Below are 52,371 nucleotides of genomic sequence, written 5' to 3'. Positions count from 1 at the left end.
GCGACAAAGGTCGTATGCGCGGAAGGCGGCAGGTGGTAGCGATGGCTCATCAGCGGCCGAATGTGCCGCCAGTTGAGGCGCGAAACTGCCAGGTCACCGTGCCAGCCAATGGCGTCCAGCGGGCTGTAGTCGTAATGCACGCGTGAGACCCGTCCCAGCCGCTTGATCTCCACCGTCCAGGGCTCGTCGGTCTGTTGCGCCAGGAAGGCCTCGTCGATAGCCGGCACGTCCAGCATCGCGGGGTCGAAGATCGCCTGAGGACCAACCAGCCCCTTGTCCGGGAGCTGGTAGCTGTCGTTGGTAGCCTCGATCATCAGCAGTGTCATCGGTGACGACGGCTCCAGGCGCCACATCGTTCCCCGCGGGATGACGACGTAATCGCCCTGCTCCAGTTCCAGATGGCCGTAGTCGCAGAACAGCGCCCCGCCACCGGCGTGGACGAACAGCAAGTCGTCCCCGTCGGCATTGCGGGCCAGCGCCGGCATCGGTGTTTCCAGCCGCCACAGGCGGTATTGCACTGCCGCGTTGCTCAGCAGTGCGGGCGCAGACCATGGGCTGATCTCACCGGGCGGCAGCGCCATCAGGTCATAGGCACGGGGCCGCAGCTCGCCTTCCCAACGCGTCCAGCTCGTCGGCGGCCGCTTGTGATGGAAATGCGCGGTCGGCCCGAAGAAACCGGAACGTCCGGCCTCACGTTCGTAAGGTGCCTCGGCCGGAAAATCGGCATGCGCCTGGCGCGAGATCGTGCCCTCGCGGTGCGGGTACTGAATCCAGCGGCGCGACATCGTTAGGACTGGATCACGCCGCGGCGGACCTGATCCTCCTCAATGGATTCGAACAAGGCCTTGAAGTTGCCCTCGCCGAAACCCTCATTGCCCTTGCGCTGGATGATCTCGAAGAAGATCGGGCCGATGACCGTCTGGGTGAAAATCTGCAGCAAGATCCCGTCCCCCTCGGTGGGCGCGCCATCAATCAATACCTTCAGACGTTTCAGGCGGCTGACTTCCTCACCGTGCCCCGGCACCCGCTCGTCCACCTTTTCGTAGTAGGTATCCGGCGTATCCATGAACTCGGTGCCGGCCGCGCGCAAGGCCTCCACCGTGGCGTAGATGTCATCGGTGGCCAGGGCGATGTGCTGGATGCCTTCGCCGTTGTACTCGCGCAGGAATTCCTCGATTTGCGACTTGTCGTCCGAGGACTCATTGATCGGGATGCGGATCTTGCCGCAGGGCGATGTCATCGCTCGCGAAAACAGCCCGGTGAGCTTGCCTTCGATATCGAAGTAGCGAATCTCGCGGAAATTGCCGATCCGCTCGTAGTAGCCCGACCAGACATCCATGTTCCCGCGATTGACGTTATGCGTGAGGTGGTCCAGCAGCTTGAGCCCCACGCCGCGGGGGTGCTGATCGGTTACGCCGGGCAGCGGCTCGAAGTCGACGTCGTAAATGCTGTGGCTGCCATAGCGATCAACAAAATAAAGAATGGAATCACCGATGCCGTACACCGCCGGGATCTTCAGTTCCATGAAGCCAGTCGGCGCCTCGAACGGCACGGCGCCCTGAGCCACCGCATGTTCAAAGGCCGCCTTGGCGTCCTTCACCCGAAACGCCATCGCACAGGCACAAGGCCCGTGCGCGCGGGCAAAGGCCGCAAAATGTGTGTACGGCGTCGCGTTGACCAGAAAGTTGATATCCCCCTGCCGATACAGCGTCACGTCCTTGCTGCGATGCTTGGCGATCGCCTTGAACCCCAGCGAGCGAAACAGTGCGTGAAGCTGTTCAATGCCTTCGGGCGTGGGCGCCGTGTACTCGACAAACTCGAAGCCGTCGGTCCCCAAGGGATTGGTCGAGCCGGATGCCGGCGGCGAGGTCATCTGCTGTTGTGCAGTTGCATTCATCGGTGGTGTCTCCTGCTTGGCGCACCCTTCGGTGCCGCCGATATCGGGCTGCCTCAGACCGTCGCGGCCTTGGGCGGGAACAAGGGGTCGAACAGGCGCATGCCCTGCGCATCGCGGATTCGCGCCATCAGATCCATCCGAGTCAACTCGGACAGTCGAGATAACGAGTCGATGACGTAATAAAGCGGTTGCATGATGTCGATGCGATAAGGCGTCCGCAGCGCGTCCATCACATCGAATGTCTGCCGACGAGGTGCGTCGGACAAGGCGTGCTCGGTCTCTCCGATGGAGGACAGGATACCGCCTCCGTAAATGCGGGTGCCTTGAGGGGTATCGACCAATCCGAACTCCACGGTGAACCAGTACAGGCGCGCGAGAAACACGCGCTCCTCCTTGCTCGCCGCGAGCCCCAGGCGGCCATAGGTTTCGGTGAAATCCGCGAAATGCTGGTTGGTCAGCAGCGGCGTGTGCCCGAACAACTCATGAAAGATGTCCGGCTCCTTGAGGTAATCCAGTTCCGAGCGGCGACGGATAAACGTCGCTGCGGGAAACTGTCGGTTGGCCAGCAACTGGAAGAATTCGCTGAACGGAATCAGCGCAGGCACGCGTGCCACGGACCAGCCAGTGCTGTCGGACAGCACTCGCGAGACGTCATCCAGCTGGGGGATTCGATCCGCGGGAAACCGCAGCCGCTCCAGCCCATCCATGAACGCGTCGCAGGCCCTGCCGTCAATCGCCGTCATCTGACGATTCAGCAGAATGGCCCAGGTCTCATTTTCTTCCTCGGTGTAGCGAACCACACCGAATTCGTCGGGCTGGCGAGCCGTGTAATCCGTACTCTTGCCCATGTCTGTCTCCACCGGAACGACGCAACGTCTCGTCGCGCGCCCGTCGCATTTATTAATGGGCGACATTATACGAGGTCGATGTTGTTGCTGCCTCGCCGCCAAGCCAGCGGCTGCAACGAAAACGCGCCGACTGGGTCGGCGCGCGCAATGCAGTCGCGCAGCCGGCCTGCGATCAGGCCGGCTGCGCAGGTGGCCTAGAACGCCGCCAGACCCTCCGCCGTGGCTCCCGGCAACCCCCCAACGGTTCCGCCCTCGACCGGCGTCAGGCTGCCATCGCCAGCGATCGCGAACCCGTTGATCTCCCCGGTGCCGGCCGCCAGCACGTAGAGGTACTCGTCCGCAATCGCCATCTCCAGCAGGATGCTGGTTGGCGCCAGCGCAGCGGTGACGCCGTCGGCCGGATTCAGCGAGGTCAACACACCATCACCGTCGAGCTGAAATCCGGTGACCGTGCCCGAATTGGTGTTGGTGGTGTAGGCGAATTGGTTGTTCGCCGTGATCTCGATCCAGCAGGCGGCTGTCTCCAGTGTCGTCACGCCCGTCGTGATCGCGGTCAGCGTCCCGTCCACTCCCACCGAATAAGAACTCACGGACGAATCATCCGCCGTGGGCATGCCCGTGCCGGGATCGACATTGGCGTCCGACACGATGAAAAAGCCGTTGAGATCGAACTCCGCGCCAAACGGCGTGGGGACGTCGGTCGGTTGAGCGATGGGCGCGCTGGCCACACCGTTGTCGTCCAGCAGAAAGATATCGATCAGGTTCGTGGCCTTCTCGGTGACGGCGATGAAACGCCCGTCGGGGCTGATATCGATCGTCCCCGGAAGTACCGAATCATCGGGCAGCGGCGTATCGGTGCCGCTCAACGGCTGGGTCGACCCGGGGATCGCGGTCAGCAGCCCATCGTCCCCGACGCGAAAGCCGGAAATGTTGCCAGCGCCGCCCGCATTGAGCACGTACAGCAGCTCATCGTTCACCGCGATGCTGATCGGGAACATGCCGCCGGATGCGGCCTTGCCCACGAGACTGGCCGTGCCGTTGTCCAGCACGCGCATGGTCGAAATCTCGTTGCTGCCGGCATTCACCGCGAACAGATACCGATTGTCGTCACTGAGCACGATCGGGTCTTGCGCACCCAGCGGTGCGGCGGGTGCGATCGGGTTCGGGCCGCTGCCCCGCCCCCCGGTCGAGAACTGGCCCATCAGCGTCAGCGCGCCGGTCGCCGTTCGCTGGTAGCCGAGGATCTGATTGTTGTCCGCCGCATTGGTCATGGCGAACACGGCACCGCTTGCTGCTGCCGAATCGGTCGTGTCGTCGCAGGCGGCAAGCAGTGCCGCGGTGCCCAGTAGAGCCGTTGAAATCAAACGTCCTTGCAGTTTCATTGGGGTCCTCCCATTCAAAATACGAGCGCGTGGGCGCTCACCGAGTCATGCACCGCCAGGTGGCGGTAATCCCAATACGGATACCGCCGCCAAAATCGGACATGTCAATCGGGAGGAATGGTGGTGTGGCCGCTTTGCAGTGACCGTGACCGGCGTCAACACGGCCCGTGTCGACTGTGACCGATCCGTCAATCCGTCAGGCGAACGTGCAGCCCCACGGAGCAGCCAACTCGCTTGCCGGTACGGCCACGATCAGATGGAGCAACGTCAGGACGCCCTGCGTCCGCCGAGCAAACGCGGTGCACGGTTGAGTGCCATGCCGAGCAGCATCGCGCACAGGAACAAGAGCACGTCCGCATGGGCGCTGGCGACGGCGACAATCGCTGGCCCAGGGCACAGCCCGGCCAAACCCCAGCCCAGGCCGAACAGGATCGCTCCCACGATCAGAGGACGATCAATGTCATCACGGGCCGGCAGCACAAAGACCGGCTCCAGCCACGGTTTGCCTATACGCGATGCCCACCAGAACCCCGGCACCGTGCAGACGAGCGCCGCCCCCATGACGAACAGCAGCGTGGGGTCCCAGACACCGAAAACGTCCAGAAACCCGACGACGCGTGCGGGGTCGACCATTTGCGACAGCAGCAGGCCGGCCCCGAACAACAATCCTGCCAACCACGCAACGAGGTGATTCATCCCGCCACCCCGGTATGCCGAACAAGCCAAACGGTCAACACCGCGACCCCCATGAAGATCGCAGTCGCCACCAGCGAACGCGGTGAGCGCCGGCCGATGCCGCAGACACCATGCCCAGAGGTGCAGCCCGAGCCCAGCCGCGTGCCATAGCCGACAGCCAGACCCGCGACAACGAGGCGGAGACCGTCGGCCTGCATGGTCAGCCCTGGCCCGTCCAGGCTCTGGAACCCGATGACGCCGGCCGTTAGCAGCCCGAGGACGAAAGCGCCTCGCCAGGCGCGCTCAGGCCCGAAGAGCAATCCATCTGCAATCCCGCTAATGCCGGCAATGCGGCCATTGGCAAACAGCAGCAACAGGCTCGCCAAGCCGATCAGGACACCGCCCAGCAAACCGCCCAGCACATTCGGATCAGCGACCATGCGGCACCTCCGGTGTCGGCCATGCGCCACAGGCCAGATTGGCCGGAACCGCGACATCCATCATCTTGGGATCGGGCAGGTTCAGGTTTTCCATTAGCTCGATGTAGGACGCACGGGTCTGGCCGGCCAGCCGCGGGTTGTATCGCCGCTCCTCACCGATGCTCGACCGCGTCCAGCCCTTGTAGTCATGCGCCGGGTAAACGGCGGTGTCATCGCCCAGCGGGAACAGCCGCTCCGTGATCGAATCCCAGCTTGCTCCAGCGTCGCCGCCCTGAAAATCCGTACGTCCCGTGCCGCGGATCAGCAGGACATCGCCGGAAAACACCGCCGGTTGCTCGCCTTCCAGCACGTAGCTATAGGACTCGTTCGTGTGGCCCGGCGTGTAGAGCGCGCGCAGCGTCAGCCCGTCTACCGTGATGCGTTCGTCATCGTCCAGGTAACGGCTGACACAGTCGGCGCGGCTCTGGCGCCCCATCAGCGTGCTGCACTGGGTGGCATCGCGCAGCGCGCCCAGCGCGGTGATGTGATCCGCATGGGTGTGGGTGTCGACCGCATGCAGCAGCCGCACATCGAGTTGATCCAGGAGTTCGAGATACACCTCTGTCTGACCGCGCACCGGGTCGATAAGCAGGGCCTCCGCCCCCGGACGGGCGGCCAGCAGGTAGGTGTAGGTACTCGATTCAGCATCGAACATTTGGCGAAAGATCACGACATCTCTCCAGTCAAAATTTGCAGCATCATCAGCAGGCCGACCCCGGCAATGGCGATCGAAAACCCACGCTGCAGAATGGCAGCAGGCAAACGCTGCGCGAGCAGACGGCCCAGCAACATTCCGGACCAGCCACCGAGGACGAAGGACAAAGCGGAGAGGCTCCAGGGCAGCTGCCCCAACGCGATTGCGCTGACCGCACCGCCCGCGCTGATAAGCGTGATGACGACCAGGGAGGTCGCCACCGCACGGTGGATGCCGAGCTGCGTCACCGCCATGAGCACGGGCACGATCACAAACCCGCCGCCCACACCCAGAACACCCGTCAGCAACCCTGTCACCGCGCCGGCGCAGACCAGCACCAGCATGCAGGGAGGCGTCAGACGCAAACGCCCTTCGCCACCCAGGCGGCAGACCGCGGCGCCTTCGCCCGTTCCTGCAGCGCTGCGCACGACCGCAGCCTTTGCGGAGGCTGCTTGCCGCCACATCAATGTACCGACGAGCAACGCAGCGGCGGCAAACAGCGTGGCGAACAGGACGTCCGGAACCCGGGCGCCGAGCATCAAGCCGGGCGGTGCCGTGAGCAGACCCGGTACCGCGAACACCACAGCAGGCCGCAAGGCAACCTGACGTGCCCGCAACACCCAGGCAGCGCCCAATGCGCTGGCCAGCGACACCACAACCAGAGACAGCGGCACGGCCCGTGACGGAGCCAGTCCGAATGCATAGATCAGCAACGGCACAGCAAGCAAGGAGCCGCCGCCGCCGGTCAACCCCAGCGCAAGGCCGACCGGCAAGCCTGCCAGCAGCCAAAGAATGAGATCGAGTGATACCATAGGGGGTATAGTATCAGACACTGACACACGGCGATCCGCATGACCGATGAATTAAACGACGCTGACCTGAACCCGTTACATCAGGAACGCCGGAGCGCCCTGATCAAACGCCTGAAACGCGTGGAGGGCCAGCTTCGAGGGATACAGGCGATGATGCAGCGAGAATCCGACTGCGAAGCAGTCGTGCAACAACTCACGGCCGCGCGTCGCGCGCTCGACAAAGTCTTCTACGAAACCCTGGCCTGTGCGCTGCAGCAAGACCTGGACACCGACGACGCGCTCAGCGCAGGCGCCCAGGTAAAACTGGACAAGATCACCACCCTGCTGACGAAGTACGGCTAGCCGCCGTATCGCCGGGCACGTTCTGCGCCGCCGGCTCATCACGCAGCCACCGCCACAGGGTCGAGCGCGAAACGCCTAGCTGCTGCGCCGCACGGCCACGGTGGCCGCCAACCCGATTCAGCACTGCCTGCAAATCCCGTGCGGAGGGCCGGTTCTCCGTTGGCGCAGCGGCGCCACGGGTCGCCACTATGGGGGGTTGCTCTGCGCCCAGTTCCGGCGCGCAGTCCAGCAACACCTGCCGAGTGATCATGCCGCCCGGCCCCACGGCCAGGCCGTGGTAGTAAGCACGTTCCAGCACGTTGCGCAGCTCGCGCACGTTCCCCGGCCAGGAATAGCGCTGCAGCAGCTTCAGCCCGTCCGCCGTCAGGACAACGGCTGCGTCTCTGCCCACCTCGCCCAGAAAGTGGCCAGCCAGCAATGCGATGTCCGCGCTGCGCTGCCGCAATGGCGGCAACTCCAGCCGCAGGACATTGAGCCGGTAGTACAAGTCCTGGCGGAACCCGCCGCCTTCGACCATGGCTGGCAAGTCGCGGTTGGTCGCCGCGACAATCCGCACATCAACCGAAAGCGGACGATTCGCGCCTACGCGCAGAACCTCCCGGCCCTCCAGCACGCGCAGTAACCGCGACTGCAGCGCCAACGGTAGCTCGCCGATTTCGTCCAGGAACAAGGTGCCGCGGTGGGCGGATTCGATCAGCCCCATGCGCCCGCCACGTCGGGCACCGGTGAAGGCGCCCTCCTCGTGGCCGAACAGCTCGGCTTCGAACAGGCTCTCGGCAAATGCGCCACAGTTGACGGTGACCAGCGGACCCCGACTGCGGTCGCTGCGTTCATGCAAGAGCCGCGCGACCAGCTCCTTGCCGGTGCCGGTTTCGCCGCAGACCAGCACGTTGGCATCGGTTCGGGCGAAATGCTCGGCGCGGACACGAATGCTTTCAATGGTCTCGCTGTCACCCAGCATCTGCGGCTGGGCCATCCCACCACGCCGACGCCGCGAACCCGAGGCATTGCGGCTTTGTTCAGCCAGCCGGCTGCCGAGAGTCCGCGTCGCCGTGGTGATCTCCAGGGCCGTTTCAAACGCCGCCCGCGCACTGGAGGCGGAATACAGCAGCACGCCCCGCAGGCCGGCCGCATCGGCAAAATCGGCCACCATGCCGGTGCCCACGATGGCCTGCACACCCAATGCGGAGAGCTCCGAAACCGCGTCCAGCGCATCCTCGCTGGTGACGAAAGAACGCTGCTCGATACTCAGCCCATAGCTGGTCACGAAGTCCGAGAATTCCGCGTGTTCGGCTTGATAGGTCACCACCGCCACCCGCTCGGCCATGCGGCGCGCCCGCGACAATGCCGACATCAGCTCGAACCCGGTCGGCTTCACCAGAACCACCGGAACCGGAAGACGGCTTTTGAGATACGCACCATTCGATCCGGCGGCGATCACCGCGTCGCAACGCTGGGTTCGAAGGCGGCGGCGAATCTCCTCCAGGGCATCTTCAAACCCGAGGTTGATGGCTTCGGTCTGCGCCCGCTCATCGAATTCCGGACTGACTTCGCGAAACAAGCGGGCAAGCCGGGTGACCGACACGGTCCAAATTACCGGACGGCGGTTCGCATCTGTGGCAGACAGGGTATCGGGCATGATCGATCTGTCTCATATAACGTTTCGCGAAACATGTTAACACCTATCGTGAAACGAATAATTCGAATACCAGACCCTACCCCGGCAACTTGAAATATTATTATTTTATTTAAATACAGCCACTTGCAATATCCTCCGACATGCTCGCCGCCGCCCTTCACAACTGGCATGTCGCTTGAGTAAAGCGCGTCACCACTACGAACTGGAGTCGCGCCGAGTGTCCACCCCATCCAAAGGCCAGATGTTTCGCCAGGCACTCGCCGAAGAGACACCGCTACAAGTCATCGGCGCGATTAACGCCAACCACGCCCTACTCGCCCAGCGTGCCGGGTTTCGTGCGATCTACCTGTCAGGTGGCGGCGTCGCCGCGGGTTCGCTGGGCCTGCCCGACCTGGGCATCACCGGCCTGGAAGATGTGCTGGTCGATATCCGCCGCATCACCGATGTCTGCGACCTGCCGCTGCTGGTCGATGTCGACACCGGCTTCGGCCCCAGCGCCTTCAATGTCGCGCGGACGACCCAGAGCCTGATCAAGGCCGGAGCCGCGGCCATGCACATCGAGGATCAGGTCGGCGCCAAACGCTGCGGCCACCGCCCGAACAAGGAGATCGTGACCCAGCAGGAGATGGTCGACCGCATCAAGGCGGCGGTGGATGCCCGCACCGATGACGAGTTCGTGATCATGGCCCGCACCGACGCCCTGGCGGTGGAAGGCCTGCAGGCGGCCATCGACCGTGCCTGCGCCTGCGTCGAGGCCGGGGCGGACATGATCTTCCCCGAGGCGATCACCGAACTGCCGATGTACAAGCAGTTCGCTGAGGCCGTCAGCGTGCCGATCCTGGCCAACATCACCGAATTTGGCTCCACGCCGCTGTACACCGTGGACGAGCTGGCATCGGTGAACGTGGGGCTGGTGCTCTATCCTCTGTCGGCCTTTCGAGCCGCCAACAAGGCCGCCGAAGCGGTCTACACTGCGGTCCGCAAAGATGGGACACAGAAAAACGTCATCGACACGATGCAGACCCGCATGGAGCTGTACGAGTCGATCGGCTACCACGACTACGAGCAGAAACTCGACGCCCTGTTCGCCAAAGGAAAGTCGGCCTGATGCAGGCCGCCAGTGACATCTCTTCAATACGGAAAGACGGGAGAACCCAATGAGTGAGACGAACAAGAGCGCCGGCGGATTCAAGCCGAAGAAATCCGTCGCGCTGTCCGGCACCGCCGCCGGGAATACCGCGTTGTGCACCGTCGGTCGCAGCGGAAACGACCTGCACTACCGCGGCTACGACATTCTCGACATCGCCGAGACCTGCGAGTTCGAAGAGGTCGCGTACCTGCTAATCCACGGCAAGCTGCCGACCGAAGCTGAGCTGCGTGCCTACAAGACCAAGCTCAAGGCCTATCGCGGCCTGCCCGCCGCGGTGAAGGGCGCGCTGGAAGAACTGCCGGCGAACTCGCACCCGATGGACGTGATGCGCACCGGTGTATCCGTCCTGGGCTGCGTGCTGCCCGAGCGGGATGACCACAACCATGCGGATGCCCGCGACATTGCCGATCGCCTGCTCGCCAGCCTCGGCTCGATGCTGCTCTACTGGTATCAGTACGCGGTCAACGGCAAGGTCATTGATGTCGAGACCGATGACGATTCCATCGGCGGCCATTTCCTGCATCTGCTGCACGGGGAAGAGCCCAGCGAATCCTGGGTCCGCGCCATGCACACCTCGCTGGTGCTCTACGCCGAGCACGAGTTCAACGCCTCCACCTTCGCCTCGCGCGTCATCGCCGGCACCGGCTCGGACTTCCACTCCTGCATCGCCGGCGGCATCGGCGCGCTGCGCGGCCCGAAGCACGGCGGCGCCAACGAAGTGGCTTTCGAGATCCAGAAGCGTTACGACAACCCGGACGAAGCCGAGGCCGACATCCGCGAGCGCGTGAGCCGCAAGGAAGTCATCATCGGCTTCGGCCACCCGGTCTATACGATCTCCGATCCGCGTAACGTGGTGATCAAGAAGGTCGCCAAGGAACTGTCGCAGGAACAGGGTTCGATGAAGATGTTCGACATCGCCGAACGTCTGGAATCGGTGATGCTGGACGCCAAGAAGATGTTCCCGAACCTCGACTGGTTCAGCGCCGTCAGCTACCACATGATGGGTGTGCCGACGAACATGTTCACGCCGCTGTTCGTCATCGCGCGCACGGCCGGCTGGAGCGCGCACATCATCGAACAACGCGTCGACGGCAAGATCATCCGCCCCAGCGCCAACTACACCGGGCCGGAGAATCTGGAATTCGTGCCGATCGAAAAGCGCAGCTGATTCCCAACCCCACCGCCCATATCGGCTGGCGGTGGCGTGCCACGAACCCGCGGCGGCAGAGATGCCTCCGCGGGGCGTACTCGGACGTATTCACAGCGAGTCCGTGGCATGCCACCGGCAGCCAGCCGAGAGACAGACGACCATGACCAACACCGCACACCGCAAGCCGCTTTCCGGCACCGAGCTCGACTATTACGACACCCGAGAGGCCGTCGAGGCCATCGCAGCCGGATCGTATGACACCCTGCCGTACACCTCGCGCGTGCTGGCCGAGAACCTCGTGCGGCGCTGCAGTCCGGCGACGCTCACCGACTCGCTGAAACAGCTCATCGAGCGCAAGCGCGATCTCGACTTTCCGTGGTTCCCGACCCGTGTCGTCTGTCATGACATTCTGGGGCAGACCGCCCTGGTCGATCTGGCCGGGCTGCGGGACGCGATTGCGGAGAAAGGTGGCGATCCGTCGCTGGTCAACCCGGTCGTTCCCACGCAGCTCATCGTCGACCACTCGCTGGCCGTGGAACACGCCGGTTTCGAGAAGGATGCCTTCGAGAAGAACCGCGCCATCGAGGACCGCCGTAACGAAGACCGCTTCCACTTCATCAACTGGACGAAGAAAGCCTTCAAGAACATCGACGTGGTGCCACCGGGCAACGGCATCATGCATCAGATCAATCTGGAACGGATGTCGCCGGTGATCCACGCCCGCGACGGCGTTGCCTTCCCCGACACCCTGGTCGGCACCGACAGCCACACCCCACATGTTGATGCCCTGGGCGTCATCGCCATCGGCGTCGGCGGGCTGGAAGCCGAGTCCGTCATGCTCGGGCGCGCCAGCTACATGCGCCTGCCCGACATCATCGGCGTGGAGCTGACCGGCAAGCCGCAACCCGGCATCACCAGCACCGACATCGTGCTGGCCATCACCGAGTTTCTGCGCAACACAAAGGTCGTGGGCGCGTATCTGGAGTTCTATGGCGAGGGCGCGCGCGCGCTGACGCTTGGCGATCGCGCGACGATCTCGAACATGACACCCGAGTACGGCGCCACCGCCGCGATGTTCTACATCGACGAGCAGACCATCGAATACCTGACGCTGACCGGCCGCGATTCCAAGCAGGTGGCTCTCGTGGAGCACTACGCCAAGACCACCGGCCTGTGGGCCGATGCGCTGGACACGGCCGAGTACGAGCGCGTGCTGAGCTTCGACCTGTCCAGCGTCACCCGCACCCTGGCCGGCCCGTCGAACCCGCATCGCCGCCTGCCAACGGCTGATCTTGCGGCACGGCAAGTGGCCGGGCCGTGGGATCTGCCCAGCGATGGGTCCATGCCGGATGGCGCGGTGATCATCGCCGCGATTACCAGCTGCACGAATACGTCGAATCCGCGCAATGTCGTCGCCGCCGGCCTGCTGGCCAAGAAGGCCAACGCCGCTGGCCTGACCCGCAAGCCCTGGGTCAAGTCCTCGTTCGCGCCCGGCTCCAAAGCCGTGCAGCTGTACATGGAGGAAGCCGGACTGCAGGACGAGCTGAACCAGCTAGGCTTCGGCATCGTCGCCTTTGCCTGCACGACCTGCAACGGCATGAGCGGCGCGCTGGACCCGAAAATCCAGCAGGAGATCATCGACAAGGACCTCTACTCGGTGGCCGTGCTCTCGGGCAACCGCAATTTCGACGGCCGCATCCACCCCTATGCCAAGCAGGCGTTCCTCGCCTCGCCGCCGCTGGTCGTCGCCTACGCCATCGCCGGCACCATCCGTTTCGATATCGAAAAGGACGTGCTCGGCGTGGACGCCGACGGCAACGACATCACGCTGAAGGACCTGTGGCCGACGGATGAAGAGATCGACGCCACGATCAAGCAAAGCGTCAAGCCGGAGCACTTCACCCGCGTCTACGAGCCAATGTTCAACTTCAAGGTCATCAAGGACGAGAACATCAGCCCGCTGTACGACTGGCGCCCGATGAGCACCTACATTCGTCGTCCGCCCTACTGGGAAGGCGCGCTGGCGGCTGAACGCACGCTCCAGGGCATGCGACCGCTGGCGGTCTGTGGCGACAACATCACCACCGATCACCTGTCGCCATCCAACGCGATTCTGGCGAGCAGCGCGGCCGGCGAGTACCTCGCCAAAATGGGCCTTCCAGAGGAGGACTTCAACTCCTACGCCACCCACCGCGGAGATCACCTGACCGCCCAGCGTGCGACCTTCGCCAATCCCAAGTTTTACAATGAGATGGTCAAGGACGACAGCGGCGAGGTGATCCAAGGCTCGCTGGCGCGGCTGGAACCGGAAGGCAAGACCATGCGCATGTGGGAGGTCATCGAGGCCTACATGCAGCGCAAACAGCCGCTGATCATCGTCGCCGGCGCCGACTACGGCCAGGGCTCATCGCGCGACTGGGCCGCCAAGGGCGTGCGGCTGGCCGGTGTGGAGGCTATCGTCGCCGAAGGCTTCGAACGTATTCACCGCACCAACCTGGTCGGGATGGGCGTGCTGCCGCTGCAGTTCGAAGACGGCACCACCCGCAAGACGCTGGGCCTGGACGGCTCCGAGACCTACGACGTAATCGGCGAGCGTGCTCCCGGTGCCATGTTGACGCTGGTCGTGCATCGTGAAAACGGCGAAACCTTGGACGTGCCGGTCAAGTGCCGGCTGGACACAGGCGAAGAGGCCTCAATCTATGAGGCTGGCGGCGTGCTGCAACGCTTCGCCCAGGACTTCCTCGAGTCGACCAAGGCGGCGTAGCCAAGGAAGCGCCCGGCCGCGTGGCCGGGTCCCGACTCCGTCGGCGATGCCAGGCGATGTGCAGCGGATAAGGTTGAGCTGCCAGGGCGCACACTTGACTCGCACCTGGGTGGATCGGTCACACTCTAACGACGCCATCTGGAAAGATCGCAGCACGCAGTTGCGATCTGACCCAATGAACACGCGTCCACGGGCTGGAGCCGAGCAACACTGCAGAGTTCTTGAACGATCCTCGAACATCGAAGGTAACGCACGGTCGCCAGCGGCAGCCGTCCCTGTTGCGGCCGCGCCTCGTGACGCGAGCGCCCGGCGGGGACAAAGACGGCAGCTTTGACCAGGCGATGTCGCAGTCATGCCGCTAGGCGGTCTGATCATGATGGCCAAGCCCCCACCCGCTGTTCGAAGCGCGATGGAGGCGGCAGTCGACCATGCAGGTCTGTCAGACCGGTTGGTGTCCGCCCTGTTCGCCCCCGAACGCTGGCATCAGTTGCTGTCGGGCATCCATGAGGACACGCCACGCACGCTGGAAACCCTGATTGGGGTGGGCAATGCCATTGTTGCCGACCCCGTGCTGATGCGTTTCGATCGGATCAGCAGTTCGGGCGGCGAGCTGTGCTCCTTCCTCACCCATGGAGAGCCGCCCGGCTTTGCGGATTTGCTCTCGTCGGTGCGGAGCGCGATGAAGGCCCACGGTCTAGACCTGCCGTTCAGAAACCGTCCGCAGGTCACGATTTCCTACCGGGCACCAACGGATCTACCCTCGATCCAGATTGAGCCGGTGGAATGGGTGTTGAACTCCTACGTGCTCGTGCGCAGGCAAGGCAACCCGTTCAAATACGAAGAACTGAAGCGGTGGCGCCTGCGGCCGCGGAGAAAGGTCGGGTAGCGGCATCGCCGGTTTGGGTGCACCTGCTTTCTAGCCGAACCCTGCAACACGCCCTGCTGCCGCCGCGTTCCCGCCGGTCAGCCCGGACGCGGCCAACGCCCCGAGACCCATTCTGACAAGTCCTCTGCCACCTGCTCCCAGCCGACGTCCAGCATCAGGTTGTGCGCCATATCCGGATAGATGATCGGATCAACGCCATAGGCGGCGGCGGTGCGCCGCACATCATCGGGAGGAAATATCGTGTCGAGGCCGCCCCCGATCACGCGCTTGGGCAAGGCAGCGTCCGCCCGCCTGGGCTTCGGAAGGCCCAGTGCCAGCATGTCGAGAAATGCCCGGAACGATTCATTCTGCAGCGGTTGCCAGTATTGCTCGGCAAGTTCATCCGGCAACCGGTCGCTATAGAACAGGGCGTGGGCCAGTTCGGGCGACCGGACGAGGTGATACAGGTCGGCCGTCAGGCTGGTCCGCAGCAGCGCCAGCGGACGGGATTTCAACAGGTGGAGCACCACACCGATGACCCCGCCAGGCGGCGCGGAGGCCACCAGCACGGCAGCGGCCAGGTTGGCCGGCCGCCGCTCCATCAACTTCTGAACCACCATCCCGCCCATCGAATGGCCTGCAACAATCACCGGCCTGCCCAGTCCACGTAGCTTCGCCTCAACGGCATCGGCATAGTCGGTCAGCGAAAACCACTCGATGCGTTCGGGGCCCGGCTTGCCGTGGCCCGGCAGGTCCATGGTGACGACATCGTGGCCCTGCTCACGCAGCCAAGGTGCGAACTGCTGTTCCCAGCACCACGCCCCATGCCAGGCGCCATGGACAAGCAACAGTGTCGGGAGTGCCTGCTCGCTCATGACCCGGCGCTACGCCGCATCGGCCAGCTTGCCGGCAGGCCTGCCCTGATTCGGCGCCGCCAGCTTCTTCGGCACTTCTTCCAGCGCACTGTCGGCAATCGGTGTACGCAGCATCATCTGCTTGTCTTCAGCGTAGTTGTTGCGGACGATCCAGGGCTTGGCCTTCCCCTGCCGCGGCAACAGGTGCTCGGCGCGCTGGATGTAGCCGGCGGTCAACTGGCCGAGCAGGTTCTCGTCCAGACGGTGATTGCCATGGTCGCGGGGCGTGATCACACCCAGCCCCTTGTCATCCATGTACTGGAACAAGCGGCACAGGTACTGGCTCGACATGTCCGCTTTCATCGTCCACGAGAGGTTGGATCAGTGCGTCGACCGTGTTGCAACAGGAGACGTTCGTGACTCAATCGCGCCCGCATATCCTATTGACATATCCCAAGTCAGGGCCAAAATGGATATGTCTGTCGTATATCCAAGGTGAGCGAAGATGGAAAGAGGTGGCGTGTTCAAGAGCAACCGTAGCCAAGCTGTGCGTATGCCAAAGGCAGTGGCACTGCCGGAGTCAGTCAAACAGGTGGACATCATCCCCATCGGAAGGGGGCGTCTCATCGTGCCCGCCGGTGAGTCCTGGGATAGTTGGTTCGCAGGGGAAGGGGTTAGCGACGACTTCATGAGCGAGCGGGATCAGCCGGCGGACCAGGCGCGTGAAGGACTCTGAATGCTCAAGTTTATGCTGGATACCGACACCTGCATCTACACCATCAAGAATAAGCCTGACGCTGTCCGGCGTGCATTCAACGAGCACGACGGACACATGTGCGTGTCCGCGATCACTCAGATGGAACTGGTGTATGGCGCAGAGAAATCTTCAAACCCATCGCGAAATTTGCGGGAAGTAGACGGCTTTCTCGCGAGACTGGACATCCTGGATTTCGATTCAAACGCGGCCATGCACGCAGGCGAGATTCGCGCGGTGCTCGCCCGACAGGGAATGCCAATTGGCCCCTATGACCAAATGATTGCCGGACACGCCCGATCCAGGGGACTGGTGGTCGTGACGAACAACCAGCGGGAGTTCAGTCGCGTGCCAGGAATCAGGCTGGAGAACTGGACCGTCTGACCGTCTGCTCTACGCATCAGGTTCCGGATGGTCATAAGCCAACAAATCCACCGCTCTCGGCCACCGACCAAGTCAATGCTCACGACTCATTAGCGGCGCCTCAGGGCGGCCTCGCTCACTCAACACTCGCATGGTCCAGCCATCGCGCAGAAGGGTGAGACACGGCGGGGGGCTCAACTCGAGGCGTGAGGCCCCAAGGATCAGCGTGTCAATCGGCTCTGAGTCGGACTGAATGTCGCCAGAGAATCATTCTCAACAACAATAAGGCGTTGAGAATAAAGAAGAAAAATGGTCGGGGCGGAGGGATTTGAACCCCCGACCCTCTGCTCCCAAAGCAGATGCGCTACCAGGCTGCGCTACGCCCCGACACTGGCGATCGTGTTTGGTGGTGGTGCCACCGAGGCCGATCACTTGCCTCTTCGTCGATGCACTTTTGCAGTCGGGCTGCTACCCGTCCTTCGCATCGGCGAACCCGCCGAACGGGCCGCGGATTGTAGCAGGTCCAAACCCGAATGCGGGACGCATTTTGGCGGCTGACGCATAGCCGTCGGTGGAGCCCGCATGCGACAATTTCATCTGCGCCACGAGCCTGCCCTGTGAATGACAGCCCAACTGATTGATGGACGTGCGATCGCCGATGCGGTGCTGGAGCGCGTACGGACGACCCTAGAACAGCGCCCGGATCTGCAGCGGCCCTGCCTTGCGGTCGTACTCGTGGGAGCCGATCCCGCGTCTCAGACCTATGTGGGGTCAAAACGCAGGACCTGCGAACGGCTGAATTTCGGATCGGTTGGCATCGATTTTCCGGCCGAAACCACGCAGTCCGAACTAATCGCGCGCATTGATGCGCTCAACGCGGACGATTCGGTCCACGGCATTCTCGTTCAGCTGCCCCTGCCCGCCCATATCGACCCGACGGCGATCATCGAACGGATCGACCCGCGCAAGGATGTCGACGGGTTTCACCCGTACAACGTGGGTCGGCTTGCGCAGCGGATACCGGCACTGCGTCCCTGCACTCCGCTGGGGGTGATGACGCTGCTGGAACAAAGTGGCTTGCCGGTGCGTGGCAAACGCGCGGTCGTGGTCGGCGCCTCGAACATTGTTGGCCGTCCCATGGCGATGGAACTCCTGCTCGCCGGTGCCACGGTCACGGTCACTCATCGCTTCACCGAACGACTGGATGAGGAAGTCGCGCGCGGCGACATCGTGATCGCCGCAGCGGGCAAACCGGGCCTGGTCAAGGGCGCCTGGATCAAGCCGGGCGCCGTGGTGATCGATGTGGGCATCAACCGGCGGGCCGACGGCAAGCTGGTCGGTGACGTGGAGTTCGACGTCGCCCGTGAGCGCGCGGCGTGGATCACCCCGGTGCCGGGCGGCGTGGGGCCGATGACGGTCGCGATGCTCATGGCGAACACACTGACCGCCTGCGAGATGCAGCGTGCAATGGTCTCCCGTTAAGGAAACACTGATCTATGCACACCACCAAGACGGAGCTGGTTTTCGCGCAAGCTCAGGCGGAGTGAGTGCGGTTTGGTCGTTCCAAATAAGCGAACGACAACGCAGGCTTGCGGGAAAACCGGCCCGTTCCGTACGGATTGCGCCTGAAAACAGGCCATGCGGCGTTACTCGGCGCTTATTTGGAATGACCAAACCTCGCTTCTCGCGCCTTGCCTGGCCTGTTTTCAGGCGGCAACTTGGCGGCGGGAATAGATCAGCGTTTCCTTGATTTCGCAGGCGGCTAGCCCGCAGCGTCACCCACCATCGCGCTTCGCGGATTCGATTTCGATTCGATGCAGCATGGCCTCGTAGGCCAGCGCCACGCTGCGCAGGAACATGTCGACCAGCTCCTGGTCGGGCCGCGACATGGTGGCAGGGCCAGAGATATACAGCAGGTGCTGCCCGCCCCCGCTGGATTCGAAGAACCCTGAAAAATGTTCCGGGGTGACGATATTGCGCTGTTTGCGGAGCGCCAGCGTCAGGTTATGGTAGTCGAAATGGGCGAGCGCCTCCTGTGGCTTGCTACCCACCAGCTCGGAGAAACGCCCGGTGGCGGCGACGATGCGCTCTTCGTCACCTTCGCGCACGGTCGCCACGCTGGAACTCACGTAAAGCATGTCGGCCGAGTCGTAGATCAACGCTGCCACCTGCTCCAGCACGCCCTGAACAAATTGCTCGACCGATTCGGTCCTGAACAGATTGGCGGACGCCTGCACAACCTGCAGCAGGCCACGCCGATTGGCCTCCAACGCCAGTAGATCGCGGTACGAGCGCAGGGCGGTGTACACCACGGTGAACAGCTTTTTCGCCGTGAGTTCGGTCTTTTCCTTGTAATCGTTGATGTCGTAGCGGCGAATGACTTCGCGCTCAGGTGCCTGCCCCGGCTGACCGGTGCGTAGCACGATGCGGGCAAACCGGTTCTCAATGACATTGCGAATGAAATCTGCAACTTCCAGGCCGGCGTGATCGGTTTCCATCACGACATCCAGCAGAACAACCGCGATGTCGCGTCGCTCACGCAGCACCTCGCGCGCCTGGGCCGCCGAATGCGCGGAGACGAATTCCAGTCCGCGACCGGCAAACTCGAAACCGCTGAGCGCCAGCTTGGTCACCGCGTGAACTTCTTCCTCGTCGTCGACGATCAGCAATGGCCATCGCGCCAACTCACCGGACAACTCTTGCGAGTCATCGTCGGCGGCAAATACAAGATCGTCTTCCATCACGGCGCCCCTGGAACGTACGGAAAGTCGAATGCGAAGCGCGTCCCCTTCCCGAGTTCGCTTTCGCAGCTCACGCGTCCGTCCATGGCTTGCGTAGCCAAGTTGTACACAACATGCAGTCCAAGTCCGCTCCCGCCCTGACCCCGACGTGTCGTGAAGAATGGATCGAAGATCTGTTTGAGGTGATCTGGCGGAATTCCGCGCCCATCGTCGGCAAACGTCATCAAAACACGCCCGTCTACCCGACGGACGGCGAGCGTCATCGTGCCGGGCTTGTCAGACTCAAATGCGTGCAATAGCGCATTCATGACCAAATTGGTCACTATTTGAGACCAATTGCCAGGATGGCCCAACAGTCTCAACCCCTCCTCGCAAGAAAACTCGAGCTTATGCGGTGTCTTGCGCACGTTCGGGGCCAACGAAAGCAACACATCATCGAGGTACGGCCGCACCTCGAAGCTGCGCCGCTCGTCGCTGGACTGATCGACCGCCACTTGCTTGAAGCCCTGGATCAGTTCGGCGGCGCGACGCAGGTTGCCCAGCAGTATCCCTGCGCTGTCACTCGCCATCTGCACGTAGGCTTCCAGTTGCGATTTTTTTAGCTGTCCGCTGGCCATCCGTTCGACCAGGTCCTCGGTTTGTTCCTGCAGATGACTGGCGGCGGTCACGCCGATGCCGATCGGCGTGTTGATCTCGTGTGCAACTCCGGCGACCAATCCCCCCAGCGACGCCAACTTTTCAGACACCAGCAACTGCTCGCGCGCCGCCTCCAGACTTTCTTCGGCCTTCTTGCGTTCGGTGATGTCGCGAATGGCGCAGACGACCATGGGGCTGCCATCGGCCATCATCCGACCGATCGAGACCTCAATCGGAAACTCGCTCCCATCTTTACGCCGCCCGATGCCTTCACGGTCATTGCGATCCTCGTCGCGTGCGGTATCTGCCAGCACGCTCTCCATCAGCGCCTGCACCGGGCGCTGTTGTGTGATGGCGCTGAGTTCGTGGATCTTGCTGCCGACCAATTCTCCGATGCTGTAGCCGAACATGCGCACCATGGCCGGATTCACGGTCTCGATTAACCCGCCCTCTCGCACCGTGACCAAGCCGTCGGGTACGGCGGTGACGATGCTGCGAATGAGGTCCTCGGACGCCCGGCGGACGGCCTGTGACTCCTTGACCTCCTTCGCCCGTCGCTCGATGGCGTAACGAATCGTGCGCAGCAGCGCATCGCCGTCTTCGTAATCGCCCTTGACGATGTAATCCTGCGCGCCCTGCTGCAAGGCAGTCGTGGCGATGGTGTCGTTCTTGAGGCCGGTCAACACGATGATGGCGGTGTCGGGAGACACCTGCGTAATCGCCTCGATATTGCCGAGGCCTTCGCCGTCCGGCAGCCCGAGATCAAGTAGCACACAGTCGATGGACTGCTGCTCCAGCGCCTGCCGCGCCTCGGACAGGCGGCTGACATGCTGCACTTCCAGCCCACGGGGAAACTCTGCCATCGACAGAAAGGTTTCGATCAGGCGGGCGTCGAACTTGGAGTCCTCGACCAGCAACAGTTGCATGGGACCGGTGCCGGGCAGGTTAACGCTCGGGGGCGGCGAATCAGTGCTCAAGTCTCTTCCGTATCGATGGACATTTTTTATCGCTCGGGCGCCCGGCCACACAGCGGCGGTTTCATGGCGGCGGCACGCCTGTTTCGACGGTCAATCCAAGCTCATTTGACTCGAATTCGCAAGCAATTGCTGCGGATTGTCGCGAGCCTGGCCAGGCGTTATCCCAAACCAGCGCCGAAACGCCCGAACGAAGGCCGTCTGATCCGAAAAGCCAAGCATGAACGCAAGCTCTGCGCCCGCGAGCTGCTCGCTGCAAATCAGGTCGACCGCGAGCTGGCGGCGCGTGTCGTCGACCAGACGATGATAGGTCCAGCCCTCGTCTGACAGACGCCGCTGCAGGGTGCGCGCAGACAGCCGCGCAAACACGGCAGCGTTGTCCAGGTGGCAATCGCCCGAGGTCAGATGCTGCCGCAGCCAATGCCGAAGCTGCCCTTCCAGCGAGGTGGCGGACGCATACTCATCGAGCAGCCGATGTGCATACCGATCCATCTGCGCGCGAAGGCCGGGGTCGGCCTGGACGATTCGGGTGCCGAGCAGCTTGGCCGGAAACTCCAGGGCCGTTACGCCGGCATCAAAATGGACCGGGCATCGAAACAGGGCCTGGTGCGCGTCGGTCGTGGCCGGCGCGGGATGCGGGAGCAAAACTGCGTCCGGGTTCGACGTGTCGGCGGTGATCCAGCGGGCATACGTGACCCAGCCGGCGAGATTATGCTCCGCGAGCTGGCGCGTCGGCGGGGCCTGGGTGGTCCACTGCAGGCGCAGTCGACCACCGTCGACAGGCTCCAGCCTCGCCTCACCGATATCCGCCACCAGGGCTTGGTAGCGCAGATGCCGTGCCAGCGCGTCACCCAAGGTGTCGCAACTCATCACGACGTACCCCAACACGCCGTAGTGGCCTGGCTTAATCGCCGCGCCCACGTGCAGGCCCAGGTCAGGATCATCCAGTTGGGCAGCCGCCAAATCGAACAGATGCGCAAACCGCCGTCCGTCGATGCGCGCGTTCGGGTCGCCAAGCATCGCGGCGTCCAGTTCGATGGCGCTCAGCAAGGCTCGCGAATCACCACCCGCCCGATCCGCATAATCGAGGATGGATTGCAGGTAGGCGGCGGAAACCGACGGCATCAAAACCCGACCGGCGGGCGCACCAGAAACCGCCAGGCCGGCATCATGCTGGCACCGGCGGCAAAGTACGCGGCGCGCGCGGTCAAGATGTACAAGCTATGTTTAGACACCATTCAATCAGGAAGGAGACAGGTATGCCCAAGCAACGGATTGCCATTACGCAGGATTTTGCTGCGCCGCGCGAGACGGTTTTTGCGCATTTGACCGATCACAACAAGGTTGGGCCGATTCTCGGCGCGAAGATGGTTCGCATCAAGGATGGCGACGATGCCACGAACGGGCTGCATTCCGTTCGCAAGGTCACGATCGGTCCGCTTTCGTTCGAGGAAACGGTGGTGCGTTTCGAAGCACCCGAGCGCATGGAGTACACCGTGACCACCAAGGCACCGATCAAGAACCACCGCGGAATCATGCTGTTCGAGGACACGGGCACCGGCTCCCGCCTGCACTACGAAATCTTATTTGATGGCCGCTACCCGCTGACGGGAGGCCTGATCCGCAAGCAGCTCGAGACCGCAATCAGCAAGGGCTTGAGCCGCTACGCCGCCTCGCTAGCCTGAACCGGCGGGTTGTCGGCGCGGGATCAGCGCGGCCACTGGAGGACCTGATGGAATCGTTGATCCTGCTCGCCCTGGCGCCCATCTTCTACGGCTGCATGCTGTGGGAGGCCCTGTACTGGCGTCGCCGAGGCGTGGCCATGTACACATGGCGCGACACGCTCTCGAACATGACTCTGGCGGGGATGCACCAGCTGGCCGATGGTCTGGCGTGGCTGGTGCTGCTCGGGCTCTACACCCTGGTCTACCAATTTAGGCTGCTCGATCTGCAAACCGGCGTTTGGACGGTAGCGGCGCTGTTCCTGGCCCAGGATTTCTTCTACTACTGGTTCCACCGCGTCAGCCACGGCATGCGCTGGATGTGGGCGTCGCATGTCACGCATCACTCTTCGGAACGCCTGAACCTGTCCACAGCCTTCCGGCAAAGCCTCACGTACCCGATTTCCGGCATGTGGGTGTTCTGGCTGCCGTTGGCGTGGATCGGCTTTGAACCGCAGTGGGTCGTTCTGGTGGTGGGCATCAACCTCGGCTACCAGTTCTTCGTCCACACGCAGGCGGTGCACAAGCTGCCGGCCTGGATCGAGTTCCTGTTGAACACGCCGTCGCATCATCGCGTGCATCACGCCCGCAACGACTTGTACGTCGACCGCAACTTCGGCGGCGTACTGATCATCTGGGATCGGCTGTTCGGAACCTTTGTCGAGGAGCGGGACGATATGCCCTGCGAGTACGGCATCACGCGGCGCCAGATCACCACCCACAATCCGATCACGCTGACGTTCCAGGAGTGGCGCTACATGTGGCGGCAGGCAAGCCGCCCCGGCTTACGGGTGAGTGAGCGGCTGCGGTATTTGTGGGGGCATCCCGACTGGGAAGCACCCGGCGCCATGGCTCAGCCAAACAGTCCGGCGATCCAGGCCACTGGCCAGCCGGTCAGCACGGTCAATAAGGCCGCGTAAACCCCTGCAAGCGCGTCATCCAGCATGATCCCGGTGCCACCATCAACATGGCGGTCGATCCAGCGAATCGGCCAGGGTTTGAGGATGTCGAATACGCGAAACCAGACGAAGGTGATGAGCGCCCAGGCCCATATCGGCAGCGGGCCGAACATCTGAGGGATCGCCATGTTCAGCGGGATCAGCGCGATCAGGATGCCCACGATCTCGTCCCAGACGATGCCGGGGTCGTCATGAACACGGAGCATGCGGGCGCTGGCGCCACAGACGTAGAGCCCGAACAGAAAGCCAACGGCGATCAGCGCCCAGAACAACTCACGAGGCAGCCAGCCGACTAGCGCGTACACGATCAGCCCGACGAGACTGCCGAACGTGCCGGGTGCCACCGGCGCCAGACCACTGCCGAATCCGAACGCCCAGAAGTGAACGGGCGTGGTCAGGATCAAACGGTGCGGAGGACGTGGTTTCATGCGGATGAATCAGATCGGCTAGAAGTGCTGGTAACCGGAGGATACGGGATCCATCGTCGGCGCGTCGCCGGCCCAGTGCAGACCGGAGGCCTCGGTGACGCGGCCGATTTCGATGGGTTGCAGCCCTTGCTCACGCCAGATTTCGAGCAGCGTACGCGCATGGGTCGGCGGTACGGCCACGAGCAGCTCGTAGTCATCTCCACCCGCCCACATCCACTGCGCCGCCGCACGGCCGGTGCGTGTGGCAGCGGCCTGCAGGTCCGTATCCGGGGTCAGCGCGTTGGCATTCAAGCGTGCGCCCACGCCGGAGGCGTCGAGCACATGCCGTAGATCAGCCAACAGACCGTCGGACACATCGATCGCAGCATGTGCCAAGCCGCGCGCCGCGCGCCCGGCAGCGACGCGTGCAACCGGTCGATCCAAGCGATGCAGCAGCGAGGGCGGGATGTCTTCTTCGGTGACGCTCTCCAGCAGTGCCAACGCGGCGGCGGCTCCGCCGGTCGCGCCGGTTAGCACCAGAACATCGCCGAGCCGCGCGGCGCTGCGGGTCAGGGGCGCATCAAGACATTCACCCAAGGCAGTGACGCCGATGGTCAGCGGACCGCGCGTGATATCGCCACCGACCAGTTCGGCCTGGCAGGAGGTCGCGGCAGCCCGAAAACCGGCGGCGAATCCGGCCACCCAGTGATCGTCGGCTTCGGGCAGCGTCAGCGCGAGCGTCAGCCAGCGCGGAAACCCGCCCATGGCCGCAATGTCGCTGAGGCTCACCATGGCGGCCTTCCAACCCAGGGCCTCCGGATCGACACCGCTGCGAAAGTGGCGCCCCTCCACCAACGTGTCGGTAGACACCACCAGGCTGGCGCTAGGGGTCGGCCGCAAGACCGCCGCATCATCCCCTATGCCGACCTCCACGCTGTCCGACTGCGCGGGTCGGGAAAAATGCCGCGCGATTAGGTCGAACTCGCCCATTAAGACCGAGGCGCCTTGACCTCGACGGCCCGTGCCTCGCGCGCAATTCGGTCCAACACGCCGTTGATATATCGATGACTGTCCTGTGCGCCGAACAGGCGTGCCAGTTCCACGCCTTCGGTGATCACCACGCGATAGGGGGTGCCGAATTCCTGGGTCAGTTCGTACGCCCCCAGCAGCAGCACGCCCTGCTCCACCGGGTCAATCTGCTCCCAGGGCCGGTCGAGGTGCACGGACAACTGGCTGGCCAGCGGCCCCGCATCGTTGAGGATGCTGCGCAGGGCGTCGGCAAACCAGTCCGGGTCGGCGCTGCGCATGTCCTCCGACGTGCGGAACTCCGCCAGCAGGGCTGTCAGCTCGGTATCGGCCAGACGCCATTGGTACAGCGCCTGAACGAGCAGCCGCCGCGTCCAGTGGCGCCGATTCGGCCGCTTCTTCTTGGTATCGGGTTCGCTCACAGCAGCCGCATGGCGCGATCAAAACGCATCATGTCCAGCATGGCATCGGCGGCCTCGCGTCCCTTGTTGTTATCCGGCGTGGCGCGCGCCTGGGCCTGCTCGATGGTGTCGACCGTCAGCACGCCGAAGCCGATCGGCAGCTCGCGCTTGATGGCAATGTCCTGCACTCCGCGGGCACATTCGCCGGCGACAAAATCGAAATGCGGCGTTTCGCCACGGATGACCGCGCCCAAGGCGATGAGGCCGTGGAAACGCCCGGTTCCCGCCATTCCGTCGGCGGCATGCGGAATCTCGAACGCGCCGGGCACGCGAACAAAGCGTATGGACGACGACGAAATGCCCGCCTCGTGCAAGGTCGCGATCGCGCCCTCGACCAGGTTATCGATGATATCCACCGCCCAGCTCGTGGCGATGATGCCGATGCGGGCGTCCGAGACATCCTGATCCAGCGCGATGACGGGGACGCCGAAGTCCGCGCGTGTCTGCGTGGACCGGGCGCGATGATCACTGGACATATTCGATGACCTCCAGGTCGAATCCTGAAATTGCGGATAGACGTTTCGGTGCGGATAGCACCCGCATCTGACGAACGCCGAGATTGGACAGTATCTGCGCGCCCAGCCCATAGGTGCGCAGTTCCTGTTCCGATGCCTCGGACTCAGGTTGCGATTCGGGATTATCCAGGCCACTGACGCGCGCGACCATTTCCGCCGGGGTTTCCGGCATCCGCAGGATCACGACGACACCCTCGCCCTCCTCGGCCACGCGCTTGAGCGCGTTTTCCAGCGGCCAGCCGAAACTGGCGTGCTGGATCTTGAGCAGATCGGCCAGGGTGTTACGGACGTGGACCCGAACCAGCGTCGGCCGCTCGGGACTGGGCTGGCCCCGCACCATCGCCAAATGTAGGCAGTTGTCGATCTGGTCTTCGTAGACCACCAGCTGAAACGGTCCGTGAGGGGTCTGCACTTCCTGCGACGCCACCCGAGAGATCGTGCGCTCGTTGGCCAAACGGTAGCGGATAAGATCCGCGATGGTGCCAATCTTGAGCCCATGCTCCTTGGCGAACGCAATCAGATCCGGTGCCCGCTTCATCGTGCCGTCGTCGTTGACGATTTCGCAGATCACCCCGCAGGGTCGCTTGCCGGCGAGTCGCATGAGATCGACCGTGGCCTCGGTGTGACCGGCCCGGCTCAGCACCCCGCCCTTGTCCGCGCGCAGCGGAAAGATATGGCCCGGGCGATTGAAATCGCGTTCGTGCGACTCGGGATCGGCCAGCGCGCGAATTGTCGCGGCCCGGTCGGCGGCGGAAATGCCCGTCGTCGTACCATGCCGATAGTCCACCGATACGGTGAAGGCCGTGCGGTGCGATTCGGTGTTCTCGGGCACCATTTGCGGCAGGCGCAACGCCTCGACGCGATCCGACGACATCGGCGTGCAGATGATGCCGCTGGAATGCCGCACGATAAACGCGACCTGCTCGGGCGTGATGCTCTCGGCGGCGACGATCAGATCGCCTTCGTTCTCGCGGTCCTCGTCATCCATCATCACGACCATGCGGCCGGCGCGAATCTCGTCGAGAATGTCTTCGATTGAATCAGTCATCGGTTGAACGTCCTGTCGTTTCCAGCAGGCGCTGCGCATAGCGCGCCATCAAATCCACTTCAATATTGACCGCCATCCCCACGGCCCAGCGGCCCAGCGTCGTCACTTCCCATGTATGCGGAATCAGATTGACGCCAAATACCTGGTCGCTGACCTCGTTCACCGTGAGGCTGACCCCATCCAACGCCACGGAGCCCTTGGACGCGATGAATCGCGCCAGTGCGCGCGGTGCCTCGATACGCACCCGGCGACTGGCGGCATCCATCTCGAGACCGACAACCGTCGCGACGCCATCGACATGCCCCTGCACCAGATGCCCGCCCAGCGGCTTTTCCAGGGTCAGGGACCGTTCAAGGTTCATCGTCGTGCCGGTGCGCCATTGTCCCAGGGTTGTGACCTGCAGCGACTCGTTGGAGACGTCGGCTGAGAATCCGTCCGGCGCAATCTCCAGCGCCGTCATACAGGCGCCGGAACAGGCCACGCTCGCGCCGTCGAGCAACCCGTCGGTGAACCCCGGCGGCGTGGCAATGCGTATCCGGACATCGCCTCCTGGGCGGCGGCTGTGCTCCACCACCTCGCCGGTGGCTTCAATCAATCCGGTGAACATCGATCAGCGTGCACTTGCGGGCATGACGGGGCGCGCGATCATACGCCAGTCCGAGCCCAGCTTGCGAACATCGCTGACGTCCAGCAACGGCGCCTGCGCTAGATGGTCCACGCCCGGCAGATCCAGCAAGCCACGCGCAGCGTTGCCGAGCAGGCGGGGCGCCATGTAGAGCACCAACTCGTCGACGAGGTTGTCGGCAATGAAGGCGCCTGCCAGAGTCGGGCCACATTCCACGAACAGCTCGTGAATGTCACGCCGCGCCAAGTTCTGCAAGGCATCGAGCAGGCCCACGCGTGCTCCACCCTCCACGCCAATGCAGGTCACATGATCAGGGTAACGACCCATGGGCAGCACATTGGCGCGCCCGATGAGCAAGACCGGGCTTTCCACCGCGATGAGGGCAGAGTTCGCCGGGGTGCGAAACTGGCTGTCGAACACCACACGCACGGGCATGCGGTCGGTCTCGACCGCGCGCGGCGTGAGTCGCGGATTGTCGACCAGCACCGTCTCGATGCCGGTGGCCACCGCACTGGCCCGGGCTCGCAAACGATGCACGTCGGCCCTGGCCGGCTCGCCGGTGATCCACTGGCTCTCGCCGCTGGCCATTGCGGTGCGGCCGTCCAGGCTCATCGCCATCTTCAATTGCACCCAAGGGCGTCCGCGCTCGAATCGGGAGAAGAAACCGGGATTGAGTGCACGGGCGGCGTCGGCCAGCACGCCGGCGTCCACCGTAATACCCGCTTTCTCCAGCCGGCCGCGTGCGCGACCCGAGGTCCGCGGGTTGGGATCACCCACCGCATAAACAACGCGTCCGACACCGGCTTCGATCAGGCCATCCACACAGGGCGGTGTCCGGCCGAAATGTGAACAGGGCTCCAGGGTGACATAGGCGGTAGCGCCTTGGGCCCGGTCGCCCGCAAGGCTCAGCGCGACCCGTTCGGCGTGCGGCTCACCGGCGGCACGGTGCCCGCCCGCACCGACACAGGCATCGTCACGGACGATGACGCAGCCAACACGTGGATTGGGGTGGGCGGTGAACCGGCCAGCCTCGGCCTGCCGAATGGCCTCGGCCATCCATCGCTCGTCGCACGCCAGTTTGGGAGACTGCATGACGGCTGGGCAGTCAGCCGGACACGGGCTATCGATCGCCCGCGATCAGCGAGAGCTGATGGCGGCGCACGTCAGCCGGGTCGGGCTCGGATTGCAGGCGTTCGATCTCAGCGCGGAAGGCATCGACATCCTCGAAGGACCGGTAAACCGACGCGAAACGCACATAGGCGACATGATCCAGTTCGCGCAACGTGTCCATAACCAGATTGCCCACGACATCGGCCGAAACATCGCGGTCGCTCATGGCGACAAGCTGGCGCTTGATCTGCGCGACTGAAGCCTCGATTTGCTCGGCGCTCACCGGCCGCTTGTACAGTGCGTGCTCCATCCCGCTGCGAAGCTTGGTCTCGTTGAACGGCTCCGGCTTGCCGTCCCGCTTGACCACACGCGGCATCTTGAACTCCGCCACCTCGAACGTCGTGAACCGGCCCCCGCAGCCTCCGCATTCACGCCGCCGACGCACCTGCGCCTCTTCGGCAACAACCCGGCTGTCGACCACGCGGGTATCGCCGGTACCGCAGAAGGGACAGAGCATCGGAGACTCGCCGCCTGCTCAGGCGGTCTTGGCGACAGGTGCCGGTTCGGCGTACACCGGGTAGCGCGCACACAGCTCCTCGACCTTGCCTCGAACCGTGTCGACTGTCTGGTCGACTCGGGCCGAATCCTCGGCATCCAAGGCATCGAGTACGTCGCAGATCCAGTGCGCCACATTGCGCATGTCGTCTTCATTGAAGCCCCGCGTCGTGGACGCCGGCGAGCCCAGACGCAAGCCGCTGGTAACCCGCGGTGGCCGCGGATCGTTGGGGACCGAATTCTTGTTCACCGTGATATGCGCCTGCCCCAGCGTCTCTTCCGCGTCATGACCGGTCACATTGCGGCCAACCATGCTGACCAGGATCAGATGGTTATCAGTGCCGCCGGAGACGACGTTGTAGCCACGTTCCAGCACGACCTCGCCCATGGCCTGGGCATTGACGCGAACCTTGGCCTGGTAGTCCTTGAACTCGGGCTCCAGCGCCTCGGCAAACGCGACGGCCTTGGCCGCGATCACATGCATGAGTGGTCCGCCCTGCGTGCCGGGGAAGACGGCCGAATTGAGCTTCTTGTAGAGATCCGGATCACCGGCATTGGACAGAATCATGCCGCCCCGCGGACCGCGCAGCGTCTTGTGCGTGGTCGTGGTCACGACATGCGCATGCGGAATCGGACTGGGGTACTCGCCAGCGGCGACCAGACCGGCCACATGGGCCATGTCCACCATGAACTTGGCACCGACCTCGTCGGCGATCGCACGCATCTTGCCCCAATCGATACGGCGCGAATACGCGGAGAATCCACCGATCAGCATCTTCGGCTGCTCGCGGCGAGCGGTTTCGGCGATTTTCTCGTAGTCGATCAGCCCGGATTCCGGGTCGATCTCATAGTGAACGGCGTTGTAGTTCTTGCCGGAGAAGTTCGGCTTGGCGCCGTGGGTCAGATGCCCGCCATGCGCCAGACTCATTCCCAGGAAGGTCTCGCCCGGCTTGAGCAAGGCCAGGAACACGGCCGCGTTGGCCTGCGCGCCGGAATGCGGCTGCACGTTGGCGAACTCGCAGTCAAACAGCTGTTTGGCGCGGTCGATGGCCAGTTCCTCGGCCACATCGACATGTTCACAGCCACCGTAGTAGCGGCGGCCCGGATAGCCCTCGGCGTACTTGTTCGTCAGCAGCGTCCCTTGCGCGGTCATCACCCGAGGACTGGCGTAGTTCTCCGATGCAATGAGCTCGATATGCGCCTCCTGACGGGCAGCCTCGGCATCGAGGGCGGCGGCAAGATCGGGGTCAAAGGCAGACAGAGTGGAGACGTTACGCCACATATGGGGGCTCCTACGGGAAACAGGGACTAGATATTGTAACGCGCAGCACAGGCCGACCCCAGAATGGACCGCCAGAAGGTGCGCAGTGTGATCGGCTAGCGCGTGATGCTGAGCATCAGGTCCAGCGCTGCCTTGGCCGGGCGCGCGATCTCGGGCGCCACCTGGATACGGTTGGCAATCTCGCCGGCCTGTATCGATTCCAGCGTCCAGGCCAGATGCTGCGGATCGGTCCGGAACATGGTCGAACACATGCACACGGTCGGCGACATGAACTGCACGGTCACGCCCTTCGGTTTCATCTCGTCGTGCAGCCGGTTGACCAGGTTCAACTCGGTCCCGACCAGCCAGTGGCTGCCCGGCTCAGCCGCGCGAACGGTCTTGAGGATGGTCTCGGTGGACCCGACAAAATCTGACTTCTGGCAGACCTCGAAGCTGTTCTCAGGATGGCTGATGACCAGGCCGTCCGGATGAGCTTCACGGAAGCGGTCGATATGCGCCGGCTGGAACATCTGGTGCACGGAGCAAAAGCCCTTCCAGAGAATCATCTTGGCGTTGTTGATCTGTTCCGGCGTCAACCCGCCCATGGGCAGCATGAAGTCCCAGACCACCATATCCTCAAGCGGAATGCCCATGTCATGGCCGGTATTGCGACCCAGGTGCTGGTCCGGAAAGAACAACACCTTTTCGCGGCGCGAGAATGCCCAGTCCAGCACCCCACGGGCATTGGACGACGTGCAGACGATGCCGCCGTGCTCACCGCAGAACGCCTTGAGGTCGGCCGCCGAGTTGATGTAGGTCACGGGCGTGACCTCGGCATCCGGATCCAGCACGGATTGCAGTTCTGCCCAGGCCCGCCGCACGTTGCGCAGGTTGGCCATGTCGGCCATGGAGCAGCCAGCGGCCAGGTCGGGCAGGATCACGATCTGATCGTCGCGGGTCAGGATGTCCGCGACCTCGGCCATGAAGTGCACGCCACAGAACACAATGTATTCGGCGTCGGACTCCGCCGCCATCGCCGACAGCTTCAGCGAGTCGCCACTGATATCAGCATGGGCGAAGACTTCGTCGCGCTGGTAGTGATGCCCCAGAATCATCAGGCGATCACCCAAAGCGGCCTTGGCCGCGCGAATCCGCGCATCGCACTGCTGGTCGCTCAGTGCGGTGAATGTATCCAGTGCAAGCGCTGTGGCTGCCATGCTTATCCTCCCACGCCCGCTCAGGCGTCAAACAACGCTGATCGCCCGCGCTGCGGGCGCTGTCAGATCTGGTCCGGATTCAACCCGGTCTCATCGGACGACTCGTCCTCGTCTTCATCAACGGACGGCTCGATCGTAACCGTCTCCGTCGCCTCGACCACCGAGTCATCTTCCAATGTGTAGGTCGCGGTGACGATCGACTGGCCGGCCTCGTCAAGCACCGGTGCGAACCGGTTGGCGGTCAGGAAGGTGATGCCGAACTGAGCCACGCTGGAATCATCCGTCCGCCAGCCGACGCTGCGTGTAATCGGCTGCGTGAACGCACCGCTGTCGAACGTGCCAGTCGCGACGAATTCCAGCGTGTCACCAAACATTACCGTGGGGGTGTCGGGCGTGATATCAAGGCTGGTCAAGGTGGCATCGACCACGGTCACCGGAACCGGGGCTGACGTAATCCCCGTGCTCAGATCGATGTCCTCGCCGTCTTCGGGCTCATCTGCCCCGAACGTCGCGGTGACTTCGGCCGGTCCCCCGGCAATACCCGCGAGAATCAGGCTGGGGGCGGTGCCGAACGCGCCGACGGCGACAATCTCGTCATCGCTGCTGGAGAAGATGACCTGCCCCTCCAGATCCTGCTCGTCGCCGTTTTCAAATAGCGCGAACGGATACATGAATTCGGTGGTGCCCGAGACCAGCTGTGTCGAGCCCTCGTATTCGCGACGCAACTCGATGGCCTGGGGTTCGGCGACGCGCACCGTCGTGGCCGATGATGCTCGGTCACAGAAGTCCAGCACGCCGCTGGCCACCACCTCGCCCTCACCGACGCCGGTGAGCAAGCCATTCGTCAGGTTGCCAACAGCGACGTTCTCGATCGTCGCGATGTCCTCGGCGCTGGCATCCCCTTCCGGGTCCTCGAACATCCATTGAGTCAGGCCGCTCAGGATGACCTCTTCTCCATTGATCTCGCCGACCGTGTTGATCAGTCGCGTGGAACCCGTCGCCGTCGTGGATTCCGCAGGATCAATGCTGATCTCTCCCAATTCATTGACGACAATGTCGAGCCGGTCTTCCAGACCGATCAGATTGGCGTAGACGCTCGCCGTTCCGGGCGCGACGGCAATGAGCTGCCCGCGCGGCACGAACGTGTCGCGGCCAGGAATTGCAATATCGCCATCACCGATACGCACCACCGATTCATCGGTGCTACGCCAATTGGCCCGGGTGGAAAAGTCCCCCGAACTGCCGTCGGAGAAAAATGCGCGAATCGACAGTTGCGGCCGGGTGCATTCGGTCACTTCCAGGATGCCATCCTCGCCCTGGGCGATCTCGATGGATTCGGGGCGGTTGCCGTCGCCGAGGCCGTCACAGGCCCCCAGCAGCAGCGTCGCGGCAATCGCCGGAATCAGGGTTTTTCCAATCTGTCTCACGCGTTCGACTCCTCGGTCGGTTTCGGGCGCACGCGCAGACCCAGTTCTCGCAACTGGGCCGGATCAACGGCGCCCGGCGCCTGCGTTAGCAGGCAGCTGGCTGTCTGTGTTTTCGGGAACGCAATCACGTCGCGAATGCTGTCGGCGCCGGTCATCAACATCACCAATCGGTCCAGGCCGTAGGCGATGCCACCGTGTGGCGGTGCGCCATGTGCCAAGGCTTCCAGCAGGAAACCGAACTTGGCGCTGGCCTCTTCCTCGGAAATCCCGAGCACATCGAACACGGTCGACTGCATCTCCGGGTTGTGAATACGAATCGAGCCGCCGCCGATCTCCACGCCATTCAGCACAAAATCATAGGCCTGAGACATGGCCGCACCTGGATCGTTCTTCAACGCTGCGGGATCCGCATCAGACGGCGCCGTGAACGGATGGTGCAAGGCCTGCCACCGCGCAGCTTTCTCATCCCACTCGAACATCGGCCAATCGACGACCCACAGCGGACGCCAGCCATCCTCGACCAGACCGAGATCTCGACCAACGGCCAGGCGCAGCGCGCCCAGCGCATCGTTCACGACAGACGCTCGATCAGCACCAAAGAAAATCAGATCCCCCGTCTCGGCCGCGGTGCGCGCCATGATGCCGTCAACGGCATCATCGGACAGGAACTTCAGAATCGGTGACTGCAGGCCCTCGCGGCCCGCCGCGGCGTCGGCGACCTTCACATACGCCAAGCCCTTGGCGCCGTACCGGCCAACAAACTTGGTGTACTCATCGATCTGCTTGCGCGACAGACTGGATCCGCCCGGCACGCGCAACGCGGCGACACGGCCCTTGGGATCCTTGGCCGGGCCGGAGAACACCTTGAACTCGGTATCGGCGACCAGGTCGGCGACATCCACCAACTCCAGCGGATTGCGCAAATCGGGCTTGTCGGAACCGAACCGGCGCATGGCATCGGCGTAGGTCATCCGCGGCATGGGATTCGGAAACTCCACGCCCATCAGCTCGGAGAACAAACCACCGATCATGCGCTCGTTCACCGCCAGCAACTCGTCCATGGTCATGAACGAGGTTTCGATATCAAGCTGGGTGAATTCCGGCTGGCGATCGGCGCGCAAATCTTCGTCGCGGAAGCAGCGGGCAATCTGGTAGTAGCGATCAAACCCGGAAATCATCAGCAGCTGCTTGAACAGCTGTGGCGACTGCGGCAATGCAAAGAATTCGCCCGGAAACGTGCGACTGGGCACCAGATAGTCGCGCGCGCCTTCCGGCGTGGACCGGGTCAGGATCGGCGTTTCGACATCGAGGAAGCCTTCGCGATCCATGAACACGCGCAGGTAGGTGTTGACCTTCGAACGCAGGCGCAGGCGCTCCAGCATCACCGGGCGGCGCAGATCCATGTACCGGTGACGTAGACGCACATCCTCGCCGGCCTCGTCATCGTCCAGCGGGAACGGCGGCGTCAAGGCCTTGGATTGCAGCGTCAACTCGGTGGCATACACCTCGACCTCACCGCTGGCCAACTTGTCGTTCACCGTACCCTGCGGGCGGCGGCGCACGCGACCGGTGACCGTGATGACGTACTCCGAACGCAGGCGCTCGGCATCGGCGAACAGACTCGGATCATCTGGATCGAACACCACCTGCAACAAGCCTTCGCGATCACGCAGGTCGATAAAGATCACGCCACCATGATCCCGACGGCGGTGTACCCAGCCGGAAACGGTAATGGAAGTGTCCAGAGCGGCGACCGTGACTTGGCCACAGTAATGCGTTCGATACATTAGATGAGTCTTGAGCGTTTGTCGGCGATGGCGACGCCCATGCGTCGGCAAGCCATCTTGAAAAGGTCGGCGATTCTACCGTTCAGGCCTTGCGGCGTCGATCGCGGCCACGGTTTGTGCCGTCACTTCGGGGCGCACAGCGCCCATCGAGATGATGAGCTGCAAGGCATCCTCCACCGGCATCTTCAGCCGGATCAGCTCGTCCTCGGCGGCCATCACCACAAAACCCGAGGTCGGATTCGGTGTCGTCGGGATATAGACCGTCGCCATCGACCGGCCCGTGTGTAAGTCCACCTCATCCGGCGCTTCGCCGGTGCGGAAACCAATGACCCACAATCCCGGCCGGGGATATTCCAACAGCAACACCTCACGAAACGCGTTGCCTTTCTCCGAGAACACCGTCTCGGCAACCCGTTTCATCGATTTGTAGATGCTCCGGACCAGCGGCAGACGGCCGACCAGAGACTCGCCAAAGCCCAGCAACCGCAATCCCAACCAGTTGGCCGCCAGCGCACCGGTTGCCAAGACAACGACCAGGCTGAACACGAGGCCCAGACCCGGCAGCTGGAACCCCAGCCAGCTTTCCGGCTGCCAGGCTGTCGGCATCCAGGCCACCGTGTGGTCCAGCAGGTCCAACAGAAACCGCACGGCGAAAATCGTCGTGACGATGGGCAGCCAAATGACGACCCCAGCCAGCAACCAGCGCTGGAACAGACGTTTCACGCCGAGGCGGTCGATGAGCCTGAAGATTGGGTACCGGACGATTTGGTGCCGGACGACTGGCTACTCGATGAGCTGCTGTCGGAGGACTTGGACGCGCTGCCGGCTGACGCCGACCCACCCGCCGAGTCCGTCTTTGCGGCGGGCGCCTTGTCCGCCGACTTGGCATCGGAATCACCACCCGATTTGGCCGAATCGCCGGCGAGATTGCGCTTGCCGGACGACTTGAAATCGGTCTCGTACCAGCCGGCGCCCTTCAGACGAAAGCCTGCCGCCGAAACCTTTTTCTGCAACGCAGCCGCCTCGCAGGACGGGCAATCGGTTAACGGGGCGTCGGACAGGCGCTGCAACGCCTCCAGCTCATGGCCGCAATCGCGGCAAACGTATTCGTAAATCGGCATCGATAGTTTCTCCGTGCCCACCGATGGGCGTCGGCAATATGGGGCTTTCTTCAGCCCATTCCAAGAGCGGCGTTGCTTGCCCGTCGGCGGGGACCGCAATACAGTCGCCTGAGCAGGGCATTAGAACGGCGTCAGACCGTCAGTCCTGAATAAAACCGGATCGTCACAGAACGCCGGAACAAAGAGGAGACAATAATGAGACAGGAATCACTGTCGATCAGGGGACGTGTCCGCGCAGCGGTCGGCGCGGGCATTTTGGCGCTTGCTGCCGCGCCACCGGCTGCGGCCTTGCAGTTCAATTTCGACGAGCTGTCCGCCACCATCAACACGTCCATGGAAATCGGGGCGCAGTGGCGCATGCAGGACCGGGACAGCCGGCTCGTCGGCAAAGCCAACCTGAACCCGGAGCTCTGCGCGATTTCCTCCTGCCAGGGTCACAGCAACGGCTTTGACGAAAACGGCAATCCGGAGCCCGGTCTGGGCGTCATCGGCGAGGGACCGGATCGCAACCAACGGGCGGTCGACGCCCCCGGCGTGTTCTCGATCAACCACGACGATGGCAATCTCAACTTCGACAAGTACGACGTCACCCAGGGCCTGGTCAAGATCGCGCAGGACATCACGCTGAACTTCGAGGCCTTCGACCTGGACTGGAAGTTCTTTGGCCGCTACTACGGCCACTATGACTTCGCCAACTACGACCGCCTCGAATACCACCCGAATCGCATTACGCAGAACGCCATCAACAACAACCCCGATTCCGGGCTTTACCCGGACGACGATCCGCCGAACCGGCGCCTGAGCGTCGGGGAGCCCGTGTTCGTGGAACGCAACGACCGCCAGCAGGAGCAGATCGGCCTGGGCTTTCAGGTTCTGGACTTCAACCTCAACACGCGACTGCCGTTCATCGGCGACCGTGATCTCGATGTCACCATCGGCCGGCAGCTGATCAACTGGGGCGAGTCCACCTACCTGGCTGTCGGCTCCCTCAACACATTTTCGTCGCTGGACGCCAATGCATTCATGCGCCCGGCCTACCTAAATGTGGAAGAAACCTTTCGTCCGCTGGGCGCAGTCTCGCTCAAAACCGACCTGACCTACGACATCGGCATTTCCGCCTGGTACGGCTACGAATGGGAACCGGCCCAGGTGCCGCCGCCCGGCTCGTTCTTCTCGTTCGTGGATCTGGATACACACAACTCCGCGAATTCCATCGCCATCAACTTCGGCAAGACCGGGGAAGACCGGGGAAGACCCCCAGATGCTTGCGCTGGGCAATCAAACCCTGCTGGTGGCCCTGGCCGAGACCGGCGCGACGGCGGAACTGCTCCCCCAGCGCGAAGCCCAGGATGGCGGCCAGTACGGCGTCGCGATGTCGTTTTATTTTCCTGACCTGTTCACCGGCACCGAGCTGAACCTGTACTACGCGCGCTACCACAGCCGCCTGCCCTTCCTGTCTGCCTATGCGGGGGAAATCGGCTGCCTGGAGAACACCGTGCCCAGTGGCAGCCAGCTTGCCGACACATTGGCGGTATTCACCGACTGCCCCACCGCGCATCTCGAGTCGGCGCTTTGGGCGATCCAGACCGGCGGCGACCCGGCCAATGACCCCAACGGGGGCCAGCCGGAGCAAGACACAGGACGGCAAACCAATCCCGATGGCTACTCGCAGCCGGGCGAAGGCGGCACCGCCTATCCGCTGGATACGGTGAAGTTCCAGCTCGAATATCCCGAAGACATCGATCTGTTCGGATTCTCGTTCAACACCGCAATCGGCGATGTATCGTTCCAGGGCGAGATGGTTTATCGACCGGAAGACCCCTTGCAGATTTCCACGGTGGACGTCGGCTTTTCGGCCCTGCAGACGGTGTTCCCGTCCGGGTGCACGGCTGATCCGTCGGTTTGCACACCCGGCAGCGCAGAGGACTTTCTCGATGTGTCGCTGCCAGGCCTCGGCACGACCGTCACCACGATCACCGGTCAGGCGTTCGTCGGCCCTTCGTTTCTGCTGAATTATCGCGGCGTGGACGCATGGTCCGGCGCCGACAATGGCCTGCAGCCCGGTGACTACATTCGCGGCTATGAACCTTTCCAAACCATTAACTGGATCTTCGGTGCCACCTACGTGCTCGGCCCCGGCAACTGGTTTGCCGCCGATCAGGTGATCTTTCTGCTGGAGTTGGGCGGTAGCCACATTCTCGATCTGCCGCCGTTGGAACAGCTGCAAATCGAGGCGCCGGGCCAGTACACCCACGCCTCGGCCGGGGCGGATGGCTCCGGTGCCGACGGCAACCTAGACGGCTTGGCAAACAGCGGCTGGGTCGGCCCCTCTGGCGCACGCTTCAATCCGCAACAGGCCGACCCCAGCCACTGGACCACACGCAACGCATTCGGCTACGACCTGATCGCAATCCTGCGCTATGAGTCGGTCTTTCCCGGCATCAGTTTCGAGCCGGTTGTCCTGATCAAGCACGATGTCGCCGGCACGTCGCCGGGGCCGGGCGAACGCTTTGTGCAAGGCCGCCAGCAGTATTCGGTCAACGTGGAGATGCGCGTGCGCAACGCGCTGTCGTTCACGGCGGGCTACCAGTGGTTCACGGGAGCGAAAGGCAACAACGTGCTCAGAGACCGCGATTTCGCTCAGCTCGGAGCGCGTTATCGGTTCTAGTCGGACCACCCACGGCCTCGACAGGGTTGAATACCGCTTGAGTCCCCGTGAACGTTCGTTTATGTTTAGCTCATTACCCGTCAATGCATTGAATTCTCGGTAAATTGACCGGTAGGTGGCACGCGGAAAACCAAGCATCCGCGTGTGGAGGACAATTGCACGGTCGCCGTTATCGGCGGCCGCATAACAACGCCACCGCAGGATGCGAGTGGTGACTGGAGACAACACGGATGGGCAAGCTGCAGATGCCGGCCGACGGGCGATCACGTCGGGTTGCGGCGGTCATTGCGGGAGTGGGCCTGTTGGCGGTTCTGACGCCAGCGTATGCGCTGAAAATCGATTTCGGCGACGTCACAGGGACCATCAACACCTCGGTCGAGCTCGGTGTGCAGTGGCGCATGCAGGATCGCGACAGCCGCCTGGTCGGCAAATCCAACCTCGATCCGGACCTGTGCGCGATCTCGTCTTGCCAGGGGCATAGCAATGGCTTTGATGAGAACGGCAATCCTGAACCGGGCTTGGGGGTCATCGGCGAGGGGCCTGCCCGCAACCAGCGCGCGGTCGAGGCGCCTGGCGTGTTCTCGGTGAATGCGGATGACGGCAACCTGAACTTCGACAAGTACGATGTCACCCAGGGGCTGTTCAAGTTCTCCCAAGATATTTCACTCGATTTCGACGCCTTCGGTCTGGACTGGGAGTTCTTCACCCGCTACTACGGCCACTACGACTTCGCGAACTATGATCGCGCCGAGTTTCATCCGAACGTCATTACAGAAAACACGATCGCCAACAATCCACACGCGGCGCCGCCCTTCGGCCCCGGTGGCACCGGCAATACCCGACTGAGCCGCGGCGAAGCGGTGTTCATCGAACGCAACGACAATCAGCAGGAAACGGTCGGGCTGGACATGGAGTTGCTGGATTTTCGCCTAGCGACCCGCCTGCCCTTCTTTGGTGACCGCGACCTCAACGTGACGGTTGGCCGGCAACTGATCAACTGGGGTGAATCCACCTACCTCGCGGTGGGCTCACTGAACAGCTTCGGCGCCCTGGATGCCAACGCCCTGAATCGCCCGGCCTTCCTCAATATCGACGAAGTGTTCAAGCCACTGGGCGCGGTGTCGTTCAAGACCGATCTGACCTACGACATCGGCATCTCTGGCTGGTACGGCTACGAATGGCAGCCGGTCGTGATTCCGCCGCCGGGCGCGTTTCTATCGTTCATCGACGCCGACACCAACAATTCCGCGGAGACCGTATCGATCGGATTCGGCAAGACACCAGAAGATCCGAACTCGCTGGCCATCGCCAACCAGGGCCTGCTGTCCGCACTGGCAGAAACCAGCCTGACCGCGGAACTGCTGCCGCAGAAAGAGGCCAAGGACACCGGTCAATACGGCCTCTCGTTGTCGATGTACCTCCCCGACCTGCTGACCGGCACGGAACTGAACTTCTACTTTGCGAACTACCACAGCCGCCTGCCGTACCTGTCGTCCTATGCGGGCAATGTCGGCTGCCTGGAAGATCTGGTGCCGTCCGGCTCACAGATTACCGACACCCTGGGCTTTCTGACCGCTTGCCCCGGCACCTCGCTGGACGCGGCCTTGTGGGCGATCACCTATCAGGGTGATCCGGACCGCGACCCGAACGGCGGCCCGGCAGAGCAGGACACGGGCCGTTCCACGAACCCGGCCACCTATTCCCAGCCGGGCATTGGCGGCACCGCGTACCCGCTGGATACGGTGAAGTTCCAGCTGGAGTACCCGGAAGACATCAAGCTGTTCGGCATGTCGTTCAACACGGCCGTCGGTGAGGTCTCGCTGCAGGGTGAATTCGTCTATCGCCCGAACGACCCGCTGCAAGTCTCGCTGATCGATGTCGGATTCTCGGCGTTGGCGACACCCTTCCCAACGGGCTGCTCAGCCGATCCGACGCAATGCACGCCCGGTGGGCAGGAAGATTTCCTGGATGTGTCGCTGCCCGGCATCGGCACCACGGTCACGACGATCACCGGGCAGGAGTTCGTCGGCCCGTCCTACCTGCTGGACTACCGCGGCGTCAGTGGCTACTCGGGCGCCGAAAATGGCCTGCAACCGGGTGATTACATTCGCGGTTACGAAGAGTTCCAGACCGTGAACTGGATTCTCGGCGCGACCTACATCCTGGGGCCGGAGAACTGGGTTGGCGCCGACCAGATCATCTTCCTGTTCGAACTGGGCGGCACGCACATTCTCGACCTGCCAGATCTGGCAGAACTGCAGATCGAAGGGCCGGGCCAGTACACCCATGCTTCAGCCGGTGCGGACGGCTCGGGTGCGGACGGAAATCTGGACGGACTCGCCAACAGTGGCTGGGTTGGGCCATCCGGTGCACGCTTCAATCCGCAGCAGGCCAATCCCGATTACTGGACCACCGCCAACTCGTTCGGCTACGACCTGATCGCCATCGTGCGCTATGAAAGCGTGTTCCCTGGCATCAGCTTCGAGCCGGTGTTCCTGATCAAACACGATGTGTACGGTATCTCCCCCGGCCCCGGCGAGCGCTTCGTGCAAGGGCGCCAGCAGTATTCGCTCAACATCGAGATGCGCGTGAAGAACGCGCTGTCGTTCACCGCTGGATATCAGTGGTATACAGGAGCCAAAGAAAACAACGTACTGCGCGACCGGGACTTCGCCCAGATGGGCGTGCGCTACCGGTTCTGATGGCCTGCGAATGCATCCGAAACCACTGCCCGGGCCGAAGCAGTCTAGAAAGTTGACAAGCGTCGCGTTTGCCGCGACGCCCACGAATTCATTTGGAGGATCAATCTGATGCGAACCACACCTTTCCTACTCGCAGGCGCCCTGAGCGTGGCGGCCTTCCCCGTGCTTGCCAAGGTGTCGGCCGAAGAGGCCGCCAAGCTCGGCGCGGAACTCACCCCCATCGGAGCCGAGAAGGCCGGCAATGCCGACGGCACGATTCCGGCCTGGGACGGCGGCCTGCCCAAGCTGGATATTTCGGAGCCCACGCACTGGGATGACCCGTTTGCTGATGACGAGATCAAGTTCACGATCACCAAGGACAATATCGACCAGTACAAGGACAAGTTGACGGTTGGTCATCTGGCCTTGTTCAACGCCTACGGCGACACGTACAAGATGAACGTGTACCCGACGCGTCGTAGCTCGGGCTTCCCGGAGGAGTACTACGAGTACACCAAAAAGAATGCGACCAACGCATCGCTGGAAGGCACCGACCTTCTGCTGGGCGCAGAGGTGGGTTTCCCCTTCCCCATTCCGAAAAACGGCGCTGAGGTCATCTGGAACCACCGCCTGAAATATCGCGGCAAGGCTCAGCAGCGTTTCAACAACCAGTTCATCGTGCTGCCGGACGGCTCTTACACCCAGTCCACGCTCCGCGAAGATGTGCTCTTCCCGTACGCCAACCTCACAGAAGACCACGTTCCGATCAACGACAAGGACGACATCACGATCTACTACGTGGCCGAGATCCTGTCGCCGCCGCGTAACGCCGGCCTGTTCCTGATGGCCTGGGAGCACGTGGACTACCGCAGCGCCTGGCTGTACCCGCCAGCCCTGCGCCGCGTGCGTCGTGCACCGTCGGTTGCCTACGACAATCCGTACGAAGGCACGGATGGCAATCAGTTCTACGACCAGGTCGACATGTACAACGGCGCCCTGGATCGCTTCACCTGGAAGCTGATCGGCAAGAAGGAAATGTACATCCCGGTCAATTCCTTCGCGATGAACAAGTCCGACGTGAAGTACGACGACGTGATCGGCAAGAGTCACATCAACCAGGATCTGCCGCGCTATGAGCTACGCCGCGTATGGGTGGTGGAAGCCGACCTGAAGGATGGCACGACCCACAAGTTCGGCAAGCGCCGCTTTTATGTGGATGAGGACAGCTGGAACATCGTGGCGGTTGACTGCTACGACACCCGCGGCAACCTGTGGAAGGTGCAGGAAGGCCACCTGATCGTGGAACGTGGACTGCCGGCCTCGACGACGGTGCCCGAGATCATCTACGACCTGCAGGCGCGTTCGTATTTCGCCACCGCCCTGCGCTCTGAAGACGAGGCGAATAACCAGTTCGTCGATTACGACACGCGCTTCTTTGACCCGCGCGAACTCAAGCGTCGCGCCACCCGCTAACCGCGCACGACACCAACTGGGTGGCGCGAGCCTAGCCTCGCGCCACCCGTCTGTCGCTCATCGCAGCGGCCCCCTGCCCCACGACGAGTCAAAGGGAGAGTGACCATGCGCAGCGTCTGGCTAGCCGCCGCATTTCCGCTTGCCCTGGCTGGCGCCGCCTTCGCCGCGCCCCAGGACGATCCGATTCAGCCCCATCCGTCAATGCTGTCCGACTTGTCGGAGGACAGCATCGTCACCGACCTCGCACAGGCCGGCGACCATGTCATCGCAGTCGGTGAGCGCGGCCATGTCATGCGTTCGCCCGACGGTGAGAACTGGACGCAGGTCCAGGTTCCGGTGTCGGTGATGCTCAACCGGGTGCACTTCGTGGATGACCAGACCGGCTGGATCGGCGGGCACGATGCCACCGTGCTCAAGACCACGGATGGCGGACAAAGCTGGTCGCTACAGAACTACCAACCGGAGTTGGAGCAGGCCATTTACGACCTGCACTTCTTCGACGCACAACGCGGTTTGGCCGTGGGCGCCTACGACTTGTTCTGGCGCACCGACGACGGTGGCGACAGTTGGGAACCGGTGGATTCGCCGGTCGGACAGGGCGAGTTGCACCACTACTCCATCACCGAGCTCGCGGACGGCACGCTACTCATCGCCGGCGAACGCAGCATGCTTGCCCGCTCGACGGATCAGGGCCTGACCTGGGAGCGCGTTGCCAGCCCATATTTCGGCTCATATTTCGGCGCGCTGCCTTACGGTGACGCCGGCGCCATCATTTTTGGCCTGCGTGGCAACGTCTACCGCCTGGAAAATGTCGCCGCGTTGCCGACGCTGGAATTCGACGAATACGGGGAGTACCCGCTGGGGGACATCCCGGAAGACGCCGTCACGCAATTGACCTTTGACGGCAACGATTCGCTGTTCAACGGCATCGTCACAAACAGCGGCGCTTACCTGGTCGGCGTTAACGGCGCCATCGTGCGCTACACGGACGGCGAGTCCGAGTTGACCCGGATCCCCGGCGGGGGCGCCTCGGCACTGGGCGACGTCGATCGCCTGGACGATACCCTCGTGCTTGGCGGGGAAACAGGATTGAACCACTTGGCCATCGGACGCTGAAGTCCGCATTAGCTTGGGCGCGCTTTCGCAGCAGCGCCGATAAAGGGAGTTTGTAGATATGGCAGGCACTTCAGCGTCAACCGGCGCGTGGACCCAACGGATCCTCGGCGTCGTCGAACCACTGATTTATGGCAAGCGCTGGATAGGGATTCTCTGGCTCACGGTCCTCACGGTCATTCTCGGGTATCAGGCTGCCCAGCTCGAACCGGATGCCGGGTTCGAGAAGTCGATTCCGCTCGAACACCCCTACATGAACGTGTTCAAGCAGTATCAGTCGGAATTCGGCGGTGCGAACACCGTGCTGGTGGCGCTGCTGCAAAAGGACGGCAGCGACATCTACAACGAAGAGTTTCTGCAAAAACTCAAGTTCGTCACCGATGAGGTGTTCTACGTACCGGGCAACGACCGCCGGCGTGTCACATCGCTGTTCACTCGCAACGTTCGCTACATCGAGGTCGTGGAAGGCGGACTGTCCGGCGCCAACGTGGTGCCGGCGGATTACCGGCCGGACCAGACAAACTTCGATCTGATCCGTATCAACGTCGGCAAGGCTGACATCATCGGTCGGCTGGTCACCGAGGACGAATCCGGCGCGCTGGTACAGACCGAGTTGCTGGAGTTCGATCCGCGCACCGGCGAAAAGCTGGATTACCGCGCGGTCGCCGCCGAACTGGAGCGTATTCGCGGCTCCATTAACAGCCCGCGCAAGTGGGAGTTCCGCCTGAAGGAAGCCGTCGAGCAGGAAAGCGCCGGCGCCGTCGTGGCAACCCAGTTCAGCGAGCCTGGCCGGCTGGACCGCTGGTTTGGCAAGACATCGGTCAAGACCGAGAACGAAAGCGGTGTACCGATCACCGTCGAGGTTCCCAATCGCGAACTCGAAATCGTCGAGCTGGAGAACGACAATTACTCGGAATCGGTATCGGTCCACATCATCGGCTTCGCCAAGATCATTGGCGATGTGACCGACGCCACGCTGGAAGTGGTGGGCTTCTTCCTGCTGACCTTGCTGATGACGTTCGTGCTGTTGTGGCTCTACACGTCATCACTCAAGCTCGCCTTCCTGCCCCTGGCCTGCTCGGTCGTTGCGGTCATCTGGGAATTCGGCCTGCTGACCACGGCCGGCTACGGGCTCGATCCGTTCGCGATCCTCGTGCCCTTCCTGGTGCTGTCGGTGTCGGTCTCCCACGGCGTGCAGTACGTGAATGCCTGGGTGGATGAAATCGCGGCTGGCCGCAACAGCCACGACGCATCGCTGGAAACCTTCCGCCGCCTTGCGATTCCGGGCACCACCGCGCTGATCACCGACGTGGCCGGGTTTGCGACCATCTACCTGATCCCCATCGACATCATCCGGGAGATGTCGTTGAACGCGGCCTTCGGCGTCGCGTCGATCATCATTACCAACAAGGTGATGATGCCGATCTGGCTGACGTACATATCGATCGGCGATGTCGACAAGTTCCAGGCCAAGCAGGCAAAGAAGGAAGCCATGCTCGCCGGGCTATTCCGCTTCATGGCGAAGATCACGCGCCGCGGCCCGGCGATTGTCACCCTGTTGATCTGCGCCGTATTGCTTGCATTCTCGCTCTACAAATACCCGGATCTCCAGGTCGGCGACGCGCAAAAGGGCGTGCCCGAGCTGCGGCCTGATTCACGCTACAACATGGATTCCGCCGCAATCGTCGAGAACTTCGACCTGGGTGTCGACATCCTCAAGGTTGTGGCCGAAACCGAACCGGAGGCGTGCCGCTTCTACCACACGATGGAACAGGTGGATCGCTTCCTGTGGACCATGCAGAACACCGACGGCGTGCAAACCGCCCTGGGGCTGCCGACCTACATGAAACTGGTCTATTCAGGGTTTAATGAAGGCCACATCAACGCCCGCATCCTGCCCCGCAACCCCAATGCGATGGCCTTGTTGCTGTCGCAGTTCCCATCGTCCACGGGCCTGCTGAACAACGATTGTTCCGCGATGGCGATGTTCGTGTTCACCGAAGACCACCGCGCCGGCACCATCAAGCACATCGTCGAACAGGTCGACGCCTTCAACGCCGAAAACGCCGAGCGCTTCGCCAACGATCATCCCGATACCAACCTCGAGGTCTGCGCGGACAAAACCGCATTAATCCGCCAGGCCGGCCAGACCGCCCTCGATCTCAAGCAGCGTAATGATCGCCTGGTCGCGCTGGATGCCAACAGCGAGGAGGCGCTGCGACTCAAAGCAGAGGCAGCCGACTTGCAGGAAAAGCTGAGCTCCGAACAGGATGAGATCCGTGCGATCGACTCCCCCTGCCCCGTCAACTTCGCGCTAGCCACGGGCAATGTCGGAGTGATGGCCGCGACCAACGAGGTCGTAGAGGCACAGGAGCTGCAAGTCGTATTCTGGGTCTACGTTGTGGTCATTCTGTTCCTGTGGCTCAGCTTTCGGACGCTCTCCGGCGTGATCTGCGTCGTCGCGCCGCTGTCGCTGGTCTCCATCATGGCCTACGCCGTCATGGCCATGACCGACATCGGCCTCAAGGTCGCCACCCTGCCCGTCGTAGCGCTCGCCGTAGGCATCGGCGTGGACTACGGCATCTACGTCTACGCCACGTTGGTCGACGGCATCGAACGCGGTCTGACGCTGGAAGAAGCCATGTTCGAAACACTGAACAAGACCGGCAAGGCCGTGCTGTTCACCGGCGTGGCACTCGGCGTGGGGGTTGGCACCTGGCTCTTCTCCGCCCTCCAGTTCCAGGCGGACATGGGCCTGCTGCTGGTGTTCATGTTCACTGCGAACATGTTCGGGGCCATTCTCGTGCTGCCGGCGCTGGCGAGATTTTTGACCAGGCGGTCGGATGGGTCAAGGCCCGCATAGCCGAGGTCGCTGACGCGAAAACGGCGTGACCTGAGTCACGCCGTTTTCTTTGGGGGGTCCGAAACGGCCTCCCGGCCTGCTAGACTCCGGCCCGGTTATTGCACTGCAACGACGCAGTGATCCAGGTCCGCCACCGCGCCGTTTCCCGGCGCTCACCAGCTGCGGACATATCGATCAAGCGCAACGGATAAGAGCGTAGTGAAAAAAGCATTGATTACCGGCGTCACGGGGCAAGATGGCGCCTACCTGGCTGAGCTATTGTTGGAAAAGGGGTACGAAGTTCACGGCATTAAGCGCCGCGCCTCTTTGTTCAACACGGACCGAATCGACCATCTGTATCAGGACCCACACGAAAGCGACCGCCGCTTCGTGCTGCACTACGGCGATCTGACCGACTCCACGAACCTCATCCGCATCGTTCAACAGATTGAACCGGACGAAATCTACAACCTCGGCGCACAATCCCATGTCGCCGTGTCTTTCGACAGCCCCGAGTACACCGCCAATGGCGATGCACTTGGCACACTGCGACTGCTCGAGGCGATCCGGATTCTGGGACTGACCGACAAAACCAAGTTTTATCAGGCCTCCACGTCTGAACTGTACGGGCTGGTGCAGGAGATCCCGCAGAAGGAAACCACCCCGTTCTACCCGCGGTCGCCCTACGCGGTCGCCAAGCTCTACGGGTACTGGATCACGGTGAATTACCGTGAGAGCTACGGGATGTACGCCTGCAATGGCATCCTGTTCAACCACGAGTCGCCGATTCGCGGTGAAACCTTCGTGACCCGCAAGATCACGCGCGCTATCGCGCGTATTGCCCTCGGGCTTCAGGACAAGTTGCATCTAGGCAACATGGATGCTCTGCGCGACTGGGGGCATGCCAAGGACTACGTGGAAATGCAGTGGATGATGCTGCAGCAGGACACGCCGGAGGATTTCGTCATCGCCACCGGTGAACAGCATTCCGTTCGCGAATTTGTCCAACGCTCGGCGGCCGAACTGGGCATGGAGATCACGTTCTCTGGTGAAGGCGTCGACGAAGTCGGCACCGTCACCGGCGTGAGTAATCCGGAATTGACGGTCCAGCCGGGCCAGCAAATCGTCGGTGTCGATCCACGCTATTTCCGCCCTGCCGAAGTCGAGACCCTGCTGGGTGACCCGACCAAGGCCAAGGAGAAACTGGGATGGGTGCCGAAGATCACGTTTGAGGAACTCGTGAAAGACATGATCACGTCTGACTTCGAGCACGCCAAGCGTGACCGGCTGGTGACCGAAGCCGGCTACCGCGCCTTTGACTACAACGAGTAAACGCGGTGACTCCAGACTCCAAGATCTATGTCGCCGGCCATCGCGGGCTGGCTGGCTCCGCGATCGTTCGGGCGCTCGGACGCAAGGGTTACCAGAATCTCATCACCCGCAGTCACCGCGAACTAGACCTGACCGACCAAGTTGCTGTGCAGTCATTTTTCGCGGCAGAGCAACCCAGCCACGTCATCCTCGCGGCGGCCAAGGTCGGAGGCATCCATGCCAACGACACCTACCCAGCGGAGTTCATTCGCGACAATTTGGCCATCCAGACCAATGTGATTCACTCGGCTTGGCAGGCCGGCGTTGAAAAACTGGTCTTTCTCGGCTCGTCCTGCATCTACCCCAAATTCGCTGAGCAGCCTATGCGGGAAGACTCGCTACTCACGGGGACCCTGGAGGCCACCAATGAGTGGTATGCCATTGCCAAGATTGCAGGCATCAAGATGTGCCAAGCCTACCGCAAACAGTACGGATTCGATGCCATCTCGCTAATGCCGACCAATCTGTATGGTCCAGGCGACAACTTTCATCTTGAGAATTCACACGTACTCCCGGCCCTGCTGCGCAAGTTTCACGAAGCGAAACTCAGTAACGCACCGCAGGTCGTGATGTGGGGGACGGGCTCCCCAAAACGCGAGTTCCTACATGTTGACGACTTGGGTGACGCCGTTGTGCACCTGACTGAAACCTACTCGGATTCGGAGATCGTCAATGTCGGAGTGGGAACGGACGTTTCTATCCGCGAACTTGCCGAGTTGATCAAGGACGTCGTTGGCTACGAGGGTGAGATTACCAACGACACCACCAAGCCTGACGGCACACCGAGAAAGCTGATGGATATATCGCGCCTCGACAGGCTCGGATGGAGCGCCGCAACGACTTTACGGGAAGGCGTAGAAAGCACCTACTCGTGGTTCTTAGCAAATGAAGAAAGCATGCGTGCGTAGAACCCCGGGATGGTTGAAAAGGACTACTTCTCCGAAGGAGTTCTGGCAAAAACTATGCTGAACGCGACCACTTCGCACCATACACAGCCACTCGCCAGCGGGGACAGCTATTGATCAGCTCAGGTAGTCTGACATCGCCACTTGGCGCCAGCCCCGCGGTGCGCTTCCAGCGACTACAACCCACGAAAAAGTTCGGCAAAGCATTCTGAGTAGAATAATGACCTCTTCGCAATCGGAACCCGCTGCAGGCAACGTTACGCAGCCAAGAACAACCACTCGGTAAGCATTCTAGTGAACATCAGCATATTTGGCTCAGGCTACGTTGGCCTGGTAACCGCAGCCTGTTTCGCCGAAGCCGGCAATGAAGTGGTCTGCGTCGATATCGATGACGCCAGAATCCAAAAGCTAAGCAGCGGTCACTGCCCCTTCTACGAACCAGGGATGGACGAATTACTTGCGCGCAATGTCAAAGCAGGCCGTCTGCAGTTTACGACCGACGCCAAGGCAGCCGTTGAGCACGGCCTGTTCATCATGATCGCAGTCGGCACACCGCCAGACGAAGATGGGTCAGCAGATCTACGACATGTCCTAACGGTTGCGCGCACGTTGGGTGAACATATGCGCGAGTACAAGGTGGTAATCACCAAGTCCACCGTGCCTGTTGGTTCTTCAGAAGCGGTGCGCCTCGCGGTCCAAGAGAAACTGCAAGCAAGAGGAGCGAACGTTGAATTCGATGTCGTCTCGAACCCCGAGTTCCTCAAGGAAGGCAGCGCTGTCGAGGATTTCATGAAACCGGACCGGACCATTGTCGGCGTCGACAACCCGCGAACCGGAGAATTGATGCGCGCCCTTTACGCACCATTCAATCGGTCGCGCGACCGCGTCATTGTGATGGATATTGCCTCATCCGAACTGACCAAGTACGCCGCTAACGCGATGCTCGCAACCAAAATCAGCTTCATGAACGAACTGTCCAATTTGGCTGATCGCGTAGGCGCGGATATCGATGCAGTGAGGCGCGGTATCGGCTCAGACCCCCGCATCGGATACAAATTTATCTATCCTGGTGCAGGGTATGGCGGCTCGTGTTTCCCAAAAGATATCTCGGCCCTATCCAAAATCGGTCAGCAGGTCGACTATGAGATGGAGCTGACCAATGCCGTAAACAACGTAAACGCACGGCAAAAAGAGGTTCTCTTCGACAAGATCTTGCGCCACTTTGGTGACGTGAACGGCATGACGTTTGCAATTTGGGGGCTAGCCTTTAAACCCAACACCGACGACGTACGAGAAGCACCTGCACGCGCACTAATTGAGGCGCTCTGGAACTGTGGCGCTTCGGTCCGCGTACATGACCCCCAAGCCATGAAATCAATCGAAGCCATCTACGGCCGACTTGAAAAACTCGTTTACTGCGAGTCACCAATGGATGCGGCAAATAACGCCGACGCATTGGCAATCCTTACAGAATGGAAGGTTTACCACAGCCCCGACCTCTCTTCCTTATTCGAAGCCCTCAAGAAAAAAGTGATATTTGATGGACGAAACTTGTTTGATCCGAAATTAGTTTCAAGCTTTGGCTTAACTTACTACAGCATTGGCCGTCCCGTCGCCACTGCGCTGCCTGAATGAGTGGACTAGAGTTACGCGCAAATCCACCGGCGATAGTAAATAGTTAGCGCACCGCTAAAAATCCACGAAACCATTTATTTTTTTCAGCTGCGGATTATTTCAACCCCCGCAGACCTGAGAACCCACCTCTTTCGATAATTAATATGCACCCGAAAAAGCTATTAAAAAAAATCTACATGAAAGGCTGGACTCGAGCACATGGACGGAGAAACATTCACATGCCCCCGGGCTCCGCCACGTTAGAAAAAATTCCTTTCACAGGGCACTCTATTTTTGTCCGCCCCTCGATGTCTGACATGGCTCGAGTTAATGAACTTGTCAGGGGTATTTATTTTCGAGATAGCTACCTGCATCAAGAGTTAAAAAGGCGCCAGCCCTCCACGCTCTTGGATGTGGGTGCGAATATTGGCTCATCTTCTCTTTCGCTGGTTTGCGAATTCCCTACCATTAAGAAAGTATATGGCATAGAAGCTGAAGAATATAATTATGGCGTCCTTAAGAAGAATTACGAATTTTGGTCATGCGAACTGAATGAAGTTGAATTCAACGGCCTGCATGGGGTTGCAACGGCATCTAGCGAAGACCGAGTATCCTCACAAGCCCCACTGCACTCAAGCAACCCGCGTCTCTCTGCGTCCGGGACTTTCCGTTTCGGCCCATCTGGACCTGAGAGCGAGCAGACCGAGTCCTCAGAAATAAATCACACAATCTCTTTGAACGATCTTGTCGATAGAATCCCAAAATCAGAGCATATTATTTGCAAGATTGACATAGAGGGTGGCGAAGAACATCTTTTTTCCAAGAACACTGAATGGCTGTCCAGAATTTCTTACATCACGTTAGAAATACACGACAGATTCCATCCAGATCTTGTTAATTCATCAAGGCCACTCTTACAAGCTTTGCTTCAATACAATTTCGCCATCGTCCCCGAACAAGACGTACTGCATTGCTATTCGAGAACACTGTTCAATTAGAGATGGATTGGTGACGTCCCGCCGTGTTCAGTAGCTGTCGGGTCCCGGAAGATTCCGTACATTTCGCCGAAAAAGTTGAGGGTGTGATTGTGCCCACTTTTTCATCGCCTGTATCGGTGAATGGTGTTTGAGCGCCTTCTGAGGCAGGTGATGGTTGTACAGCCACACGTAGCGTTTGAGCGTGGTCTCTAAGTGTCGGGTCCCGGAAGATTCCGTACATTTCGCCGAAAAAGTTGAGGGTGTGATTGTGCCCACTGTTTCATCGCCTGTATCGGTGCTTGGTGTTTGAGCGCCTTCTGAGGCAGATGATGGTTGTACAGCCACACGTAGCGTTTGAGCGTGGTCTCTAAGTCATCGCGGCTTTCAAAGTGGTGCGTGCGCAGAATCTCGGCAATGTGAACCGCCCCGGATTTCTCGGAGGCTCCAATTCTTGAGAGGATGGAGCGA

Annotated in this window: 49 protein-coding genes, 1 tRNA gene and 1 pseudogene; 20 read left to right on the top strand and 31 right to left on the bottom strand. The window is 62.0% G+C overall.

The features are described from left to right. The 8 genes from ACE1EY_RS00255 to ACE1EY_RS00220 form a co-directional block, all read right to left on the bottom strand. Positions 1-785 (bottom strand): homogentisate 1,2-dioxygenase (locus tag ACE1EY_RS00255; protein ID WP_370299158.1); only part of this gene is annotated, 785 nt, incomplete at its 3' end. Between the two features lie 2 nt (positions 786-787). Next, entirely contained in the window at positions 788-1,897 is a 1,110-nt protein-coding gene (gene hppD / locus ACE1EY_RS00250) for a 4-hydroxyphenylpyruvate dioxygenase (RefSeq protein ID WP_291514267.1), read from the bottom strand. A 53-nt stretch (positions 1,898-1,950) separates the two neighbouring features. After that, a complete protein-coding gene (phhA, locus tag ACE1EY_RS00245; protein WP_291514266.1) occupies positions 1,951-2,745 on the bottom strand; it encodes a phenylalanine 4-monooxygenase in 795 nt (264 codons plus the stop codon). A 194-nt stretch (positions 2,746-2,939) separates the two neighbouring features. Next, complete coding sequence (locus tag ACE1EY_RS00240) at positions 2,940-4,127, bottom strand: lactonase family protein (protein ID WP_370299157.1); 1,188 nt, start codon at positions 4,125-4,127, stop codon at positions 2,940-2,942. A gap of 267 nt (positions 4,128-4,394) precedes the next feature. Beyond that, on the bottom strand, positions 4,395-4,823 hold the full coding sequence (locus tag ACE1EY_RS00235) for a DUF6691 family protein (protein WP_291514264.1): 429 nt from the start codon (positions 4,821-4,823) through the stop codon (positions 4,395-4,397). Then, positions 4,820-5,242 carry a YeeE/YedE family protein gene (locus ACE1EY_RS00230; RefSeq protein WP_291514263.1) on the bottom strand — a complete coding sequence of 141 codons (423 nt, stop codon included), beginning with the start codon at positions 5,240-5,242 and terminating at the stop codon, positions 4,820-4,822. Before ACE1EY_RS00230 ends, ACE1EY_RS00235 begins: the two co-directional genes overlap by 4 nt. Further along, positions 5,232-5,951: an MBL fold metallo-hydrolase gene (locus ACE1EY_RS00225; RefSeq protein ID WP_291514262.1), complete on the bottom strand. Its 720-nt coding sequence runs from the start codon at positions 5,949-5,951 to the stop codon at positions 5,232-5,234. Before ACE1EY_RS00225 ends, ACE1EY_RS00230 begins: the two co-directional genes overlap by 11 nt. Further along, positions 5,948-6,787, bottom strand: a complete 840-nt coding sequence (locus tag ACE1EY_RS00220) for a sulfite exporter TauE/SafE family protein (RefSeq protein WP_291514261.1) — start codon at positions 6,785-6,787, stop codon at positions 5,948-5,950. Before ACE1EY_RS00220 ends, ACE1EY_RS00225 begins: the two co-directional genes overlap by 4 nt. A gap of 39 nt (positions 6,788-6,826) precedes the next feature. On the opposite strand from ACE1EY_RS00220, the gene ACE1EY_RS00215 reads away from it, so the two are divergent. Continuing rightward, a complete protein-coding gene (locus ACE1EY_RS00215) occupies positions 6,827-7,129 on the top strand; it encodes a metal-sensing transcriptional repressor (RefSeq protein ID WP_291514260.1) in 303 nt (100 codons plus the stop codon). On the opposite strand, the gene prpR is transcribed toward ACE1EY_RS00215, so the two are convergent. Continuing rightward, complete coding sequence (prpR, locus tag ACE1EY_RS00210) at positions 7,101-8,768, bottom strand: propionate catabolism operon regulatory protein PrpR (RefSeq protein WP_370299156.1); 1,668 nt, start codon at positions 8,766-8,768, stop codon at positions 7,101-7,103. The two genes, ACE1EY_RS00215 and prpR, sit on opposite strands and share 29 nt — an antisense overlap. 217 nt (positions 8,769-8,985) lie before the next feature. On the opposite strand from prpR, the gene prpB reads away from it, so the two are divergent. From prpB to ACE1EY_RS00190, 4 genes are all read left to right on the top strand, one after another. Continuing rightward, complete coding sequence (prpB, locus tag ACE1EY_RS00205) at positions 8,986-9,876, top strand: methylisocitrate lyase (protein ID WP_370299160.1); 891 nt, start codon at positions 8,986-8,988, stop codon at positions 9,874-9,876. Positions 9,877-9,925: 49 nt separating this feature from the next. Further along, complete coding sequence (gene prpC, locus ACE1EY_RS00200) at positions 9,926-11,086, top strand: 2-methylcitrate synthase (protein WP_291514258.1); 1,161 nt, start codon at positions 9,926-9,928, stop codon at positions 11,084-11,086. A gap of 142 nt (positions 11,087-11,228) precedes the next feature. Beyond that, on the top strand, positions 11,229-13,832 hold the full coding sequence (gene acnD / locus ACE1EY_RS00195) for a Fe/S-dependent 2-methylisocitrate dehydratase AcnD (RefSeq protein ID WP_291514257.1): 2,604 nt from the start codon (positions 11,229-11,231) through the stop codon (positions 13,830-13,832). Between the two features lie 373 nt (positions 13,833-14,205). After that, positions 14,206-14,718, top strand: a complete 513-nt coding sequence (locus ACE1EY_RS00190) for a hypothetical protein (RefSeq protein ID WP_291514256.1) — start codon at positions 14,206-14,208, stop codon at positions 14,716-14,718. Positions 14,719-14,795: 77 nt separating this feature from the next. Here ACE1EY_RS00190 and ACE1EY_RS00185 read toward each other — a convergent pair whose 3' ends face one another. Continuing rightward, positions 14,796-15,572: an alpha/beta hydrolase gene (locus tag ACE1EY_RS00185; RefSeq protein WP_370299155.1), complete on the bottom strand. Its 777-nt coding sequence runs from the start codon at positions 15,570-15,572 to the stop codon at positions 14,796-14,798. A 9-nt stretch (positions 15,573-15,581) separates the two neighbouring features. Then, the gene (locus ACE1EY_RS00180) at positions 15,582-15,902 is read right to left on the bottom strand and encodes a hypothetical protein (protein ID WP_373928021.1); all 321 of its coding nucleotides are present in this window, start codon (positions 15,900-15,902) and stop codon (positions 15,582-15,584) included. A gap of 154 nt (positions 15,903-16,056) precedes the next feature. On the opposite strand from ACE1EY_RS00180, the gene vapB reads away from it, so the two are divergent. Together vapB and vapC are read left to right on the top strand one after the other, a co-directional pair. After that, complete coding sequence (gene vapB, locus ACE1EY_RS00175; RefSeq protein WP_291514252.1) at positions 16,057-16,287, top strand: type II toxin-antitoxin system VapB family antitoxin; 231 nt, start codon at positions 16,057-16,059, stop codon at positions 16,285-16,287. Then, entirely contained in the window at positions 16,288-16,689 is a 402-nt protein-coding gene (gene vapC, locus ACE1EY_RS00170) for a tRNA(fMet)-specific endonuclease VapC (protein WP_370299153.1), read from the top strand. A gap of 289 nt (positions 16,690-16,978) precedes the next feature. Here vapC and ACE1EY_RS00165 read toward each other — a convergent pair. Then, positions 16,979-17,055, bottom strand: a tRNA-Pro gene (locus tag ACE1EY_RS00165). A gap of 234 nt (positions 17,056-17,289) precedes the next feature. Between ACE1EY_RS00165 and folD the strand changes: the two genes are divergently transcribed. Beyond that, positions 17,290-18,150, top strand: coding sequence for a bifunctional methylenetetrahydrofolate dehydrogenase/methenyltetrahydrofolate cyclohydrolase FolD (gene folD / locus ACE1EY_RS00160; protein WP_370299152.1), 861 nt, complete (start codon positions 17,290-17,292; stop codon positions 18,148-18,150). A 293-nt stretch (positions 18,151-18,443) separates the two neighbouring features. Here folD and ACE1EY_RS00155 read toward each other — a convergent pair whose 3' ends face one another. From ACE1EY_RS00155 to ACE1EY_RS00145, 3 genes are all read right to left on the bottom strand, one after another. Next, complete coding sequence (locus tag ACE1EY_RS00155) at positions 18,444-19,409, bottom strand: DUF3369 domain-containing protein (RefSeq protein WP_370299151.1); 966 nt, start codon at positions 19,407-19,409, stop codon at positions 18,444-18,446. Further along, positions 19,409-21,022 (bottom strand): ATP-binding protein, encoded by a 1,614-nt coding sequence (locus ACE1EY_RS00150; protein ID WP_370299150.1) that lies wholly within the window; start codon positions 21,020-21,022, stop codon positions 19,409-19,411. Before ACE1EY_RS00150 ends, ACE1EY_RS00155 begins: the two co-directional genes overlap by 1 nt. A gap of 90 nt (positions 21,023-21,112) precedes the next feature. Beyond that, positions 21,113-22,144 carry an AraC family transcriptional regulator gene (locus ACE1EY_RS00145; RefSeq protein ID WP_370299149.1) on the bottom strand — a complete coding sequence of 344 codons (1,032 nt, stop codon included), beginning with the start codon at positions 22,142-22,144 and terminating at the stop codon, positions 21,113-21,115. 134 nt (positions 22,145-22,278) lie between these two features. On the opposite strand from ACE1EY_RS00145, the gene ACE1EY_RS00140 reads away from it, so the two are divergent. Together ACE1EY_RS00140 and ACE1EY_RS00135 are read left to right on the top strand one after the other, a co-directional pair. Further along, complete coding sequence (locus tag ACE1EY_RS00140) at positions 22,279-22,704, top strand: SRPBCC family protein (RefSeq protein ID WP_291514995.1); 426 nt, start codon at positions 22,279-22,281, stop codon at positions 22,702-22,704. A 47-nt stretch (positions 22,705-22,751) separates the two neighbouring features. Beyond that, a complete protein-coding gene (locus tag ACE1EY_RS00135) occupies positions 22,752-23,660 on the top strand; it encodes a sterol desaturase family protein (protein ID WP_291514994.1) in 909 nt (302 codons plus the stop codon). Here ACE1EY_RS00135 and ACE1EY_RS00130 read toward each other — a convergent pair. From ACE1EY_RS00130 to ACE1EY_RS00065, 14 genes are all read right to left on the bottom strand, one after another. Then, the gene (locus tag ACE1EY_RS00130) at positions 23,594-24,127 is read right to left on the bottom strand and encodes a phosphatidylglycerophosphatase A (RefSeq protein ID WP_291514993.1); all 534 of its coding nucleotides are present in this window, start codon (positions 24,125-24,127) and stop codon (positions 23,594-23,596) included. The genes ACE1EY_RS00135 and ACE1EY_RS00130 overlap by 67 nt on opposite strands. Positions 24,128-24,145: 18 nt before the next feature. After that, positions 24,146-25,096, bottom strand: coding sequence for a thiamine-phosphate kinase (thiL, locus tag ACE1EY_RS00125; RefSeq protein WP_370299148.1), 951 nt, complete (start codon positions 25,094-25,096; stop codon positions 24,146-24,148). Further along, positions 25,096-25,554 carry a transcription antitermination factor NusB gene (nusB, locus tag ACE1EY_RS00120; RefSeq protein ID WP_291514991.1) on the bottom strand — a complete coding sequence of 153 codons (459 nt, stop codon included), beginning with the start codon at positions 25,552-25,554 and terminating at the stop codon, positions 25,096-25,098. The genes thiL and nusB overlap by 1 nt, the downstream gene beginning before the upstream one ends. Then, positions 25,551-26,069 (bottom strand): 6,7-dimethyl-8-ribityllumazine synthase, encoded by a 519-nt coding sequence (ribH, locus tag ACE1EY_RS00115; protein ID WP_291514990.1) that lies wholly within the window; start codon positions 26,067-26,069, stop codon positions 25,551-25,553. Before ribH ends, nusB begins: the two co-directional genes overlap by 4 nt. Beyond that, positions 26,059-27,156, bottom strand: coding sequence for a 3,4-dihydroxy-2-butanone-4-phosphate synthase (gene ribB / locus ACE1EY_RS00110; protein WP_370299147.1), 1,098 nt, complete (start codon positions 27,154-27,156; stop codon positions 26,059-26,061). Before ribB ends, ribH begins: the two co-directional genes overlap by 11 nt. Beyond that, positions 27,149-27,763 (bottom strand): riboflavin synthase, encoded by a 615-nt coding sequence (locus ACE1EY_RS00105; protein ID WP_291514988.1) that lies wholly within the window; start codon positions 27,761-27,763, stop codon positions 27,149-27,151. Before ACE1EY_RS00105 ends, ribB begins: the two co-directional genes overlap by 8 nt. A 3-nt stretch (positions 27,764-27,766) precedes the next feature. Beyond that, positions 27,767-28,873: a bifunctional diaminohydroxyphosphoribosylaminopyrimidine deaminase/5-amino-6-(5-phosphoribosylamino)uracil reductase RibD gene (ribD, locus tag ACE1EY_RS00100; RefSeq protein WP_370299146.1), complete on the bottom strand. Its 1,107-nt coding sequence runs from the start codon at positions 28,871-28,873 to the stop codon at positions 27,767-27,769. Between the two features lie 28 nt (positions 28,874-28,901). Next, positions 28,902-29,408, bottom strand: a complete 507-nt coding sequence (gene nrdR, locus ACE1EY_RS00095; protein WP_291514986.1) for a transcriptional regulator NrdR — start codon at positions 29,406-29,408, stop codon at positions 28,902-28,904. Between the two features lie 18 nt (positions 29,409-29,426). Next, complete coding sequence (gene glyA / locus ACE1EY_RS00090; RefSeq protein WP_370299145.1) at positions 29,427-30,728, bottom strand: serine hydroxymethyltransferase; 1,302 nt, start codon at positions 30,726-30,728, stop codon at positions 29,427-29,429. A gap of 95 nt (positions 30,729-30,823) precedes the next feature. Beyond that, on the bottom strand, positions 30,824-31,924 hold the full coding sequence (gene nadA / locus ACE1EY_RS00085; RefSeq protein ID WP_370299144.1) for a quinolinate synthase NadA: 1,101 nt from the start codon (positions 31,922-31,924) through the stop codon (positions 30,824-30,826). A 62-nt stretch (positions 31,925-31,986) separates the two neighbouring features. Continuing rightward, positions 31,987-33,351: a hypothetical protein gene (locus tag ACE1EY_RS00080; protein WP_370299143.1), complete on the bottom strand. Its 1,365-nt coding sequence runs from the start codon at positions 33,349-33,351 to the stop codon at positions 31,987-31,989. Beyond that, on the bottom strand, positions 33,348-35,138 hold the full coding sequence (gene aspS / locus ACE1EY_RS00075; protein WP_370299142.1) for an aspartate--tRNA ligase: 1,791 nt from the start codon (positions 35,136-35,138) through the stop codon (positions 33,348-33,350). Before aspS ends, ACE1EY_RS00080 begins: the two co-directional genes overlap by 4 nt. Before the next feature lie 75 nt (positions 35,139-35,213). Then, a complete protein-coding gene (locus tag ACE1EY_RS00070) occupies positions 35,214-35,861 on the bottom strand; it encodes a DUF502 domain-containing protein (protein ID WP_370299141.1) in 648 nt (215 codons plus the stop codon). Then, a complete protein-coding gene (locus ACE1EY_RS00065) occupies positions 35,858-36,259 on the bottom strand; it encodes a zinc ribbon domain-containing protein (protein WP_291514980.1) in 402 nt (133 codons plus the stop codon). Before ACE1EY_RS00065 ends, ACE1EY_RS00070 begins: the two co-directional genes overlap by 4 nt. 195 nt (positions 36,260-36,454) lie before the next feature. On the opposite strand from ACE1EY_RS00065, the gene ACE1EY_RS00060 reads away from it, so the two are divergent. The 10 genes from ACE1EY_RS00060 to ACE1EY_RS00015 all read left to right on the top strand — a co-directional run bounded on the left by ACE1EY_RS00060 (position 36,455) and on the right by ACE1EY_RS00015 (position 51,924). After that, positions 36,455-37,651 carry a DUF1302 domain-containing protein gene (locus tag ACE1EY_RS00060; protein WP_370299140.1) on the top strand — a complete coding sequence of 399 codons (1,197 nt, stop codon included), beginning with the start codon at positions 36,455-36,457 and terminating at the stop codon, positions 37,649-37,651. After that, the gene (locus tag ACE1EY_RS00055) at positions 37,551-38,927 is read left to right on the top strand and encodes a DUF1302 family protein (protein WP_370299159.1); all 1,377 of its coding nucleotides are present in this window, start codon (positions 37,551-37,553) and stop codon (positions 38,925-38,927) included. The genes ACE1EY_RS00060 and ACE1EY_RS00055 overlap by 101 nt, the downstream gene beginning before the upstream one ends. Before the next feature lie 230 nt (positions 38,928-39,157). After that, complete coding sequence (locus ACE1EY_RS00050) at positions 39,158-41,629, top strand: DUF1302 domain-containing protein (protein ID WP_370299139.1); 2,472 nt, start codon at positions 39,158-39,160, stop codon at positions 41,627-41,629. A gap of 108 nt (positions 41,630-41,737) precedes the next feature. Continuing rightward, positions 41,738-43,081 carry a DUF1329 domain-containing protein gene (locus ACE1EY_RS00045; RefSeq protein WP_291515209.1) on the top strand — a complete coding sequence of 448 codons (1,344 nt, stop codon included), beginning with the start codon at positions 41,738-41,740 and terminating at the stop codon, positions 43,079-43,081. Between the two features lie 105 nt (positions 43,082-43,186). Beyond that, a complete protein-coding gene (locus ACE1EY_RS00040; protein WP_370299138.1) occupies positions 43,187-44,197 on the top strand; it encodes a WD40/YVTN/BNR-like repeat-containing protein in 1,011 nt (336 codons plus the stop codon). Positions 44,198-44,255: 58 nt separating this feature from the next. After that, complete coding sequence (locus ACE1EY_RS00035) at positions 44,256-47,057, top strand: RND family transporter (RefSeq protein WP_370299137.1); 2,802 nt, start codon at positions 44,256-44,258, stop codon at positions 47,055-47,057. Positions 47,058-47,255: 198 nt separating this feature from the next. After that, a complete protein-coding gene (gene gmd, locus ACE1EY_RS00030) occupies positions 47,256-48,368 on the top strand; it encodes a GDP-mannose 4,6-dehydratase (protein WP_370299136.1) in 1,113 nt (370 codons plus the stop codon). 5 nt (positions 48,369-48,373) lie between these two features. Then, positions 48,374-49,315, top strand: a complete 942-nt coding sequence (locus ACE1EY_RS00025; RefSeq protein WP_370299135.1) for a GDP-L-fucose synthase family protein — start codon at positions 48,374-48,376, stop codon at positions 49,313-49,315. 291 nt (positions 49,316-49,606) lie between these two features. Further along, positions 49,607-50,947 (top strand): UDP-glucose/GDP-mannose dehydrogenase family protein, encoded by a 1,341-nt coding sequence (locus tag ACE1EY_RS00020; RefSeq protein ID WP_370299134.1) that lies wholly within the window; start codon positions 49,607-49,609, stop codon positions 50,945-50,947. Positions 50,948-51,090: 143 nt separating this feature from the next. Then, complete coding sequence (locus tag ACE1EY_RS00015) at positions 51,091-51,924, top strand: FkbM family methyltransferase (protein WP_373928020.1); 834 nt, start codon at positions 51,091-51,093, stop codon at positions 51,922-51,924. Positions 51,925-51,951: 27 nt separating this feature from the next. Here ACE1EY_RS00015 and ACE1EY_RS00010 read toward each other — a convergent pair. Together ACE1EY_RS00010 and ACE1EY_RS00005 are read right to left on the bottom strand one after the other, a co-directional pair. Further along, positions 51,952-52,116: pseudogene (locus ACE1EY_RS00010) on the bottom strand (IS481 family transposase); the annotation flags it as partial. Further along, a partial coding sequence (locus ACE1EY_RS00005; protein WP_370299131.1) for an IS3 family transposase occupies positions 52,113-52,371 on the bottom strand: 259 nt, incomplete at its 5' end. The gene ACE1EY_RS00005 and the pseudogene ACE1EY_RS00010, both read right to left, overlap by 4 nt.

Source organism: Abyssibacter sp., assembly GCF_964229365.1.
GTDB lineage: Bacteria > Pseudomonadota > Gammaproteobacteria > Nevskiales > OUC007 > Abyssibacter.
Note: the sequence above shows the minus strand (reverse complement) of the source record. Positions and strands in the feature narration are given on the sequence as shown.

Excerpts from the sequence above, each read along its gene's own strand:
- hppD (WP_291514267.1), bottom strand. The coding sequence starts at position 1,897 with ATGAATGCAACTGCACAACAGCAGATGACCTCGCCGCCGGCATCCGGC.
- aspS (WP_370299142.1), bottom strand. The coding sequence starts at position 35,138 with ATGTATCGAACGCATTACTGTGGCCAAGTCACGGTCGCCGCTCTGGAC.
- ACE1EY_RS00035 (WP_370299137.1), top strand. The coding sequence starts at position 44,256 with ATGGCAGGCACTTCAGCGTCAACCGGCGCGTGGACCCAACGGATCCTC.
- ACE1EY_RS00155 (WP_370299151.1), bottom strand. The coding sequence starts at position 19,409 with ATGGAAGACGATCTTGTATTTGCCGCCGACGATGACTCGCAAGAGTTG.
- acnD (WP_291514257.1), top strand. The coding sequence starts at position 11,229 with ATGACCAACACCGCACACCGCAAGCCGCTTTCCGGCACCGAGCTCGAC.
- ACE1EY_RS00220 (WP_291514261.1), bottom strand. The coding sequence starts at position 6,787 with ATGGTATCACTCGATCTCATTCTTTGGCTGCTGGCAGGCTTGCCGGTC.
- ribH (WP_291514990.1), bottom strand. The coding sequence starts at position 26,069 with ATGTCCAGTGATCATCGCGCCCGGTCCACGCAGACACGCGCGGACTTC.
- ACE1EY_RS00040 (WP_370299138.1), top strand. The coding sequence starts at position 43,187 with ATGCGCAGCGTCTGGCTAGCCGCCGCATTTCCGCTTGCCCTGGCTGGC.
- ACE1EY_RS00235 (WP_291514264.1), bottom strand. The coding sequence starts at position 4,823 with ATGAATCACCTCGTTGCGTGGTTGGCAGGATTGTTGTTCGGGGCCGGC.
- ACE1EY_RS00105 (WP_291514988.1), bottom strand. The coding sequence starts at position 27,763 with ATGTTCACCGGATTGATTGAAGCCACCGGCGAGGTGGTGGAGCACAGC.
- ACE1EY_RS00050 (WP_370299139.1), top strand. The coding sequence starts at position 39,158 with ATGGGCAAGCTGCAGATGCCGGCCGACGGGCGATCACGTCGGGTTGCG.
- prpC (WP_291514258.1), top strand. The coding sequence starts at position 9,926 with ATGAGTGAGACGAACAAGAGCGCCGGCGGATTCAAGCCGAAGAAATCC.
- ACE1EY_RS00230 (WP_291514263.1), bottom strand. The coding sequence starts at position 5,242 with ATGGTCGCTGATCCGAATGTGCTGGGCGGTTTGCTGGGCGGTGTCCTG.
- ACE1EY_RS00065 (WP_291514980.1), bottom strand. The coding sequence starts at position 36,259 with ATGCCGATTTACGAATACGTTTGCCGCGATTGCGGCCATGAGCTGGAG.
- ACE1EY_RS00135 (WP_291514994.1), top strand. The coding sequence starts at position 22,752 with ATGGAATCGTTGATCCTGCTCGCCCTGGCGCCCATCTTCTACGGCTGC.
- ACE1EY_RS00215 (WP_291514260.1), top strand. The coding sequence starts at position 6,827 with ATGACCGATGAATTAAACGACGCTGACCTGAACCCGTTACATCAGGAA.
- ACE1EY_RS00130 (WP_291514993.1), bottom strand. The coding sequence starts at position 24,127 with ATGAAACCACGTCCTCCGCACCGTTTGATCCTGACCACGCCCGTTCAC.
- ACE1EY_RS00185 (WP_370299155.1), bottom strand. The coding sequence starts at position 15,572 with ATGAGCGAGCAGGCACTCCCGACACTGTTGCTTGTCCATGGCGCCTGG.
- glyA (WP_370299145.1), bottom strand. The coding sequence starts at position 30,728 with ATGTGGCGTAACGTCTCCACTCTGTCTGCCTTTGACCCCGATCTTGCC.
- ACE1EY_RS00145 (WP_370299149.1), bottom strand. The coding sequence starts at position 22,144 with ATGCCGTCGGTTTCCGCCGCCTACCTGCAATCCATCCTCGATTATGCG.
- ACE1EY_RS00180 (WP_373928021.1), bottom strand. The coding sequence starts at position 15,902 with ATGTCGAGCCAGTACCTGTGCCGCTTGTTCCAGTACATGGATGACAAG.
- ribD (WP_370299146.1), bottom strand. The coding sequence starts at position 28,873 with ATGCAGTCTCCCAAACTGGCGTGCGACGAGCGATGGATGGCCGAGGCC.
- phhA (WP_291514266.1), bottom strand. The coding sequence starts at position 2,745 with ATGGGCAAGAGTACGGATTACACGGCTCGCCAGCCCGACGAATTCGGT.
- thiL (WP_370299148.1), bottom strand. The coding sequence starts at position 25,096 with ATGGGCGAGTTCGACCTAATCGCGCGGCATTTTTCCCGACCCGCGCAG.
- ACE1EY_RS00190 (WP_291514256.1), top strand. The coding sequence starts at position 14,206 with ATGATGGCCAAGCCCCCACCCGCTGTTCGAAGCGCGATGGAGGCGGCA.
- vapB (WP_291514252.1), top strand. The coding sequence starts at position 16,057 with ATGGAAAGAGGTGGCGTGTTCAAGAGCAACCGTAGCCAAGCTGTGCGT.
- vapC (WP_370299153.1), top strand. The coding sequence starts at position 16,288 with ATGCTCAAGTTTATGCTGGATACCGACACCTGCATCTACACCATCAAG.
- nrdR (WP_291514986.1), bottom strand. The coding sequence starts at position 29,408 with ATGCTCTGTCCCTTCTGCGGTACCGGCGATACCCGCGTGGTCGACAGC.
- prpR (WP_370299156.1), bottom strand. The coding sequence starts at position 8,768 with ATGCCCGATACCCTGTCTGCCACAGATGCGAACCGCCGTCCGGTAATT.
- ACE1EY_RS00015 (WP_373928020.1), top strand. The coding sequence starts at position 51,091 with ATGCACCCGAAAAAGCTATTAAAAAAAATCTACATGAAAGGCTGGACT.
- ACE1EY_RS00060 (WP_370299140.1), top strand. The coding sequence starts at position 36,455 with ATGAGACAGGAATCACTGTCGATCAGGGGACGTGTCCGCGCAGCGGTC.
- nadA (WP_370299144.1), bottom strand. The coding sequence starts at position 31,924 with ATGGCAGCCACAGCGCTTGCACTGGATACATTCACCGCACTGAGCGAC.
- ACE1EY_RS00240 (WP_370299157.1), bottom strand. The coding sequence starts at position 4,127 with ATGAAACTGCAAGGACGTTTGATTTCAACGGCTCTACTGGGCACCGCG.
- ribB (WP_370299147.1), bottom strand. The coding sequence starts at position 27,156 with ATGACTGATTCAATCGAAGACATTCTCGACGAGATTCGCGCCGGCCGC.
- folD (WP_370299152.1), top strand. The coding sequence starts at position 17,290 with ATGACAGCCCAACTGATTGATGGACGTGCGATCGCCGATGCGGTGCTG.
- ACE1EY_RS00045 (WP_291515209.1), top strand. The coding sequence starts at position 41,738 with ATGCGAACCACACCTTTCCTACTCGCAGGCGCCCTGAGCGTGGCGGCC.
- ACE1EY_RS00140 (WP_291514995.1), top strand. The coding sequence starts at position 22,279 with ATGCCCAAGCAACGGATTGCCATTACGCAGGATTTTGCTGCGCCGCGC.